The following is a 54,747-nucleotide window of genomic DNA, read 5'->3' on the forward strand; positions in this document are numbered from 1 at the left end:
CTGTTTGAATGCCTCAGAGTGGGTCCGACGGGTACGGCGGGGCGGGGTGAGGGTCATGGAAGTGTCCACTTCTAATGCGTAGTGGACACTATGGTTAGCGAGCTAAGAGGATGGAGGAAGATGGGTTGGCCGGGGGCTTACAGCGCAAATGCCGAGGTGTGGGGTGGGCGACTGAAGTCGCCCCTACAGGGCCGGGATCGGCTCCGGCTGAAACCCTTGCCCCGCGCGGCTTTTCGGCCGTTTTCGCGCTTCCCCGCTTCACCTGCGCGTGCTCCTGGCGATCATTGCTGGACGTCCGGCAACCATCGCAGGATGCCCTGCAGCAGGCGCACGACGTCGTGCAGCGATTACAGGACAGGGGGCAGAGGCCTGTCGATGTCGGTGAGCCACCGCATTCCCTCGCCCATGCCATGGCGGGCGACACGAGGCGACGCCGGGCCGCCGCGTCGCCCGATTACGACTTTCCGGATTTCGACGAGAACGCCAAGGCGACCACCTTTTACACCACCGGCATCACCGGGCTGCCCAAGGGGGTGTAATTCAGCCACCGGCAGTTGGTGCCGCACACCCTGTCGGTGGCGGCGGGACTGGGCGGGGCGCCGCGCCAGGGCCGGCTGCACCGGGATGATGTGTACATGCCCATCACGCCGATGTTCCACGTGCCTGCCTGGGGCCTGCCCTACGTGGCGACGATGCTGGGGCTCAAGCAGGAGGTGTATCCGGGCCGCTACGTGCCCGAGACGCTGCTCAAGCTGGTGCGCGACGAGGGGGTGACCTTCTCCCACTGCGTACCCACCATCGTGCACAAGCTGTGGATGCATCCGCTGTCCAAGCTGATCGAATCGACCGGCGTGAGCCGCTACGGCGTGCTGATGCAGGTGGAGTTCGTCGCGGCGCTTGCCCGCACCAGCGTGGGCAAGCTCAACAAGCGGACGATGCGCGAGGCTCAGGAATAAGCGCTGGCGCGGGTGAAATGCGTGGATGGGCAGCGAATGCCAGCAATCCAGCCCGCCACGCCCACCCCGATCACGTCAGAAAGCTGACCCACCCCTAGGTCAAATCGGGGCCGCTTGGCAGCATCCATAAAAACACCTTATCCACCCTCCATTCCCGCCCACACCGCCTGCCGCCCAGCATAAGCACAAACCCATGAAAAACAACACATTTCCGCCCTTGCGGCGGATTTTCATTCAGCCCCGGCCTCAGCACGCTTCCTCCCTGCGCCTTCTCTGGCAACGATTTTTTCATATGAAAAAAGCGCTGCCAGACGTCTAGCTGCAACTGCGGGATGTCTCGCAGCGATTTCGAGAGGTCTCTCGATGATTTCCGGATGTCTCTCGACGGCTGCGGGACGTCTAGCGAGGCTTTTGGGATGTGTGGCGGAAGATTCGGCTTATGGTGCAGCCGCTGCGAGACGTCTGGCAGCGGTTTTTTCATGTGAAAGAATGATTGCCAGACGTGCCTCAGCGGCTGCCAGACATCTGGCAACGACAGCCAGAGCCTGTGAGGGACGGCGCGAGACATCCCGCAGGAACTGCCAGATGTCTCGCGATGGCTGCGGACGGTCTGGCGGCGGTCGCAAGGGGTCTGGCAATCATCGCCAGGCGGGGTGGGCGAAGGTATTCGCTGCCACAGGAGAGCGCTCAGCCGGGACGTCCGAATCCGCCCTCGACCCACGCCGTGGCGCTGGCGCGGGTGAGCTTGAAACCGGCTTCGACGCGGACCCGGGCGAGTTCGTCGCCGAGGGGGTCGAAGGCGGAAAGGATGGCGTAGGGCTCGTAGTCGTCGGGGACGATGTCGAGGGTGACCTCGACCGGCCCCTCGGCGGCGCTGATGGTGATGCGCTTGTGGAGCATCGCGTGGAGGTGCTGCTCGTGACGGCGCAGCACTTCGGAGGCGGTCTTGACGAGGGTCTGGAAGGCGCCGGCGTCGAGGGGCTTGGGGTTCTTCTTGTCGCGGCCCATGGTCCAGGGGCCGACGAGGGCGGGTTCGGATTCGCCGTCCTTGATCATCGCCACGGCCCAGCCGTCGTCGTCCTCGTTCTTGATGACGCGGGCGGTCCAGCCGTTGTCCGCCCACAGGCGGTCTTCCTTGATCGTGGTGGGCAGGTCGGCGTCGGCGGTGTCGTTCATGCGTGGCGGCTCGGGCGGGACGAAACGGGGGCGCGGCCGGCAGCCTGGCCGCCGCGCCGAAAAGGCATCAGACCTGGGTCAGGAAGCGCACGTCGAGGGGCGCGGCGAGCAGCGGCGCCGAATCGGCCACCACCGCCTTGAGGTGCGGGGTCTGCATGTGGGCGTCGATGGCGGCCTGGTCGGCCCATTCCTCGACGAAGGTGAAGTCGGTGGGATCGTTGCGGTTGTTCAGCAGCTCGTAGCGGATGCAGCCGGCTTCCTGGCGGGTCGGCGCCAGCATGCCGACGAGCAGGGTGCGCAGGGCAGCGACGGATTCGGGCTTGGCGGTGAAGCGGGCGATGATGTGGATGGTCATGGCGTCTCCGGGTCGAGGGTGTCGGGGTGAAAGGGGCATCGATTCTAGCCGATCACCGCCGCGCGACGTGCGCGGTCGTCATGCGGACGTGCCAGAATCGGGCCTGCTTCGTCATTCCGGGGAATTTCTTCCGATGCTGTCCCGTCACATCACCGTTCATCACCACCCTGCCGCCCGCCCCGCCGGACGCCCGCCGCTGCTGTTCGTCCACGGCGGCTACACCAACGCGCGCTGCTGGCAGTTGCACTTCATCCCGTTCTTCAACGCGCTGGGCTACGACTGCCACGCCATCGACCTGTCCGGCCACGGCGACAGCGGCGGACACGCCCAGATCGACGAATTCGGGCTGGACGACTACGCCGACGATCTGGCCGGCGCAGTGGCCGAGCTGCCGGCGCTGCCGGTGCTGATCGGCCATTCGATGGGCACCCAGGTGGTCGAGCGCTATCTGGCGCAGGGCCGGGCCGCCGGCGTGGTGCTGATGGCACCGGTGCCGCCGTCGGGCACCGGCGGGTCGGCCAGCCGGCTGGCGCTGACCCGGCCGGATTTCTTCGCCGAGCTGCCCAACGCGGTCTCCGGCCATCCCACCGACGCCACGTTCCGGGTGATGGCCGAAATCTACTTTTCGCCGCAGTTTCCCCACACCGAGCTGGCCGAGTTCCTGCCGATGATGGACCGGGAGTCCGACCGCGCGGTGGCCGAGATGGTCGCCCTGCCCTTCCTGCGCTCGGGGCGGCGCCCGTCGATCCCGGCACTGGTGATGGGCGGCGGCGTGGACGCGGTATTTCCGCCGTCGATGCTGTTCTTCACCGCCCTGGCCTGGCGCGCGCAGACCATCACGGTGCCCGACTGCGGCCACATGCTGATGCTCGACCGGCCCTGGCCCAAGGCCGCCGAGGCGCTGGCCGGCTGGCTGGCGCATCTGTGAGGCGTCCCCGCCGTCAGGCGCGGTCGAGCATCACGTAACGCTTTTCGACCCGCTCGATCACCTCGAAGGTGCCGATGAAGCCGGCGGGAATGATGCCGGCCTCGCCGGGCCCGAAGCTGCGGGCGTTGCCGGCGGTGTCGACGATGCGCAGGCGGCCGCTGATGACCTGGAAGAACTCGTGGCGCCCCGGGTGGAAGGCGATGCGCCAGGCGCCGGGCTCGCACGCCCAGTCGCCGATGGACAGCGCGCCGCCTTCGGCGGTGTAGCGCTCGGCGGTGAGGCGCAGCGGCGGCGCGCCGATCGCCCGACCAAGCGCCGGGCGGTCTTCGACGGGTTCGGGGGCGGGATCGGAAAAATGGATGACGGACGGCGGCGGCATGGCGAAGCGGAATCCGGTGGCTGATGCGGGAAGCCGCGCAGTTTACGCTTTTGCCATCAGGATGGCGTGACGGCCGGATTCGCTTACAAAAAAGCCCCGTCGTCGATGATCGGGACAGCCCTTGTAGGGGCGAATTCATTCGCCCGCGGAGGTTGAACACCGCAATGGGCTGTTTTTTACGCGTGTCGTGCGACTGAATTCGCACCTGCAGGGGAGCGGTGCCGCGCGCGGGGCGGCTTCAGAAGAGCTCGACGTCGTCGCCCTTGTCCTTCATCTCGGCCTTGTACTGCTCCAGGGCGTCCTTCACCGGCACGCCGCGCATCACCGCGTTGAACATGTCGACCTCCTCGCGGGTCGAGTACTTGGCGCGAATCTTCTCCTGCAGGGCGACCCACTCGTAGGGGCTGTAGATCTTGCGCTGGTCGGTGACCAGCTCGCCGAGCGCCTCCAGGCTGTGGGAGACGTGGGCCAGACGCTGACTGAGCTTGTCGTAGAACTGGAAAGCGATGATCGAGCGCTGGACACGCCCGGCCACCTCGCCGGCGTGGCCGATGAGGGCCGCTTTGAGCTCGGCCGTGGCGGGGGAGTCGGGCAGTTGCTCGAGCGCCCCGCTCATCATGCGCATGTAGCCGGCCATCGAAGTGAAGGAGTCGGTCAGCACTTCGACTGAGCTGTTGCCTTCCTTCATGGCGGCGTCGATCTGGCCGACGGCGAGTTCGAGCATCAGCACGGTTTCGCGCACCTGGCTCCAGTCGAGATCGGGGGTCTGGGCGCTGCTGCCGCGACGACTTTCTGCGGTCATGGGGTTCTCCGGACATCGTGGATGATGTCCGGTTTTCGGCCTGGCGACACAAAGCTTTAGGGCGCACCCGCCGCGCGTCAGCCGACGAACACCGGCTCCGGCTCCAGATCGACCCCGAAACGGGCCCGCACGTCGGCGCGTACCGCGTCGCTGGCGGCGCGCACATCGCCGCCCTGGGCACCGCCGTGATTGACCAGCACCAGCGCCTGGCGCTCGAAGCAGCCCACCGGGCCGAGGCGCCGGCCCTTCCAGCCGGCCTGCTCGATCAGCCAGCCGGCGGCGAGCTTCTGGCTGCCGTCGGGCTGCGGGTAGTGGGGCAGCGTCGGAAAGTCGGCGGCGAGGCGGGCATATGCGTCGGCGGAGACGACCGGGTTCTTGAAGAAGCTGCCGGCGTTGCCGATCTCGGCCGGGTCGGGCAGCTTGCGGCGGCGGATGGCAATCACCGCATCCGATACCTGCAGCGGCGTGGGTTGGGCGATGCCGAGGGCGTCGAGTTCCCGCGCCACGTCGGCGTAGTTGGTGCGCGGCAGCCACTTTTTGGGCAGGCGGAAGGTGACCGCGGCGATGAGATAACGCCCGGCGCCGGCCTGCTTGAAGAAGCTGTCCCGGTAGCCAAAGTTGCAGTCGCGCTTGTCGAAGCCGACCGTCTTGCCGGTTTCCAGATCGTAGGCGCGCAGGCTGTAGAAGTGTTCGGCCATCTCGATGCCGTAGGCGCCGATGTTCTGCACCGGCGCAGCGCCGACGGTGCCGGGGATCAGCGAGAGGTTCTCGAGGCCCGGCCAGCCCATCTCGATGGTCCAGCGCACGAAGTCGTGCCAGTTCTCGCCGCCGCCAGCGCGGATGTAGAAGGCGTCGGCGTCTTCCTGCACCCGGCTCTTGCCGTGGAAGGCGACCTTCAGCACGAGGCCGGGGAAATCCCCCGTCAGCACGAGGTTGGAGCCACCGCCCAGCACGAAGCGCGGCAGGCCGGCGACACGCGGGTCGTCGATCACCGCGCGAAGCGCGTCGACCGAATCGACCGCGGCGAACCACGCGGCGCGCGCCGGCAGGCGCAGGGTGTTGAGGGCGTCGAGGGCGACGTCCTGCTGGAGCAGGTCGGGGGCGGTCATTGGCGGATTTCGGAAAAATCAGGCGGCGGCGGCATGTCCGGCGTGCGCCGGGCCGGGTTGATGTCGAGCCCGCCGCGGCGGGTGTAGCGCGCCCACACCGACAGGCCGGTGGGCTGGCAGTGGCGCAGCACGTCCATGAAAATGCGCTCGACGCATTGTTCGTGAAACTCGTTGTGCTGGCGGAAGGACACGATGTAGCGCAGCAGGCCTTCGCGGTCGATGGGCGCGCCGCGGTAGCGCAGCACCACCATCGCCCAGTCCGGCTGGCCGGTGACGAGGCAGTTGGACTTGAGCAGGTGCGAGTAGAGCGTCTCGGTGACGTGGGGGCGGGCGTGGTCGGCGGCCAGGCATTCGGGGGCCGGGGTGTAGCGGTCCACGTCGATGTCGAGGGTGTCGAGGAGCACACCCTTGGGGTAGCCCATGGGGCGCTGCGGGCGCGCCGACAGGGGCTCGACCCGCACGCCGACCGGCGCACCGGCGGCCTCGGAGAGATCGCGGACCAGCAGACCGGTGAGCGCGGCCACGTCGGCCAGACGCGTCTGGTTGAACGAGTTGAGATAGAGCTTGAACGATTTGGATTCGACCAGATTGGGCGAATCGGCCGGGAAGCGGAACTGCGCCAGCGCCACCTCCGGCTTGCCGCGGGGGCCAAGCCAGGACAGCTCGTAGGCGTTCCACAGGTCTTCGCCGACGAAGGGCAGGCTACCTGCGGCCACGCCGATCTCGTCGCGCTTGCCCTGGCGGGCGATGGGGAACAGCAGTTCGGGCGTGTAGTGCTGGGCGTAGGCGACGGGCTTGCCCAGGGGCGAGGCGTCGGGGTGGGCGGGGATGCGGTCGGACATGGCAGCGGAGCGGATCAGGGCTGGCGCAGGGCAGCGAGGAGTTTCTGGCCGGCGCGGCCATCCACGTTGTGGCCGAGGCGCTGCTGCTCGGCGCGGATGGCGGCGCGGCTGGCGTCGCCGAGCATGCCATCGACGGTGCCGATGGCGTAGCCCTTGGCGATCAGCAGGGTCTGCAGCTCGCGGCGCTCGGCGCGGGAGAGGCCGGGGTCGTCGGTGGGCCATGGGGTCTGGATCGGGCCGCCGCCCTTGAGACGATCGGACAGGTGGGCGATGGCCAGGGCGTAGCTCTCGGCAGCGTTGTAGCCGAAGATCGCGTCGAAGTTGCGGAACACGATGAAGGCCGGGCCCTTGGGGCCGGCGGGCAGCAGCAGGCCGGCGGAATCGGGGCCGCCGAGGGGGCTGCCGTCGAGGCGGGTGACACCGCGGGCGCTCCAGCTGGCAAGCGGCTGCTTGTTCTTGCGGCCGGCGCCGCTGGCGTCGAAACCGGCGGGCAGGCGCACCTCGTAGCCCCAGGGCTCGCCCTCGCGCCAGCCCGCTTTACGCAGAAAGTTGGCGGTGGAAGCCAGCGCATCGGGCACGCTGCCCACCAGATCGCGGCGGCCGTCGCCGTCGAAATCGACGGCGAGGCGCAGGAAGGTGGAGGGCATGAACTGGGTGTGGCCGAAGGCGCCGGCCCACGAGCCGTTGAGCTGCTCGACCTGCACGTCGCCGGCCTCGACGATCTTCAGCGCGTCGAAGAATTCGCCCCGGAAATACGCCTGCCGGCGGCCGTAGCACGACAGGGTGGACAGCGAGGTGAGCAGCGGCCGACTGCCGAAGTTGCGCCCGAAGTTGCTCTCGACGCCCCACACGGCGACGACGGTGGCGGGGTCGACCTTGTAGCGTTCGGCGGCGCGGGCCAGGACTTCGGCCCACTGCTTCTGCATGGCGCGGCCGTCGGCGACGCGCTCGTCGTCCACCAGGCCGGCGAGGTAATCCCAGATCGGGGTGCGGAACTCGGGCTGGTAGTCGAGCAGGTCGAGCACCTTGAGATCGGGCGCGAGGCCGGCGGTGAGACGGTCGTAGGCCGGGCCCGAGACGCCGCGGGCGGCGGCGTCGGCCTTGAGGCCGGCGAGGCAGGGCGCGAAGCGGGCGGGATCGGGGGCGTCGGCGGCATGGCCGGCGAGCGGGGCGAGCAGCGCGGCGGCAAGGAGAAGGAGGCGGGTTTTCATCAGCGGATAAAGGATTGCATCAGGGCGAAGAAGCGCCCGTAGAACTCGGCGTCGGTGATGGTTTCCTCGCCGACCTTGACGAGGCTTTCGTTGCTGGCGCCAAAGGGCAGCGATACCGAGCCGATGCCGGCGACGCTGAGGCCGGCGCTGCTGGAGCCGGCCTTCAGCTCTTCGCGCACCTGACGGGCGTTGGCGAACACCGAGGCGCCGTCGCCTTCGACGAGGCACGACAGGGTGAAATTGATCTGGACCTGGGCGCCACGCTCGGGCTGGAAGAATTTCTTGGCGCGCACCGCGTCGGGCTTGTGCTCCTCGATCACGTAGCCCTGGCTAAGCAGGGCGCGGCGGCCGGCCTCGCAGGCGCTGGCGGGCTTGACCTCGTCGAAGGACTGCTCGTAGGGCGAGTTCGGCGTGAAGTGTTCGAGCCGGTAGGCGGCGTCCTTGTCCTTGGGCTTGGAGAAGGTGCCGCAGGCCGCCAGCAGCAAGCTGGCGAGCGCGACAGGCAGGACGGAACGGTAACGCATGGTGTTGCTTTCGTGATGGCGGGGCGGCGCCGGACGCGGTAACGGGCCCTCAGTGGGCTTCGTCCCAGTTGGCGCCGACGCCCACTTCGGCAACCAGCGGCACGGAAAGTTGCGCCACGCCGGCCATCAGCCTGGGCAGCTGGTCGCGGATCAGGGCGACTTCGTCGTCGGGCACCTCGAGCACCAGTTCGTCGTGCACCTGCAGGATCAGCTTGCTCTTCACGCCGGCCTCGCGCAGCCAGGCGGAGGTGGCGATCATCGCCTTCTTGATGAGGTCGGCAGCGGTGCCCTGCATGGGCGCGTTGATCGCGGCGCGCTCGGCGGCCTGACGGCGGCCGACCTGCTGGGCGCGGATGTCCGGCAGGTGCAGGCGGCGGCCGAAGACGGTCTCAACAAAGCCGTTGGCCTTGGCCTCGGCGCGGGTGCGCTCCATGTAGGCGGCGACGCCGGGGTAGCGGGCGAAGTAGCGGTCGATGTAGTTGGCGGCGGCGGCGCGCTCGATGCCGAGGTTCTTGGCGAGGCCGTGGGCGCTCATGCCGTAGATCAGCCCGAAGTTGATCACCTTGGCGTAGCGGCGCTGCTCGCTGGTCACTTCGAGCGGGGTGACGCCGAAGATCTCGCCGGCGGTGGCGCGGTGCACGTCCTCGCCGTGGGCGAAGGCGTCGAGCAGGCCCTTGTCGCCCGACAGGTGCGCCATGATGCGCAGCTCGATCTGGGAGTAGTCGGCCGAGACGATCTTGTGGCCGGCCGGGGCGATGAAGGCGGCGCGGATGCGGCGGCCTTCCGGCGTGCGGATCGGGATGTTCTGCAGGTTGGGCTCGGTGCTGGCGAGGCGCCCGGTGACGGCCACCGCCTGGCTGAAGCTGGTGTGCACGCGGCCGGTGCGGCGGTTCACCATCAGCGGCAGCTTGTCGGTGTAGGTGTTCTTGAGCTTGGCGAGGCTGCGGTGTTCGAGCAGCAGCTTGGGCAGCGGGTAGTCCTCGGCGAGCTGGGAGAGCACGTCTTCGTCGGTGGACGGCTGGCCGGTGGCGGTCTTCTTGACCACCGGCAGGCCCAGCTTGGTGAACAGGATTTCGCCGAGCTGCTTCGGCGAGCCCAGGTTGAAGGGCTGACCGGCGAGCGCGTGGGCCTGCAGTTCCAGCGCGTGGAGGCGACGGCCGAGCTCTTCGGAGTGCTGGGCGAGCAGGAAGTCGTCGATCAGCACGCCGTTGCGTTCCATCTCGAACAGCACGCGGGCGGTGGGCAGTTCCACGTCGCGATACAGCGCGGCGAGGGCCGGCTCGGCGGCGAGCTGGGCGGACAGCGCGTGGTGCAGACGCAGGGTGATGTCGGCGTCCTCGGCGGCGTATTCGGTGGCGCGGGCGAGGTCCACTTCGCCGAAGCCGATCTGCTTGGCGCCCTTGCCGCAGACGTCGGCGTAGGTCAGCGTCTTGAGGCCCAGGTGGCGGCTGGCCAGGGAATCCATGTCGTGGGACTTGTCGCTTTCCAGCACGTAGGACTCGAGCAGCGTGTCTTCCGCGATGCCGGCAAGCGCGATGCCGTGGTTGGCGAGGATGTGGGCGTCGTACTTGAGGTTCTGACCGAGCTTGCGGTGGGCGTCGGATTCGAGCCACGGCTTGAGCTTGTCGAGCACCTCGGCGAGCGGCAACTGGGCCGGCGCGTCGGCGTAGCCGTGGGCCAGCGGCAGGTAGGCGGCTTCGCCCTCGACCGTGGCGAAGGACATGCCGACCAGCGTGGCGACCATCGGGTCGAGGCCGGTGGTTTCGGTGTCGAAGGCGGTGAGTTGGGCGGCGTTGATCTTGGCCAGCCAGGCGTCGAAGGCGGCCCAGTCGAGGAGCGTTTCGTAGCCGGTGCGGTGAGCGCCGGGCTCGGCCGGCGCGCTGGGCGCGGCAACCGGCGCGGTGGCCGCGGACGGCGCCGCGGCGCCCGCTTCCAGTTCCTTCAGCCAACCCTTGAATTCGAGGCGGCGGTAGATCGCGGCCAGGGCTTCCTTGTCGTCCTCCCGGGCCGGCAGATCGGCGGGGCCGACGGGCAGCTTGAGGTCGGTGACGACGGTGACGAGCTTGCGCCCGAGGGGCAGGAAGTCCAGGTGCTTCCTCAGGTTCTCGCCGACCTTGCCGCCGACCTTGTCGGCGTGGGCGATGAGGTTGTCGAGGGTGCCGTATTCGGTGAGCCACTTGACGGCCGTCTTGGGGCCGCACTTCTCGACGCCAGGCACGTTGTCGACGGTGTCGCCGACTAGCGCGAGGTAATCGACGATACGCTCGGGCGGCACGCCGAACTTGGCGGCGACGCCGTCCGAGTCGAGCACTTCCTCGCTCATCGTGTTGACCCAGCGCACGCCGGGCTGGACGAGCTGGGTGAGATCCTTGTCGCCGGTGGAGATGACGACCTCCCAGCCGGCCTCGACGGCCTGGCGGGTGAGGGTGCCGATCACGTCGTCGGCCTCGACGCCCTCCTCGACCAGCAGTGGCCAGCCTTCGGCCTTGACCGCCTCGTGGAGCGGTTCGATCTGCGCGCGCAGGTCGTCGGGCATCGGCGGGCGGTGGGATTTGTAGTCGGGGAACCAGTCGTCGCGGAAGGTCTTGCCCTTGGCGTCGAAAATGCAGGCGCGGTATTCCGCCTTGTAGTCGGCTTCGAGCCGACGTAGCATGGACAGCACGCCGCGCACGGCACCGGTCGGCTCGCCCGCCGCGTTGCGCAGGTCGGGCAGGGCATGGAAGGCACGGTACAGGTAGCTGGAACCGTCGACGAGCAACAAGGTAGGCATGGGCACGCGGGCTGACGAGGCATCGCGCCCCTCCACCCCTCACTCCTCACAAGACAATGACTGCAAAAGACAAACTCCCCCGGATGGTACCGAGCACGACGGCCCAGAACTTCACCGCGCGGGAGTCATGGCGGATTTTCGGGATTATGGCAGAGTTCGTCGAGGCCACTGAACGCCTCAAGCCGATCCGCCCGGCGGTGTCGATCTTCGGCAGCGCCCGCACCAAGCCCGACCACCCCTACTACGAGAAGACCGAGCGCATCGCCCGGCTGCTGTCGGACGCCGGCTTCTCGGTGATCTCCGGCGGCGGCCCCGGCATCATGGAAGCGGCCAACAAGGGCGCCTACTTCGGCAAGTCGCCCAGCGTCGGCCTCAACATCCAGCTGCCCATGGAGCAGCAGGCCAACCCCTACCAGGACATCTCCCAGACCTTCCAGCACTTCTTCGCGCGCAAGTTCATGTTCGTGAAGTTCGCGGTGGCCTACGTGGTGATGCCCGGCGGCTTCGGCACGCTGGACGAGCTGCTCGAGGCGATGACCCTGATCCAGACCGGCAAGAGCCGCAAGATCCCGGTCATCCTCGTCCACGAGCCGTTCTGGCGCGGGCTGATCGACTGGTTCAAGGACCGCCTGGTGGACGAGAAGATGATCAACCCCGACGACCTCGACCTGATCCAGGTCATCGACGAGCCGGAGAAGGTCGTCGACGCGATCTTCAACCATTACCAGAGCCGCGGCTTCCTGCCCCTGCCCGAAGAGCACGAGCTGATGCTCAACCTCTGAGCGGCGCGCCGGGCGCTCGGCCGGGCGGGTTACAATCGCGGCATAGTCAGGAGACCCCCATGCCCCGCATTCAAGATTTTGCCGCCCTGCTGCTCGCCGTCACCGCCTCCGCGTGGGCCCAGCAGCAACCGCCGAAGCTCGAACCGCTGCCCGAGCCGCCCCCGCCGCCGCCGGGCATGGAACTTGACGCCGAGCAGGAGCCGCAGGTCACCATTGTCAAAAAGGGCGAGGACACCGTCGAGGAATACCGGGTCAATGGCCAGCTCTACATGATCAAGGTGACGCCGCCCCACGGCGTGCCCTACTACCTCTACGACGACGTCGGCAACGGCGACTTCATGCGCCGCGACGCCCACGACGGCGGCGTGCGCGTGCCCAAGTGGGTCATCAAGCGCTGGTGAGCCCGGCGGCGGCCCGGCTCAGGGCCGCAGCGCCGGATGCTTCAAGGCGTGAGCGGTTTCCATCAGGTAATGGCGCGCCTGCGCCTCGTCCCGCTTCAATCCCATCTCACCGTTCCGATAAGCCAGCGCGAGGGTCTGGATCGCCTCCGGGTGGTCCTGCTCGGCCGCGTCGGCGTACAGCCTCAGCGCCGCCGCCTCGTCGCGGGGCACGCCCTCGCCTTCCCGGTAGGCGTTGGCCAGCATGAACTGCGCGGCCGCCACGCCGCGCCGGGCCGCCACGTCGAACCAGTGCGCCGCCTCGGTGGCGCTCGCCGGCACGCCGTCGCCGTTGCGTAGCGCGATACCCAGGTGAAAGGCGGCGCCCGGATGACCGGCCTCGGCCGCGGTGCGCAGCCAGGTGGCGGCGCGCACGGGGTCGGGCGCCACGCCGGCGGCGCCGTTTCGATACAGTTTCCCCAGCACGAAAGCAGCGACCGTATCGTGTTCGGCCGCCGCCTGCGTCAGCCAGCCGAGGGCACGGGCCCCTTCGCCCCGGGCCAGCAGGACTTCGCCCAAGACTCGCCGGGCCTGGGGCACGCCCTCCTGGGCGAGGGTCTGGAGGCGGGTCAGCGCCGCCGGCTGCCGCCCGGCGCCGGCAAGCACCTGCAACTGCAGCGGGTCGGCCGGCAGCGGGCTTCCCGGTGCGGCCGGCGCGATGAAGGCGACCGCCGCGAGGGCCGCCGCCCCCGCCAGCACCAGCGCGGCCAGGCGCGGCGGGTTGCGGGGCTTACTTGGAGAGGTCGATGCCATACAGCGCGAGTCCCTTGCCGCTGCCGTCGTCGGCCTGAAGCAGCGATACGCCGGCGATGCCGGCCGCCTGGGCCAGCGCCAGCTTGCCCTGGGCCGAGTGGAACACCACCGGGCCGGCGGTCGCCACCCGGGCAAAGCGCCAGCTGCGCTCGGCACCGTTGGCGGCGCGGGTGACGGTCTTGATCGCCTTGACGTAGGCGATCAGCACGTCGCGGTTGGCATCCGGCGACGCGTAGATCGTCTTGCTTCCGTCGAGGCCCGGAAAGCTGCCACCGCCGCTGGCGCGGTAGTTGTTGGTGGCGACGATGAACTCCTGCGCCGCGTCGAGGGCTGCACCCTTGTAGGTGAGATTGACGATGCGGCTGCCCACCGGCCGGGTGACGTCGATCTCGTAGCGGATGTCCGGGCTGGTGAACATGTCGAAGTTGTAGCCCGGGAAGCTGCTGACCAGTTCCTGCTGGGTGGTCCTGGCCGGATCGATCTGGTTGAAGCGCCTGGCGGCGGTCTCCAGCCAGCTCTTGATGACGGCTCCGCTCACCTTCACCGCGTAGACGGTGTTGGGATAGAGGTAGAGGTCGGCGGCGTTGTTGATCGCCAGGTTGCCCTGGGCCACATCGGTGAAATCGGACCCGCCGGCAAAACCACTCTTGAACGGCGCGCTCACCGACAGCACCGGCAGGCCGGCGTACTGGGGCAGGTTCGCGGCGACGTAGCGGGCGACGTAGTCGGCCTGGGCCTGATTGACCAGCTGGATGGCGCCCGGATCGCCCACGTCGGCGAAATAGGACGACATCTCGAAATCGGTGCTGCCGATCGGCGTCCTGACGTAGTCGATGGTGGCCTGGTGCTCGGTGGCGATGGCGGCGGCCACGGCCGGGCTGACGGCCACGTAGCTCTTGTCGGCGTTCTGGGTCGAGCGAGCCTGGACCACGGTCTTGGTCTTGTCGACGCGCCACGCGTTGCCGTCGTAACTGAGGGCCAGCTTGATAACGCCCAGGTGCTTGCCCCAGTAGTTCGCCATCACGGTGGGCACGCCGTTCACGGTGCCGGCCTCCTTGTCGACGCCGGGCAGGTTGAACTGCGAAACGGTGCTGGTCGCGTTCGGGAAGACCTGATGCGAGTGGCCGATCAGCATCGCATCGACGCCGGAAACCTTGGAGAGGTGGTAGCTGCCGTTTTCCATGCTCGGCGAGTAGGCACTGTCGTCGAGACCGCCGTGGGAGATCACCACCACGAGATCGGCGCCCTTGGCGCGCATCTCGGGGATGTACTTCTCGGCGGCTTCCTTGACGCCGACGGTGTAGACCTTGCCGTCGAGCCAGCGCTTGTCCCAGCTCATGATCGCCGGCGGGGTGAAGCCGATGATGCCGACCTTGACGGTGCCGCTGACGGTGGCGCCGTCGGGGCCGGTGGCGGTCACCTTCTTGTCGATGATCGCGTAAGGCTGGAACAACGGCTGGCCGGTCTTGACGCTATTCACGTTGGCCAGCACCAGCGGGAAGTTCGGTCCCTTGCAGACCGGCTGCGCGGCGGGCTCCGCCATGCCGGTGACGCTGAAGCGGTTGCCCGTGACCTGGCTCAGGAACGGCAGGCCGTAGTTGAACTCGTGGTTTCCGATGCCGCCGCCTTCGTAGCCGGTGGCGTTCATCACCTTGTACATCGCCAGCGTGTCGCTGCAGGCGAGCGGATTGACGATCGCCTGGTAGTCGGCCAGCGCGGTGCCCTGAATGGTGTCGCCGTTGTCGAGCAGCAGGGTGTTGGGGAATTCCTGACGCGCCGCGGCGATCAGCGTCGCGGTGCGCTCGAAGCCGAGGGAACTGTCTTCGGCGAGCTTGAAGTAGTCGTAGCTCAGCACGTTGGTGTGGAGATCGGTGGTCTCCAGCAGGGCCAGCGTGGCGGTGGAGCCGGCCGGGGTGGCCGACGCGGCGGAGTCGTGGCTGCCGCTGCTTCCGCAGCCGGCAAGCACGAAGGTGACGGCGACGCAGGCGCCCAGACGGTTTCTCGACAACAGCATGACAACACCCGGCTCGAAGGAATGGAGCCCGCGAGTATCGTCAGCGTGGATTGCCGCCCGGTGACGGCAATGTTGCCGGATCGCGATGATCCGGCAACATTCTGCTTACAGGCGTGGAGGGCTTACGGCGCCTCGCACAGGCAGTGCAGGTAGACGTGGCCCGGATCGTTCCAGAACGCCAGCCCCGCCAGCTCGCCACGCAGTCGGGCCACGGTCAGATCGACCAGCGAGGCGCGCGGCGGGGTGTCCGCCTCCTCGCCGTTGTCGAACAGTTTGGCGAGCAGCTGGTCGCGGGGCGACAGGGGCTTCTCGACGTAGCTCACGTCGTAATCGGTGAGCCCGGCGCGGGCGGCGGCGGCCTTGAGGGCGGCGTCGAGACCGCCAAGCTTGTCCACCAGGCCTTTTTCCTTGGCCTGGCTGCCCAGCCAGACGCGGCCCTGGGCAACTTGATCGACCGCCTCCGGGCTCATCTTGCGCGCCGCGCCGACCACCGCCAGGAAGCGCCGGTAGCCGTGTTCGATGCTCTGTTGAAGGAGCTGGCCGACCTGCGGATCGAGTGGCCGGCGCGGGTCGATCCCGGCCGCCAACGGCGTGGTGCCGACGCCGTCGACGCTGAGACCGAGCTTGGCCATCGGCCCCGAAAGATCGGGGATCATCGCGAAGATGCCGATCGAGCCAGTGATCGTGGTCGGGCTGGCCCACACCTCGTCGGCAGCCATGCCGATCCAGTAGCCGCCCGACGCCGCCACCGACCCCATCGACACCACCACCGGCTTGCCCGCCTTGCGGGTGAGCTCCAGCTCGCGACGGATCACCTCGGAGGCGGTAGCGCTGCCTCCCGGGCTGTCGATGCGCAGCACCACGGCCTTGACCGCGTCGTCCTCGCGGGCCTGGCGGATCAGCGCCGCCACGGTGTCGCCGCCCACCGCGCCCGGCGGCTGCTCGCCATCGACGATCGCCCCCTGGGCCACCACCACCCCGACCTTGGCCGCCGGGTGGTTCGCCTCCTCGCGGACGCGACCGATGTAGGTGGCAAGATCCACGTGCTTGAACCCCTTGCCGTCGGCGCTCGGGCCGACCTGCTGGCGCAGGAAGTCGCGCCACTCGTCGGCGCCCTTCAGGCCATCGACGAAGCCGGCGGTGTGCGCCAGTTGGGCGGCATCGCCGCCGGCGGCGGCCAGCATCTCGGGCGCCTCGCCCACGTAGCGGGCGATCTGCGCCGCGGCCTTGGGGCGCGCCGCGGCGATGTCGGCCTGGTAGGCCTGCCAAGCGGCATCGAGATAGACGCGGCTCGCCTCCCGATCCTCCGGCGACATGTCGCTGCGGGTATAGGGTTCGACGAAGGACTTGTAGGTGCCGACGCGGAACACCTGCATCTTCACGCCGAGCTGGTCGAACAGGCCCTTGAAATAGGTCGGGTAGCGCCCGAAACCGGACATCAGCACGTAGCCGTCCGGATTGAGGAAAACCTCGTCGGCATGGGCGGCGAGGTGGTACTGGGCCTGGTTGAAGTTCTTGCCCCAGGCAAAAACCTTCTTGCCGGCCTTGCGGAATTCGGTGATCGCCGCGGCGATTTCCTGCAACTTGGACAAGCCGGCGCCGCCCAGACCGTCGGTCTCGACGACCAGCACCTTGATGCGCGGGTCGGTGGCGGCGGCGCGGATGGCGTCCACCACGTCGCGCAGCAGCACCTGATGCATCCCGTCTCCGCCCTGCAGCATGCTGAGCGGGCTGCGCACGCTGCGCTGCTCGACGAGATTGCCGTTGGGCGCCACGACCAACGCCGCGTCGGTCGGCAGCGGTTCGATGCGGCTGGTCCACAGCCCTGCCAGGATGAACACCACCACCGCGATGAACAGCAGATTGACACTTGCCCGCCGCAGGCGGTCGATACCGCGCCACACGCCCGACACCACTCTTCTCACGACCCCCGGCCGTGCGCTGCGATCCATCCTGCTCTCCATTGTCTGCCTGTCATGCGGCCTGCGGTTGCCCGCAAGGTTTCGGCGCCCCGCCAATCCGGTAGAATCCGCCCATGTTTGCCAATCCCCCGCCCGACCAGATCCGCAAGCTGCTGCGGGAGGTCAAGACCATCGCCGTCGTCGGCCTGTCGCCGCGTCCGGAACGCCCGAGTTATCGGGTGGCCCGTGCGCTGCAGGGCTTCGGCTATCGCATCGTACCGGTTCGCCCGGCAGTTTCCGAGGTGCTGGGCGAAAAAGCCTACGCGCGCCTGTCCGATCTGCCCTTCGTGCCCGATCTCGTCGACGTGTTTCGTGCCGCCGACGAAGTCGGTCCGATCGTGGACGAATGCATCGCCCTCGGCGTCGGACGCCTCTGGCTGCAGGACGGGGTGATCAACGAGGAAGCCGCCGCGCGAGCCCGGGAAGCCGGCCTCACGGTGGTGATGGACCGCTGCATATGGCGGGATTACGTGGATTTTATCCCATGACCAGCACGCTCGCCTTTACCAAGATGCAAGGCCTCGGCAACGACTTCGTGATGATCGACGCCGTTCGTCAGCCCATCGCGCTCACCGCAGACCAGGTGCGCTACCTGGCCGACCGCCATTTCGGCGTCGGCTGCGACCAGCTGCTGGTGGTCGAACCGGCCCAGACACCGGGCGTCGATTTCCGCTACCGCATCTTCAACGCCGACGGCGGCGAGGTGGAACAGTGCGGCAACGGCGCCCGCTGCTTCGCCCGCTTCGTGTTCGATCAGGGCCTCACCGACAAGCGCGAGATCCGCGTCGAAACCAAGAAGGGCATCATCACCCCTCGCCTCGAGACCGACGGCAACGTGACCGTCGACATGGGCGTGCCGGTACTCAATCCCGCCGATGTGCCCTTCGTCAGCGACTCCGACGCTTACGTGCAGCCCCTCGACGTGGCCGGCACCCGCGTGGCGATCACCGCCGTCAGCATGGGCAACCCCCACGCGGTGCAGGTGGTGGCCGACGTGGACAGCGCCCCGGTGGCCGAGCAGGGTCCGCTGATCGAACATCACCCGCGCTTCCCGGCGCGGGTCAATGCGGGCTTCCTGCAAGTGGTGGACGCGCACCGGGTACGCCTGCGCGTCTTCGAACGCGGTGCCGGCGAAACCCTTGCCTGCGGCACCGGTGCCTGCGCGGCGGTGGTGGCGGGCATCCTGCGCGGCCTGGTGGCCTCGCCGGTGGCGGTCGAGACCCGCGGCGGCGAACTCACCATTGCCTGGAACGGTCTCGGCACGCCGGTCATGATGACCGGCCCGGCGGTCACCGTCTTCTCCGGCCAGCTCACGCTTCCCTGAACCCACCACCCGGCCCCCGCCATGAAAGCTTCCGACGTCATCCAGTTCCTGCAGGCGCATCCCGACTTCTTCGACGACAACTCGGGCCTGCTGACCGACCTGACGGTGACCCATCCCCACAACGGTCAGGCCATCTCGCTGATCGAACGGCAAATGCTCGCCCTGCGCGAGCGCATCGCCCAGCTCGAAAACAAGTTCGCCGAGCTGCTCGAATTCGGCGAGGAAAACGACGCCATCGGCGAGAAGGTCCATCGCCTCACCCTGTCACTGCTCGAAGCCGAGGATTTCGAATCGATCCGCCAGGCGATCTACACCCACCTGCAGGAAGATTTCACCGTGCCCCACGTGGCCTTCCGGGTCTGGAACAGCGTGCTGTCGCGCAGCGGCCCCGAATTCCTGCCGGTGGGCGAGGACGTGCGCTTCTTCACCGGCGACCTGACCGCGCCCTACTGCGGCACCCCGACGATCCGCGAGGTCATCAACTGGTTCGGCGCCGCCGGCCGGCAGGTGAAGTCGGTCGCCCTGGTGCCCCTGCGCCGCGACGAGAAGACCTTCGGCCTCCTGGCCATGGGCAGCGAAGACCCGGAGCGCTTCTACCCGGCGATGGGCACGCTGTACGTCACCCGCATCGGCGAGATGGTCTCGGCCTCCCTCGTCCGACAGCTCGGCTGAGGGGCGCATTAAGCTACTGCTCAGGCCGATCTTGCGTCTGCGATGCTCGCCGTACGCATGTACGGCTGCGCTTCTCGACGCGACCTCGACCCGCTCGCTACGCTTTCTGCGCCCCTCAGATGCCGGGTGATGCGTGCGGAGCGTTTTCCCCCAAATCCCATTCCCTATTTCCCGATTCCCACATCCCGCCATGGCCGATCTCATTCTCAAACCCGGTAAGGAACGCTCCGTGATGCGTCGCCACCCCTGGATCTTCGCCGGTTCGGTGGATCGGCTGGAGGGGCGGGCACGGGCGGGGGACACGGTGCTCGTCAAGGATGCCGACGGCAAGCCGCTGGCGCGGGCGGCGTGGTCGCCGGAGTCGCAGATCCGTGCCCGGGTGTGGACCTTCGACTGCGACCAGTCCATCGACCACGCCTTCATCAAGCGTGCGGTGGCCGCGTCGGTGGCACGGCGGGCGTCCCACCCGTGGCTGGCCGGACAGGATGGCGTGCGCCTGATCCACGGCGAATCCGACGGCCTGCCCGGGGTGATCGCCGACCGCTACGGCCCGGTGGTGGTGGTCCAGCTCACCAGCGCCGGCGCCGACAAGTGGCGCGACGCCATCGTCGCCGGGCTGGTCCAGGCCACCGGCTGCTGCGCGGTGTACGAGCGCTCGGATTCGGACGTGCGCAAGCTCGAAGGCCTCGGCCCGGTGAGCGGGCTGGTGTTCGGCGAGATGCCCGAGCACCTCACCATCATCGAGAACGGCGTGCGCATGGAAGTGGACGTGGCCGGCGGCCACAAGACGGGTTTCTACCTCGACCAGCGCGACAACCGCCTGCTCACCGGCCAGCTGGCCGCCGGGCGCGACGTGCTCAACTGCTTCTGCTACACCGGCGGTTTCTCGCTGCAGGCGCTGGCCGGCGGCGCGAAGAGCGTGATCTCCATCGACTCGTCCGGCCCGGCGCTCGCCACCGCGGCGCGCAACGTGGCGCTCAACCCGCAGCTCGACGCCGACCGCGCCGAGTGGCGCGAGGACGACGTCTTCCAGGCCCTGCGCACCCTCAGGACCGAAGGCCGCAAGTTCGATCTGATCGTGCTCGATCCGCCCAAGTTCGCGCCGTCCGCCGCCCACGCCGACCGGGCCGCCCGCGCCTACAAGGACATCAACCTGCTGGGCTTTCGCCTGCTCAATCCCGGCGGCATTCTGATGACCTACTCGTGCTCGGGCGGCATCGGTCTAGAACTGTTCCAGAAGATCGTCGCCGGCGCCGCGGCGGACGTCGGTGTCGAGGCACGCATTTTGCATCGACTGGCCGCCGCGCCCGACCACCCCGTCGGTCTCGCCGTGCCGGAGGGCGAATACCTTAAGGGCCTGGCCTGTCAGGTGTGAATTAGTCCCTGTCGGACGCAGTTTTCCGGCCTTTGGCAAGACGCAGCTATGTATTCTGCGGGCATTGAATGGTTAAATGATGTTACACATCACGGCCACACATGCTTCATGGAGAACTACATGACGACGCTGCTGCCCCCTGACTCCGCCGGGTCAGTTCCAGCCGGCACCCAGACCGGTACGATCGGGGCTGAAATTCCGCGCGAGCGGCGCCTCGCCGCGCTGCACCTTGCCCGCTACAACCTGCGCTACCTGGTACGCCTCTACGGCGCCTTCGACGGCGATCTGCTGTTGCCGATCGTGCTCGGCGAAGTCGGCCTGTACAACATGGGCGGGCTGGCGATGGAAGACCCCGCCAACCTGCCGGGCGCCTGTCCCGACGAGGAGAGCTTCCGCCGCCTGCCGCTGCGCCCGTGCAACGCCTTCTCGATCAGCTCGTCCACCGGCATCCCGCGGGAAACCGTGCGCCGCAAGGTGAGCCACCTGATCCAGCACGGCTTCATCGACCGCGACCCGAAGGGCGGCCTGACGATCACCGCCAAGGCGGTCGGCCTGTGCATGAAACCCTTCGACGAAGAAAACCAGAGCGACTTCCTGACGACCGCCACCCGCATCCAGGCGATCATGAGCGGCAGCCAGTCCGGCCAGCGCGCCTCCTGATCCCTTCGGCCATCGTCGGTCCGGGCGGCGAGCCTCCGCGCTGCCCGGACTGGCACCTCCGCACCACACTGGCGGAGCCGCCGATCAGCCTTCGTTCCACAACGCGCCACTGCCCCCCGGCGCAGCAAGCCCGAAATGCTGCCAGATCGAGGCCGTCGCCATCCGGCCACGCGGCGTGCGCTGCAGGTAGCCCTGCTGGATGAGATAAGGCTCCAGCACGTCCTCGATGGTGTCGGACGACTCGCCGATCGCCGCCGCCAGGTTGTCGAGCCCCACCGGGCCGCCGCCGAATTTTTCCAGCATTGCACCCAGCAGCTTGCGGTCCATCAGATCGAGGCCCAGGTGATCCACGTCGAGCATCGTCAGCGCCGCATCCGCCACCTCGGCGGTGATGCGGCCGTCGGCGCGCACCTCGGCGTAGTCGCGCACCCGGCGCAGCAGGCGGTTGGCGATGCGCGGCGTGCCGCGGGCGCGGCGGGCGACCTCGAAGGCGCCGGTGTCGTCGATCTCCACGTCGAGCAGGCGAGCCGAGCGCCCCACGATGTAGGCGAGTTCCTGGGCGGTGTAGAACTCCAGCCGCGACACGATGCCGAAACGGTCCCGCAGCGGGTTGGTGAGCATGCCGGCGCGGGTGGTCGCGCCCACCAGCGTGAAGGGCGGCAGGTCGAGCTTGACCGAGCGCGCCGCGGGGCCTTCGCCGATCATGATGTCGATCTGGAAATCCTCCAGCGCCGGGTAGAGGATTTCCTCCACCACCGGGCTGAGGCGGTGGATCTCGTCGATGAACAACACGTCGTGGGGTTCGAGGTTGGTGAGCAGCGCGGCCAGATCGCCGGCGCGCTCCAGCACCGGGCCGGAGGTCTGGCGCAGACTGACGCCCATCTCGGCCGCCACGATGTGGGCCAGGGTCGTCTTGCCGAGGCCCGGCGGGCCGAACAACAGCACGTGGTCGAGCGCCTCGCCGCGACGCTTGGCGGCCTGGATGAAGATTTCCAGCTGATCGCGGATTTTCTGCTGGCCCACGTAATCGGCCAGCCGTTTGGGGCGCAGCGCCCGCTCCAGCGCCTCTTCCTGGTTGCTGGCCTTGGCGGCGCCGATCAGCCGCGCGGTGGCGTCGGGCTGCCCGCCCTTGATGGCGTCGGTCTCGATCATCGGTGGATCTCCACGACGTTTTTGTTCTGCTTTTCGGCAGAATGCGAAGTCCATTCCCTGAACAATGCCTGCCCCAGCGCCAGGAAGGTCGGGCCGAGGAACAGGCCGATGAACCCGAACGCCAGCACACCACCGAAGGCGCCGAGCGCGATCAGCAGGATCGGCAGGCTCGCGGTGCGGCTGATCAGGAAAGGCTTGAGGAAGTTATCCACCGAGCTCACCGCCAGGGCGCCCCACAACACCATGAACACCGCCCAGCCGCTCTCGCCCTGCTGGTAGAGCCAGAACGCGGCGGCGCCCCAGATCAGCGGCGGACCGATCGGCACCATCGACAGGAAGAAGGTGCCCGCCGTCAGCAGCAGCGCGCCCGGCACACCGGCGACCACGAAACCGATCAGCGCCACCAGTGCCTGGGCCAGGGCCGTGCCGACGATGCCGATCATCACCGCCTTGACGGTGTTGGCGGCCAGCTCGAGCAGGCGATGGCCCAGCTCGCCGCCGAGGCGTTCGGCGCCGGTTTCGAGCTGGTCGTAGATGCGCGCGCCGTCGCGGTAAAAGAAGAAACCGATGAACAGCACGAGGGTGATCTGCAGCAGCCCCTGGCCGAGCACGCCACCGAGGCCGAGGGCGAACTTGCGCGCCGGCTCCACGCCCTGCAGCGCCAGCTTGCGCATCTCGGCCTGGCTGTGGGTGAGCTTGCGCACGTAGGCGTCGATGTCCGGCCCGACCACCGGCAGCTGCTTGATCCAGGCCGGCGGACGGCCGTCGGACTGCTCGATGGCGTTGCGGGTCCAGTCCACCGCCTCCATCGCCGCATCGGTGAGCGAGGCCGCCAGGCCGATCATCGGCAGCAGCAGCACCGCGGTGAGGAGCAGCGTCATGGAGATCGCGGCCAACCCGTCGCGCCGCCCCAGCTTGCGGTACAGCCAGGCGTACAGCGGCCAGGTCGTGATGCACACCGTGCCGGCGAAGAGGATCGCGGCAAAGAAGGGGCTGAGCACGAAGGCGCAGCCGAGAATCAGCAGGGCCGTGATGGCCACCTGGGCGGTACGTCGCGGAGCCATGGGTCTGTCCCGGATGAAAGTTGGGGGGAATTATCCCCGAATCGGATCGCGCCGGAGGCATGGCGCAATGAACAAATGTTCAGGTGACGGGCTTGCGACGCACATAAACCGTCTTCTCCACCGTCGCGACGACCTCGCCCTGGCGATTGACCACGTCCACCGCGAACACCGGCTCGTGCTTGCCGCCGCCAGCAGTGGCCCGGCGGATCGCCTCGACCTGCTCGGGCGTGACGCGGAACGTGGCGCGCACGGTGCCACGGCCAGGCAGCTTGTAGTCGATGCGCGAGGCCTTGTCCCACACCACGTAGCCTCGGCCCAGCTGGTGCATCACCAGCAGCGCGAAGAACGGATCGGTCATCGCGAATAGCGAGCCGCCGAAGTGGGTGCCCATGTAGTTGCGGTTGAGCAGGCCCAGGCGCATCCGCACCACGGCCTCGGTGTAGTCGGGCGACAGGCGCTCGACGTGGATGCCGGCGCCGATGAAGGGCGGCCACAGATTCATCAGCAGGCGCAGGGTGCCAGCACTCAGTTTGACGTTGCGCATGAAGCCCTGCTTGAGCTTCTGGCTCATCGGCCGGCCCGCCCGCCACGGCGCCACACAGGTGCGCTCATGCCTTCGACAGGCCCTTGAGCGCCTGGCGGATGCCGTCGGACACGCCGACGCCGTCGGGCAACTGCTTGACGGCGCCGAGGGCTTCCTTCTCGTTGTAGCCCAAGGCCAGCAGGGCGTTGACGATGTCGGCGCGGTCGTCGGCGGGCAGCTCGACGCCGGCCCGCCCGGCGAGGCCGGGCACGGCCTTGGGCAGCTTGTCGCGCAGTTCGAGGAGCAGGCGTTCGGCGGTCTTCTTGCCGATGCCGGGAATCTTCACGAGACGACCCGCCTCCTGCAGCGCGATGGCCTGGGCGAGATCGCCCACCGACAGCCCGGACAGCACCGCCAGCGCGGTGCGCGCGCCGATGCCGGCCACCTTGAGGAGCTGGCGGAAGGTGGCACGCTCGTCCTCGCTGGCGAAGCCGTAGAGGAAGTGGCCATCCTCGCGCACCGCGAGATGGGTGGCGAGGCTGACCGTCTGGCCGGTGGCGGGCAGGCCGTAGAAGGTGCTCATCGGCACCTCGAGTTCGTAGCCGACGCCATTCACGTCGACGAGGATCTGCGGCGGGTTCTTCTCGGCCAGGCGGCCGGTGATGCGTCCGATCATGGCGTCTTTCAGGTCAGGGAAAATCGGCGGCGCGGAAGGCCGGCAGGCCCTCGGCGCGGGTGGCAAGGGCCGACAGGTGCGGATAGTCGCTGTCGTCCACCAGGCCGGGGGCGGTGAAGCGGGTGAACCGCCAGGCCACCGCGACGGTGATGTCGGCCTGAGTAGGCCGGGCACCGCACAGCCAGTCGGCGTCGCCCACGTGGCGCTCGATCATGGCGTAGGTGTCGCGGATCTGGCCAGTGACCCGCTCGAGCCAGTCGGGCGAGCGCACGTCGCGGGGACGCACGGCGGTCTCGTAGTAGCGCTGCACGCTCTTCTCGGCGGCGGCGAGGCCCCAGCCGGTGAGCTGCAGGCAGCGCTGCAGATCCGCCGGCTCGGCCGGCAGCAGGCTCTTGCCGGGGCCGGCCAGGTGCTCGAACCAGGCGATGATCTGGCTGCTGTCGACCATCGTCCCGCCGTCGTCGAGCACCAGCGTCGGCGCCTTGACCAGCGGATTGAGGGCGTGAAAGGCGTCGAAGTGGCGAAACACCGACAGCGACTGGTGCTCGAAGGGGATGCCGAGCATCCGGGCGGTGATGAAGCTGCGGCGAACGAAGGGCGAATCGAGCATTCCGACGAGTTTCATGGCTTGGCTCCGGGGGTGGATTGGGCACAACGGGCGGCGGTCTGGCGCAGGCGGGCGAGCACGGCGTCGGCTTCGTCGCGGTTCTTCACGGGGATGCGGGCTTCGTGGCCGGCGCCGAGATTGCCGCCACCGAAGGCGATCTTGACCTCGTCGGCGCGCACGTCGATGTACTGCACGATACCCAGGTTGATCGACCGCTGGGTGCCGTTCTCGGCGGGCAGCGCGAACGGGCAGAAGGCGGTGGAGCCGGGCACCGGCGCATCCTGGGCGGCGGCGTGGCTCGGCGGCACGCCGAGGGTCAACAGCAGGGCGGGCAGCAGGGGCAGACTTTTCATGGCGATCCTCCGGCGAAGAAACGGGCCAGGTCGTGCAGGCTGGCCGCCAGCGGCACGCCGGCGGCGCGCACGTCGTCGGCGGGCTGGAGCAGGTCGGGCACCATCACCACCCGCGCCCCGGCGGCCAGCGCACCGCGCACGCCGGCGTTGGAATCCTCCAGCACCAGGCAGTCGGCGATCGGCACGTCCAGGCGCGCGGCGGCGGCGAAGTAGATGTCCGGCGCCGGCTTGCCGCGCTCGACCTCGTCGCCGCAGACCATGCCATGCACCCGCGGCAGCAGGCCGACCGCGGCCAGCTTGGGCTCGGCACGGGCGCGACGGGTGGAGGTGGCGACGACGCGGCCGAGCGCGATCCGGTCGAGCTGGTCGAAGAGCTCGGCGGCGCCGCCTTTGACCGGGATGCGTCCGGCCGCGATGGTCGCCTCGTAACGCCGCCCGAAGGCCGCGTAGAGCGCCGCCGTGGGGTAGTCGTCGCCCAGGTGGTGGCGGATCACCGCCGGGCCGTCCTGGGCGTTGAGGCCGACCATCGCCAGGCCGACCTCGTAGCGCCACGCGAGGCCCAGTTCGGCCGCCGCCTCCGCGACGGTGGCGAGGGCGATCCGCTCGCTGTCGAGGAGCAGGCCGTCCATGTCGAAGATGACGCCGCGGATGTCGGCGGGCGCAAAGGGCAGGGCGAAACTCATGGGGCGGCTCCGGGCCAGCGTCCGAAGGCCAGCGTGGCGGCGAGGACGAGGCCGTGCAGGTGGGCGGCGGCAAGGGTGAGCTTGATCGCCGGGGCCAGCGCGGCGGGCTCGGCGGCATGGGCGATCAGGTGGCGCGCCGCGCGGAACGACAGGATCAGCGTCATCGCCGCGGCGGCGGCGCCGTGGGGCAGACGCTCGCGGCCGACCATCAGCACCAGCCAGCCGTAGGCCACCAGCACCAGCCCGAGGTAGGCCCACTTGGCGCCGTCGGGGCCCAGGCGGACGACCAGGGTGCGCTTGCCGGTGGCGGCGTCGCCACGCCGGTCGGGAAACGCGTTGATGAACAGGATCGCCGCCACCAGCAGGGCGTACGACAGCCCACCGCGCAGCGGCGCGGCCGCGAACCCGCCGCGCTGGACGAAGTCGCTGCCCACCACCACGATCAGCCAGCCCGCCGCCACCGCCGCCTCGCCCAGCCCCCGACTCACCAGGGCCAGCGGCGGCGCGGTGTAGGCCCAGCCGAGCAGGAGGCCGGCCAGTCCGACGACGATCAGCCCGGGCGCCGACTGCCAGGCCAGCCACAGCCCGGCCGGCACCACAGCGGCCAGCAGGGCGAAACCCAGGCGCCCGGTCTCGGCCTCGGACAGCACGCCGTTCTGGATGAAACGGCTGCCGCCGGTGAAGGGAAAAAGCCGCTCGCGGTTGGCCGCGTCGGCGCCGCTGCGGGCATCGTAGAAATCGTTGAGGACGTTGATGCCGGCGTGGGCGATGAGGGCGAACAGCACGGTCAGGACCGCCTTCAGCGGGTCGAGCGCGACGCCGCTGCCGTGGGCCGTCGCCAGCCCGATCAGGCAGGCGAACAGGGTCACGCCCAGGAAGGCCGGGCGGGTGGCCAGCAGGCAGGCCACAAAGGGCCGGGCGCGCAGCGCGGGAACGGGTTCGGCAGGGGCGGGAGTCGAGGCCATGGCTCGCGGACACACGGATTGACCCGCCATCGTGCGGTGTGCCGCGGCGGCGGTCAAGGGACAGCCCGGGCGGGCCTGCGTCGGCCGGTCGAATCAGTTAGCATGGGCCGTTTCCGTCTTCGCCGCGCCGCCGATCTTGACTACCGCCGCCTCCGCCCGTCCCCCCACCGTCCATCGCCCGGGCCCGGGCGCCCGCCTCTACGGTGGGCTGATCCTCGTCGTCGCCGTGGTGCTGCTGTCGGCGTGGTTCGCGCCCTACCCCCTCGACCGCCGCATCGCCGGCGCCCTGCTCGGGCTGTACGGGGCGATCTTGATCGCGCGGCCGACGGCCTGGCTGGTGCTGCTGCCCGCGCTGTGGCCGGTGGCCGACCTGGCGCCGTGGGGCGGCCACATCCATTTCACCGAAAGCGACGCGCTGGCCTTGACGACCCTCGCCGCGCTGGGCCTGCGCGAAGCCTTCGCGCCTCCGCCGGCGACGCTCGCCGGCCGCGCGCCGCTCAAGCTGCGGGCCGGCGCGCTCGGGCTGTTCGGGCTGCTGGCGTTGAGCGTCGCGCTCTCCGGGCTGCACGGCCTGCTGCCGCTGCCGGCGGCGGACGCGGCCTCGCTGGTCGGCTATAACTCGACGCTCAACGCGCTGCGGATCGGCAAGGGCTTCCTGTTCGCCTTCGCGCTGATTCCGTTCCTGCACCTGGCGGTGCGGCGCGACGGCGAGGCGGCGCTCGACCGCTTCGGCCTGGGATTGACCCTCGGCCTCGGCACCTGCGCCGCGGCGGCGCTGTGGGAGCGGGTGGCGTTCCCCGGCTTCACCAATTTCGCGTCCGACTACCGCACCACCGCCCTGTTCTGGGAGATGCACGTGGGCGGCGCGGCGCTCGACGCCTGGCTGATGCTGAGCTTCCCCTTCGCCCTGCTCGGCCTGCGCCGCGCCCGCGGGCCGCTGGCCAGGACGCTGACGCTGCTGATCGTCGCGATCGGCCTCTACGCGCTGTTCACCACCTTCTCGCGGATCGTCTATGGCGCGCTGCTGGTGATGCTGGCGGTGCTCGGGCTGGCGTCCCTGGGCCGTCCGACGGCGACCGCGGGCGATACGCCGCGACGCCATCCGGTTCGCCTCGCCGCCCTCGTCGCGGCGCTGCTGGCGGGCGGCGTGCTGACCTTTCCGGAGGGCGGCTATCGGGCCCTCCTGGCCTTCACCGGCACCGCCCTGCTGGCGTGGCCGGCCGGCACGGCGCTGGCCGGAATGCGTCCCGCCCGCTTCGCGCTGGGCCTCGCCGGCAGCCTGGTGCTGGCGGTGGTCGTCGCCGGAGCGGCGCTGAACCTGCCCAAGGGCGTCTACCTCGGCTACGCCGGGCTGTGGGCGAGCGCCGCGCTGGCCCTGGGCCTGCGCCGCCGCGGGGCGGCCATCGGCGGCGCGGTGTTCGTCGCGTTGCTGGGCGGGCTCGCGTGGTCCACGGTGCTCGTCAGCGCCTTCTGGAGCGAACCGCTGCGCTTTGCCGGCACGCTCGGCGGCGCGGTGCTGCTGATCGTCGTGCTGGCCCGCCAGGCCCTCGGCCGCACGCCCCTGTGGCAACCGCGCGGCCGCGACGTCCAGGGCCTCGTCACCGTGCTGGCGGTGGGGGGAATGCTGGTCACCACCCTCGGCGGCTACTACATGGGCAGCCGCCTCGCCAACACCGCCGCCGACGCGGGCACCCGTTTCCAGCACACCGAACGCAGCCTGAGTCTGATGCAGGGCGGCCTCGACGCGCTGCTGGGCATCGGCCTGGGGCGCTTCCCCGAAGCCTATTTCTGGCATGTCGCCGATCCGGCCACGCCCGGCTCGCTATCACTGCTGGGCGATGCCGGATCCCGCTACATGCGCCTGGGCGGGCCACGCCAGCCACGCAGCATCGACGAGGTGGTGCTGCTCACCCAGCGCCTGCCGATGGATGCGACGACGCCGCTGCATTACCGCTTCAAGGCGCGCAGCCAGAGCGACACCCAACTGATGCTGGCGGTGTGCCGGAAGCACCTGCTGTACGCGGCCCCCTGCACCTATTCCCTGGTGCCGATCCGGGGCTCCGGCGAATGGCAGCAGATCGCCGGCAGCTTCGCCGAGCCGCTGGCGCCGCCCGCCTGGCCGCCGCAAATCACGGTCTTCACCGCCGGCCTGACCACTGCGACGCCGGTGGACCTGGATGACATCGAGCTCATCGACGGCCAGCTCCGCCCCCTCGTCTCCAACGGCGACTTCGAACGCGGCGGCGATTTCTGGTTCTTCAGCTCCGACCGCGACCACCTGCCGTGGCACGCCAAGAACCTGTTCGTCCACGCCTACATCGAACAGGGCACCCTGGGCGGGGCGGCGGTGCTGCTGCTCCTCGCCGCGGCGCTGCTCCATCTGGCGCGCCGACCGACCCGCCTGCAACCCCACGCCCCGACGCTGCTCGCGGCCCTGGCCGGCGTCACCACCGTGGGCATGGTCGACAGCCTGCTCGACATGCCGCGAATCACCGTGATGCTGCTCCTGCTGCTGTGGCTGGGGCTCAACCTGCGCCAGCCACCGGCGCGCTGATCGGCTACCATCGGCGGCTCCGCCCCAACGCGCCAACGTCATGAAAGCCCTCGCGCCGCTCGCCGCCCTGTTCGCCGCCCACCTCGTCGTCGCGCCGTCCCCGGCCGCCGCCGCGACGCTGATCGTCGGCCCCGCCGAGGCGATCACCCGCATCGCCGACGCGGCCCGCCTCGCCAAGGACGGCGACACCGTGCTGATCCGCCCCGGCACCTACAAGGCCGACGTTGCCGTGTGGCCTCAGAAGGCCCTCGAGATCCGCGGCTACGGCGGCCGCCCGGTGCTCTCCGCCGACGGCCGCAGCGCCGACGGCAAGGCCATCTGGGTGTTCCCCAACGGCCATTTCAAGGTCGAGAACATCGAGTTCCGCGGCGCCCGTGTCGCCGACGGCAACGGCGCCGGCATCCGCTTCGAGCAAGGCAGCCTCGAGGTGCGCGACTGCGTCTTCGAGGACAACCAGAACGGCATCCTCACCGCCAACGTCGACAGCGCCGAGCTGCGCGTCTTCGACAGCCGCTTCAGCCAGGCCCCGCGCGAGGCCGGCACGCTGCACCACCTGCTCTACGTCGGCCACATCAAGACCTTCGTGCTCGAAGGCAGCCGCTTCCACCAAGGCTACCTGGGGCACCTGGTCAAGAGCCGCGCGGCGCGCAGCGAAGTGCGCTACAACCTGCTCGTCGATGGCAGCGGCGGCATGGCTTCGTACGAGTTGGAGTTCCCCAACGGCGGGGTCGCGGTGGTGGTGGGCAACGTGATCGCCCAGAGCGCCACCAGCCCCAATCCGATCGTCGTCGCCTACGGTGCCGAGGGCAGCCGATGGCCCGAAAACCGCCTGCTGATGGCCCACAACACCCTGATCAACACGGGCTGGCGGCCGGCCTGGTTCACCCGCGCGTGGTCCGACAAGCTGCCGGCGGACGCCCAGATCGTCACCCGCAACAATCTGACGGTGGGGCTGGGCGGCTTCAGCGTGGCGCTGCCGGGAGACCACCGGGGCAACTTCCCCCTTCCCGGCGGGGCGATGGACCCCGACTCGCTGGACTTCACGCCGCCGGACCTCCTGCGCGGACGGGTGGCCCCGCCCGACGGTCCGCTCGGCGAACTGCTCACGCCACGGGCCGAGTTCGCGCTGCCGATCGGCACCCGGCCGCTGACACCGCCCGGCGCGTGGTCGCCCGGCGCCTTCCAGAGCCACGGGATGGTGACCCGCCAGCCGGCGGGACGCTGAGCGCGCCTAAGCCCGGCGTAGCGCCACGTGCTCGGTGATGAAGCGCTCGGCGTCGATGCGGAAGCGCTCGTCGGGCGTGCCGGCGATCCAGTGCTTGATGAGCCCGCCGACAAACAGGAAAGTGTCGTAGGCGAGCATCTCCGGATCGGTGGGCAGGCGCAGCTGGCCTTTTGCCGCAGCCCGGCGATAGGCGTCGGCGAGCATCCCCAGGAAATCCATCTGCCCGTCGGTGCAACCGCGCATCGAGCTGAATTCGCCCACGTATTCGCACTTGAACGCGAGGATCTCGAAGGTTTCGCGGGTCTGGGCCTGATCGACGAGGATGCGAATGATCTCCTGCAGGGCGTGCTCGATGCCGCCCAGGGGGTCGTCGGCGTCGGCGTCGAACACCACCCGGTCGAGAAACGGCAGCACGGCATCCTCGCGCATCGCGAAGAACAGCTCGGTCTTGTTCTTGAAATGCCAATACACCGCGCCGCGGGTCACCCCGGCGGCGGCGGCGATCTTCTCGAGGCTGGTCCGGCCGACGCCGCACTCGAGAAAGACCCGGCGAGCGGCCTCGATGATGTGGCGCCGGGTAACTTCAGCTTCTTCCTTGGTCTTGCGAACCATATTGAATAGGTACCATCGTAGAATGATAGCGAGGGCTATTTACATACATTCGTGTTTGTATAAAACTATCCCCCAATACAAACCAGAAATCCAGCCCTGGAGTTCATCTTGAGCGCGCATCCCCTCCCCCAGCCCTCCTCGTCCCGCCTTGCCCTGCCGGCTCTGGCGGTTTCCCTCGTACTCCTGAGCGCGTGCTCCGGCAAGGACCAGCAGGCCGCCGGCGCGCCGCCCGCGGCAATGCCGGCGATGCCGGTCACCGCCCTCGAAATGCAGCCGACCCGCGCCGAGACCAGCGTCGAAGCCGTCGCCCAGACCGAAGGCGCGCGGGAGGTGGAAGTCCGCGCCCGCGTCGGCGGCATCCTCATGAAGCGCGTCTATGAGGAAGGCGCCACCGTGAAGGCCGGCCAGACCCTCTTCCAGATCGATCGCGAGCCCCTCGACGTCGCCGTGGCCCAGGCCAAGGCCCAGCTCGCCGAAGCCAAGGCCAAGGTCGAGCAGACCCAGCGCGAAGCCGGCCGCCTCAAGGCGCTCCTCGCCCAGCAGGCGATCAGCCAGCGCGAATACGACACCGCGACCTCCGACAACAGCGTGGCGCTGGCCGCCGTCCAGGCCGCCCAGGCCGCACTGCGTCAGGCCGAGCTGAACCTCTCCTACGCCAACGTCACCGCGCCGGTTTCCGGCGTCACCGGGCGCGCGCAGGTGTCCGAAGGCACGCTGGTCGCCACGGGCGGCAACACCCTGCTGACCACCATCGTGCAGGTCAATCCGATCTGGGTGCGCTTCTCGGTGTCCGAAAGCGAACTCGCCGCGGCGACGCCGGACGGCCGCTTCAACCCGAAAGCCATCCGCAGCGTGGAGCTGATCCTGCCCGACGGCAGCACCTACGCCCAGCGTGGCCGGATCAACTTCGCCGCCAGCCAGATCGATCCCAAGCTCGGCACGCTGCAGCTGCGCGGCGAGTTCCCGAACGCCGAAGGCCGTCTGCTGCCGGGTCAGTTCGTGCGCGCCCGCCTGATCACCGGCGAGCGCGAAGGCGTCTTCAAGGTGCCCCAGGGCGCAGTGATCCAGAGCGACATGGGCGCCCTGGTGATGACCGTCGGCCCCGACAACAAAGTTGCGCCGCGTCCGGTCAAGACCGGCCAGTGGAGCGGCAAGGACTGGGTCATCCTCAGCGGGCTGAAGGCCGGCGACAAGGTGATCGTCGATAACCTGGTGAAGGTCCGTCCGGGTGCGCCGGTCGCCCCCCATGCGCCGGGCGAAGGTCCGGGCGCGCCGGGTGCCGCCAAGCCGGGCGCCGCCCCCGCCGCCGCGCCGGCCAAGGGCTGAGGGAGCGCCATCCATGTCACGTTTCTTCATCAGCCGTCCGATCTTCGCATCGGTCATCTCCATCGTCATCGTGATCGCCGGCCTGATGGCCTCGCTCACGCTGCCGGTCGCCCAGTACCCCGAAATCACCCCGCCGACGGTGATCATCAGCGCCACCTTCCCCGGCGCCAACGCCGACACCCTCTCGAAGACCGTCGCCGCCCCCATCGAGGAGCAGCTCTCCGGCGTCGAGGGCCTGATCTACTACAACTCCACCAGCAACTCGGCCGGCGTGGTGACGATCACCGCCACCTTCGAGGTGGGCACCGACCCGGACGACGCGCTGATCGCCGTCAATAACCGGGTCAAGGTGGCCGAACCGCGCCTGCCCGACGACGTGCGCCGCACCGGCGTGCTGGTTCAGAAGCGCTCGAACAACATCCTGATGTTCGCCGCCCTGCGCTCGCCCGAACGCACCCACGACGCGCTGTTCCTGTCCAACTACGTCGCCACCAACATCATCGAGGAGATCCGCCGGATTCCCGGCGTGGGCGACGCCCAGCAGTTCGACCCGGTGTACGCCATGCGCATCTGGCTCAAGCCCGACGTGATGGCCAAGCTCGGCGTGACCACCTCCGAGGTCGCCGCGGCGATCCGCGTGCAGAACACCCAGAACGCGGCCGGCAAGATCGGCGCCGAGCCGATGGTCAATGGCCAGCAGCTCACCTACACCGTCACCGCCAAGGGCCGCCTGCTCACCCCGGACGACTTCGGCAACATCATCCTGCGCGCCGACGGCCCCGCCGGCGTGGTGCGCGTGCGCGACGTGGCCCGCATCGAGCTCGGTGCCGACGGCTACGACCGCAGCGCCACCGTGAACGGCGCGCCGGTGTCCGGCATGGGCATCTACCTGCAGTCCGGCGCCAACGCGCTGAACACCGCCACCGCCGTGCGCGCCCGCCTCGACGAGATGCAGAAACGCTTCCCGAAGGGCGTCGAGTACGTGGTGCCCTACGACACCACCCGCTTCATCCAGGAATCCGCCAAGGAAGTGCTGAAGACCCTCGGCGAAGCGGTGATCCTGGTGATCGCGGTGGTCTACCTGTTCCTGCAGAGCTGGCGCGCCACGCTGATCCCGATCGTCGCGGTGCCGGTGTCGCTGATCGGCACCTTCGCCGGCATGTGGCTGTTCGGCTTCTCGATCAACACCCTGACGCTGTTCGCGATGGTGCTGGCGATCGGTATCGTCGTGGACGACGCGATCGTCGTGCTCGAGAACGTCGAGCGCCTGATGAACGAAGAGAAGATGTCGCCCAAGAACGCTGCCATCGAGGCCATGCGCGAGGTGTCCGGCGCGGTCGTCGCGATCGTGCTGGTGCTGTGCGCGGTGTTCGTCCCGGTCGCCTTCCTCGGCGGCATCGCCGGCGTGCTGTACAAGCAGTTCGCCGTCACCGTCGCGGTGGCGGTGGTCATCTCCGGCATCGTCGCGCTGACCCTGACCCCGGCCCTGTGCGCCCTGCTGCTCAAGCCCGAGCACGAGGAGAAGCCGCTGTTCCGGCCCTTCAACCGGCTGTTCGAACGCTTCACCAAGAGCTACACCGACACCGTCGGCCTGACCCTGCGCCACGGCATCATCGGCACCCTGGTGTTCGTGCTGACCATCGGCGCGGCGGCCTGGCTGCTGCGCACGGTACCGGGCAGCTTCGTGCCGGCCGAGGACCAGGGCTACCTGTTCGGCTTCGTCACCCTCAACGACGGCGCCTCGGCCCAGCGCACCAACGACGCCACCGACCAGATGTACGGTCGCATCAAGTCCGACGACATCGAGAACATCTTCTTCATCAAGGGCGTGGACTTCATCACCGACAACAACCGGCCGAGCGTCGCCACCACCTTCATCATCTTCAAGCCGTGGGAGGAGCGCACCGTCACCACCGAGGAGATGGCCAAGAAGTTCACCGGACTGGGCATGACCCTGCCGGACGGCATGGGCCTGGTCTTCAATCCGCCCCCGATCCAGGGCCTCGGCACCGCCGGCGGCTTCGAGGTGTACGTGCAGAACCGCGCCGACGGCGACGCCCGCCACCTGGCGGAAGTCACCGGCCAGTTCATCGAGGCGCTCAAGAAGCGCCCCGAGCTGGCGGGCCTCAACAGCTTCTTCCGGGTCAGCGCGCCGCAGCTCTACGTGGAGGTGGACGAACCCAAGGCGATGTCGATGGGCATCAGCATCGACTCGATCTACGCCACCCTGCAGGCCACCACCGGCACGCTGTACGTCAATGACTTCAACCGCGGCGGCAAGACCTACAAGGTGATGGTGCAATCCGAGGCGGCTTACCGGGCCAAGCCGGAGGACATCCTCAAGTCCTACGTCAAGACCGGCGCCGGCGCGATGGTGCCCCTGTCGGCCGTGGCCACGATCAAGACGATCACCGGCCCCGAGATGGTCGAGCGCTTCAACGGCTTCGTCGCCGCCAAGGTGCTGGGCGGTGCCGCGCCGGGCTACAGCTCGGGCGACGCCATCAAGGCCGTCGAGGAAGTGGCCGCCGCCAGCCTGCCGGAAGGCTTCCGCACCGAATGGGTCGGCCAGGCCTTCCAGGAAAAGCGCACCGGCAGCGCCTCGGTGATCGCCTTCGGCTTCGGCATCGTGATGGTGTTCCTGATCCTCGCCGCCCAGTACGAGAAGTGGTCGCTGCCGCTGGCGGTGATCATGGCGGTGCCCTTCGCGATGTTCGGCGCCCTGCTCGCGGTGCTGCTGCGCGCGATGCCCAACGACATCTACTTCCAGATCGGCCTGGTGGTGCTGATCGGCCTGGCGGCGAAGAACGCGATCCTGATCGTCGAGTTCGCCGCCCAGAAGCAGGCCGAGGGCATGGGCGTCGTCGAGGCGGCGATCGAGGCGGCGCGCCTGCGCTTCCGGCCGATCGTGATGACCTCGCTGGCCTTCGTGCTCGGCGTGCTGCCACTGGCCATCTCCACCGGTGCCGGCGCCGCCGCGCGCCGCTCGATGGGCACCGGCGTGGTCGGCGGGGTGCTCGCCGCCACCTTCATCGCCACCATCTTCGTCCCCTTGTTCTTCAAGTGGCTGAGCCGCGGCAAGGTCCGTCATCCGGCGGGTCACCTGCCGCACAACCACCCGAGCCACCAGGAGCCGCAGCAATGATCCGCCCCGTTCCCACCCTGCTGGCGCTGGCCCTCGCCGGCGCCCTCACCGGCTGCGCCATCGGCCCCGACTACGTGCGGCCCGAGGCCGCCGTGAAGCTGCCCGCCGACTACACCGCCCCGGCTGGGGCGCCGGCCGCCGGCACCGCCGCCACGCCGGCGCTGGCCAGCCAGTGGTGGACCCTGTTCGGCGACGCCCAGCTCGACGAACTGGTCCGCCAGGCCCTCGCCGACAGCCCCGACGCCCGCAGCGCCGCGGCCCGCATCGAGGAAGCCGACGCGGTGCTGCGCCAGGTGGATGCCGCCCTCCTCCCGCAGGTGGACGGCGGCGCCTCGGGCAGCCGCAACCGCATCAGCACGACCAACGCCACGCCGCTGCCGTCCTCGGTGCCGGCCACCCGCAGCAGCACCCGGCTCGCCCTGTCCACCTCCTTCGAGCTGGACGTCTGGGGCAAGCTGCGACGCGCCTCGGAAGCCGCCCGGGCGCAGGCGCTGGGCACCCGCTACGCCAGCGAGACCGTGTCGCTGAGCCTGGCCGCGTCGGTGGTGCAGGCCTATCTCAACCTGCGCGCCCTCGACGCCCAGCAGCGCGTGAACAACGATTCGGTGACCAGCCAGAGCCGCAGCACCCAGCTCACCCGCACGCGCTTCGAAGGCGGCATCGCCTCGCAGCTCGACGTGCAGCAGGCCGAGGGGGCGCTCGCCACCTACACCGCACAGCAACTCGAGACCGAAAAGGCCCGCGCCCTCGCCGAGAACCTGCTCGGCCTGCTGGTCGGCCAGCCCGGCCTGAAGATTCCTCCGGGCGACGTGCGCAACCTGCCGCTGCCGCCGGTGCCGCCCGCCGGCCTGCCGTCGAGCCTGCTCGACGCGCGCCCGGACGTGCGCCAGGCCGAGGCCGACCTGATCGCCGCCAACGCCAAGATCGGCGTCGCCAAGGCCGCGCTGTTCCCCAGCATCACCCTCACCGGCAACTGGGGCCGCGAGAGCAAGGACTTGTCGCAGCTGTTCAGCGCCCCGTCCACGATCTGGTCGTTCGGCGCCGGCCTCACCCAGCCGATCTTCGAAGGCGGGCGCCTGCGCGCCCAGGTGGACCAGATCACCGCCCAGCAGAAGCAGAGCCTCGAGGCCTACCGCAAGGCCAGCTACACGGCCTTCCGCGAGGTGAACGACGCGCTGGTCAAGGTCCGCGAGACCGGCGAGGCCGAGGACGCCTACGGCCGCGCGATGAACGCCGCCCAGCGCGCCCTGCAGCTCGCCCAGGTGCGCTACGACGGGGGCTACTCGCCCTACCTCGAGGTGCTCACCGCCCAACGCACCGCCAACGACGCGACCCTCGCCTGGGTGCAGAACCGCCAGGCCCGCCTCGGCGCCACGGTGGAGCTCTTCAAGGCCCTCGGAGGCGGCTGGAAGGGCAGCTGAAACACGGGTACGACGCAGCCGCAAAGGCCGATCCGCGAGGGTCGGCCTTTTTTTCGGGTGCTGCCTCAGCCGCCGGTGAGCAGCGCGTCGGGCACCTCGATGCGCTCGTCGTCGCCGATCCGCAGCCGGGTCAGATCACCCTCGCGGGTCGCCTGGGGCGGGTCCGGCGCGGCGTCGCCCCGCGCACAGCGGAGCAGCGCCGTGGCGTGGTAGGGCGTGCCCTCGACCCGGGCGTCCTTCGCGTCATCCCGCGCCGCCAGCGGCGTGCCCACCAGCCCCAGCCGCAGGGTGAAGGCGCCGCGCTCGTTGCGGCGCGCGGCGGCCCGCATCAGATACACGCGCACGGTGTAGATCCCGTCCGCCGGCAGGGTGCGCGCAAATCGGTCGCCCGTCTGGCTGCCGATGAACATCGCCGCCTCGCCGCCCGGCGGCAACACGTTGAAGTAGAGCTGCGGATGACGCGCCCGCAGCACGACGCTCAGCGTCTGCCCGGCGCGGCCGTGGAGCGGGTAATCCACGTCCTCATAGCCGCGCAGACGCCCGCGGATCACCGGCGGCACCCCTTGCGCACAGGCCGCCTCGGCCAGTCGGCGAGCCTCGACCCAGCCCTGCTGGCCGGCGTGCTCGATCCGGCACCAGGGCTCCCCGGACGACCGGGGCGCGGCCCGACAACCCAGGTTGCGCAGGCAGACGCCCCCATCCGGCAGGTGTCGCACCACCGCCGCGTCGGAGCGGGGCTCCGCGCGCAACGCCGCCGGCGCCCGCAGGCGGAAGTGGTCGGGGCCGTCGGCGGTGGCCAGGGCGGAGCCACTGACGACGACGACGGCGAGCAGGCCGCTCGTTCGGCCGAAGTCTGAAAGGGGGACGCGCATCGAGGATTCAGGCCGGCAGGGAAGACATGCGGCCAATGTACCGAATCCGCGCGGCGCCCGCGGCCCCGTGCCGACTTCTTTTTTTGGGGCGGCGAGCGGTCAGGTGCGCGCGGCCGGATCGCGGGGCGCGCGCGCCTCGTCGATGAACCACGCCTTCACCGCCTGCGCGGCCGGGCTCAGCGCCCGCTTGCGGGGATGCACGAGGTAGTAGCCGTTGGCGAGCGGCAGGCGCAGTGGAAATACCTCGACGAGACTGCCGTCGCGCAGCTCGGCGTCGGTGAGCAGGGGGCTGATCATCACCACGCCCTGGCCCTGGCGGGCGGCGTCGATCGCCATCAGACCCTGGTCGAAATGGATGCGCGGGATCGCCGCGACGGCCTCGTCGGGCAGTGCCGCGAACTGCTGGAACCAACGCGCCCAATGGGGCTGGACGGTGGTCACGAGCAGCGTCGCGCGCTGCAGGTCGGCCGGCGTGCGCAGGTCGAGGGCGCGGGCGTAGGCCGGCGCGCAGTAGAGGCGCGCCTCGTCGTCGTAGAGCCGGGTCGCATCGAGATCGGCGGCGGCGCCGTCGAAGTAGCGGATCGCCAGATCGATGCCGTCGCGCTGGAAATCCACCTGCACGGCGGTGGCGTTCAGATGCAGCGCGAGGGTCGGATGACGGGTCAGCAGGCGGGCCATGCGCGCGGTGAACCACTTGGCGGCGAAGCTCGGCGGCATCGACAGCCACACCGCGTTGCGCGGGCTGTCGCGCAGGGCGTGGCTGGCGTCGGCGATCTGCGCCAGGGCCGGTTGGATGCGCTGCCAGTAGTCCCGCGCCGCATCGGTGGGCTGCACCTGGCGCACGTGGCGGACGAACAGCGCGACGCCGAGCCATGCCTCGAGCTTGTGAATCTGCTGGCCGACCGCGCCGGGGGTCACGCAAAGAGCCTCGGCGGCGAGAGAAAAACTATTCAGTCGCATGGCCGCATCAAAGGCAACAAGGGATTTGAGCGGTGGATAGGGCTTCATGGTCCAGAAATTCTATTCCATGAGAAATTTTAAATGATTTGTCGGAGCGCGGAGCGGCGACCACAATCGGAGCCCTCACCCACGGAGCGCCGACCCATGTTCCAGTCCCTGCGCCGCCCCGGTGTGCCAGGCGTGGCCCTGGCCGCCGCCGGCATCCTGATGGTCACCATGGGCGTCCGGCAGTCGTTCGGGCTGTTCGTCGGTCCGATCAACACCAGCACCGGCATGGGCATCGCCTCGATCAGCCTGGCGCTCGCGGTCGGGCAGTTCGCGTGGGGCGCGATCCAGCCCCTCGCCGGCGCGGTGGCCGATCGCCACGGGCCACGGGCGGTGCTGGTGGTGGCCTTGCTGGCACTGGCCCTCGGCTGCGCGCTGACGCCCTTCGCGCGGGACGGCTTCGGGCTGGCGATGACGCTCGGGCTGCTGGCGTCGGCGGGGTCCGGGGCGGGCGGCTTCTCGGTGCTGATCGGTGCGGCGGCCCAGCGCCTGCCGGCGGACGCCCGCGGCGCGGCGTCGGGACTCATCAACGCGGGAGGCTCGTTCGGGCAGTTCGTGTTCGCGCCCGTGTTGCAGCGGCTGATCCAGTCCCTGGGCTGGACCGGCGCCCTGTGGGCGATGGCCCTGACCGTCCTGGCGGCCCTGCCCCTGGTCGGCCGGCTGGCCGGCGCCACGGACGGGCGCCCGCGCACGCTCGGCGACGATGGGCAGCGCCTCGGCCCGGCGATCGCCGCGGCCCTGCGCGATCGCAGCTATCTGCTGCTGCACGCGGGCTTCTTCACCTGCGGCTTTCACATCGCCTTCCTGGTGACGCACCTGCCGGGCGAGGTGGCGCTGTGCGGCCTGCCGGCGACGGTGGCGAGTGCGTCGCTGGCGCTGATCGGGCTCGCCAACGTGGCGGGCAGCCTCTACGCCGGCGCCTGCGTGGCGCGCTATCGCAGCAAGCACGTGCTGGCGCTGATGTACGCGTCGCGGGCGGCGCTGATCGGGCTGTACCTGCTGATGCCCAAGGGCGAGTGGACGTTTTACCTGTTCGCGGCGGGGCTCGGCTTCACCTGGCTGGCGACGGTGCCGCCCACCGCGGCGCTCGTCGGCAAGCTGTTCGGCACCCGCTTCCTCGCGACGCTGTTCGGGCTCACCTTGCTGTCGCACCAGATCGGCGGCTTTCTCGGCGCGTGGCTGGGCGGACTGGCGCGGGTGAACTTCGGCGACTACGCGTGGATGTGGTACGCCGACATGGCCCTGGCCGGCGCCGCGGCGCTGGTTAACCTGCCGATCCACGAGGCGCCGGTAAGCCGGCCCGGCGCCGCTCCGGCTTGAATCACGATGTTTTCCAACCCAAGGACGCTACGATGAAACGACTGCGCGACGACGTGACGATCGAACACCTCAACCGGATCGGCGAGGAATACCTGCCGGGCTTTCTCGGCCTGGAGATGCAGGCGCTCGAGGAAGGCCGCCTGACGAGCCGGATGCCGGTGAAGAAGCTGCACTTCGCCCCGAACGAATTCCTCCACGCGGCAAGCATCGTGGCGCTGGCCGACACCACCTGCGGCTACGCCACCGTGGCGCACCTGCCGGCCGGCGCGCACTCCTTCACGACCATCGAACTGAAGAGCAACCACCTGGGCACGGTGAAGGAAGGCAGCATCGCCTGCGTCGCCACCGCCCAGCACCTAGGGCGCAACACCCAGGTGTGGGACGCGGTGGTGAGTGACGCGGCGAGCGGGCGGAAGATCGCGCTGTTCCGCTGCACCCAGATGATCCTGTGGCCGCAGGGCTGACGGGCGGGCTCAGCGTGCCGCGTCGGCCGGGGTCGCCGCGCGGGCCCGCCATTCGGCCTCGGGCATCACCGTGACGCGCACCTCCGGCGCCTGGGCCAGCCCGCCGAGGATGACTCCGCGCAGCGGCGAGACGTCCTGGAAGTCGCGCCCCCAGCCGAGGGTGACGTGGCGCAGGTCGGGCTGGATGCCGTTGGTGGGGTCGTATTCGACCCAGCTGTTTTCCGGGCACCACACCGCCACCCAGGCGTGGGAGGCGTCGGCGCCGACGAGGCGCGGCTTGCCCGGCGGCGGATCGGTGAGCAGGTAGCCCGACATGTAGCGCGCCGGCAGGCCGAGGGAGCGCAGGGCGGCGATCATCAGGTGGGCGAAGTCCTGGCAGACGCCGCGCTTGCGGGCCAGCACCTCGTCCACCGGCGTGCCCACCTCGGTGGCTTCGGCGTCGAAGGTGAAGGTCTCGAAGATCAGCCGCATCAGCGCCTGGGCGCCCACCAGCAGCGGCACGCCGGGCGTGAAGGCGCGGGCGGCGAACTCGGCCAGGCGCGGGGTGCGCGGCGCCTGGGGCGAGGCGTAGAGGTAGCGCTGGGCGTCAAGCACCTCGGCGCTGCACGGCGCCGGGCGGTACTGGAAGCGGTCGCGCACGCGCTCCCACGGGGGCGACGCGGCGGCCTTGGGCTGCGCCCGCCCGATCACCGTGACGTGGCTCTCGGCGCGCACCAGCAGGCCGTCGTGGGGCGTGTCGAGGGAGAGCCAGGCAACCGGGTTGCCGAAGCTGTCCTCGCCGTGCTGGAGGCGGGCCAGGTCGGGCGCGATGGTGATGCCGGCGGCCTGGCGGGTCTGCCACGGCAGCGCGCGCGGGATCAGGTGGAGCAGGTGCTGGGCCAGCGAGACGGGCACGCCGCAGGCGGGGTACTCGGTCTCGTGGAGGACGATGTAGTCGATGCTTCGGGTCATGACGGGAGGTCCGGGTGGCGCCGCGGGTTCATGCCGCGAACGTGGCCTGGCCGGTCCGGCCGGTGTGGCTGAAGAAGCGCATCGCGAGGCGGTCGGACAACTGACGGCCGACCTCGGCGAGATGCTCGAAATGCCCGGCGAGGGCGAGGCAGGCCTCGTCGTGAACCGCCTCGGCGACACCGCCCTCGAGCTGCGCCCACGGGAAAGCCTGCAGCGCGGCGAAGGCCGTTTCGAGCGCGGCCGTGCCCAGCGGCGGGCCGTCGCCATCGAGCTTGCCCAGATAGTTGGACAGCATCCGCACCTGAAAGGCCAGGGCGTGCGGGTTGGCGTCGTCCATCGCGAGCAGGTGCAGGGCCGGCAGCAGGGCCGGCTGGGCGCGGTAGCGGGTGCGGTAGGTGATGATCGAGTCGCACAGTTCGAGCAGGGCCTCGACGGCGAGCTCCCGGTGCAGCGGCGTGTCGGTCTCGACGTGGCGGCGCAGGAAGCTGGCGAGGGTGCCGGCGAGGCTGTCGAGGCGCTCGATGCGGCGCCCGACGATGTGCAGGCGCCAGCCCATGTCGCGGGTCATGTTGTCCATCGCGAAGCCCGACAGGGAGACGAAGGTGGTCAGCGCCTCGTCGAGGAATTCGAGCAGTGCGGGCACGTCGCTGACGTGGTCGCGACAGGCCTCGATCTCGGCCGACAGGCGCTTGAGGGCGTGCCAGTGGTCCAGCGAGAGGTGTTCGCGAGCCTGCCCGGCGCACCAGGTGAGGCGCTGCAGGTTGGCGGCGAGGCCGTGGTCGGCGGCGCGGTCGAGCACCGCGCGGAACAGGTCGAGCTCGGCCTTGGCCAGCGGGGCGTCCACCTGCTCGGGCTCGATCAGGCCGGCGCCGGCGGCCAGCGCCAGCAGGGTGCCGAGGGCGCCGGCGCGCTCGGCGTGGCGGCCCTCGGAGAGACGCGCGAGGGCCAGCCGGGCGAGCCGCGCGACCGCGTCGCAGCGCTCGGAGTAACGCCCGAACCAGAACAGGTTTTCGGCCAGCCGCGACGACAGGGTGCCGGTTTCGCGGATGAGATCGGCCACCCCGATGCTGGCGTGGAGCATGCTGAATGCGGACACCGGCCCGTCGGACAGGACCCAGGTGTCCTTGCTGCTGCCGCCCTTCTGCAGGGTGAGGATGCGCATGTTCTCGACCCCGGCGACCCGCGCGAGGCCGCCGGGCAGCACGGTGTAGCCTTCGGGCGTGAGGGCGGCATAGACGCGCAGGCCCATCGCCCGGGTGCGCAGCTTGCGACGGTGGCCGCCGGCCCAGATCGGAGCGCGGGAGAGTTTGACGAGTTCCTGGGCGACAAAGGCCGAGGGGTCGAACTCGATGCGCGCGGCGAGGGCGTCGAGCTGGTCGGCGGCGAGGCGGTCGCCGAAGATGATCTCGTTGGAGACGCCGGGAAAGGTGGGCTTGAGGACCAGCTTGTCGAGGTTCTTCAGCACCTCGCGGCGGGCCGGCGCCTCGCCGCACCACCAGGTGGCCACCGACGGCAGGGCCAGCTCCTCGCCCAGCAGGTGGCGGCAGATGCCGGGCAGGAAGCCGGGCAGCGCGGCCGATTCGAGCAGCCCCGACCCCAGCGCGTTGGCGACCAGCACGCGGCCGGCGCGCACCGCGCCGAGCAGGCCCGGCACGCCGAGGGCGGAGTCGGCGCGCAGTTCGACCGGATCGCAGAAGTTGTCGTCGAGGCGGCGCAGGATGGCGTGCACGCGCTCGAGGCCGGAGACGGTTTTGAGGTAGACGGTGTCGTTGCGCACCGTGAGGTCCTGCCCCTCGACGAGGGGAAAGCCCAGGTAGCGGGCCAGGTAGACGTGCTCGAAGTAGGTTTCGTTGAACGGCCCCGGGGTGAGCAGCACGGTGAGCGGCGGCTCGCCGTCGGTGGGGGCCTGGGCGGCGAGGCTGCGCTGCAGCTCGCGGAAGAAGCGCGCGAGGGTCTGCACCTGCATGTCGCGGAACAGGTCGGGGAAGGCGCGCGACACCAGCAGGCGGTTTTCGAGCGCATAGCCGGCGCCGGACGGGGCCTGGGTGCGGTCGGCGATGACCCACCAGCGGCCGTCGGGCGAGCGGGCGAGATCCGCCGCGTAGAGGTGCAGGAAGTTGTCGCCGGCGGGACGGATGCCGTGGCAGGGCCACAGGTAGCCCTTGTGGCCGAACACCAGCTCGGGCGGCAGGAGACCTTCGGACAGGGTCGTCTGGGGGCCGTAGAGGTCGCCCAGCAGAGCGTTGAGCAGGCGCGCGCGCTGGGCGATGGCGGTGGCAATGCCGCGCCATTCGTCGGCGGGCAGGATCAGCGGCAGCAGGTCGAGGGACCAGGGCCGGCTGACGCCACGGGGGTCGGCATAGACGTTGTAGGTGACGCCGTTCTGCTGAATGCCGCGCTCGAGCTGGGCGGCGCGGGCGCGCAGGATGTCGCTGCCGGATTCGTCGAGGTGGTCGAGGAACTGCTGCCAGTGGGGGCGGACGCCGTCCTCCCCGCACAGCTCGTCGTAGCTGTCGGGGCGATAGGTGTAGTGGGCGAGGAAGGGACTGGTCATGGGGCGCGAAACTAGCACAGGACGGCCGGCGCAGACGGTGAGATCCGCCGCACCGGCGGACGCGGAGCGGGAGGCCGGCGGCGGCGGGCCGTAACGGCCGCCGCCGCGCGCGGGCACGACGGCGTCAGCGCCGCAGATCGAGCGTGAAGGGGAACTCCTTCTCGGTCGGCGAGACCTGGACCTGCGGCTCGCCCGGGGTGTGCCCCATCCGGAAGAAGCGCGCCAGGCGCCGGCTCTCGGCTTCGAAGGCGTTGACCGGGAAGGTCTCGAAGCTGCGTCCGCCCGGGTGCGACACGTGGTACTGGCAGCCGCCGAGGGCGCGTCCGGTCCAGGTGTCCACCAGATCGAAAGTGAGCGGCGCGTGGGGCGGGATGGTCGGGTGCAGGCACGAGGGCGGCTGCCAGGCCCGGTAGCGCACCCCGGCCACGTGCTCGCCGACCGTGCCGGTGGGCTGCAGCGGTATCGTGCGGCCATTGACCGCCAGCAGGAAGCGCTCGCCCGACATGCCCGACACCTTCACCTGCAGGCGCTCGACCGACGAATCGACGAAGCGCACGGTGCCGCCGGCGGCACCCTCCTCGCCCATCACATGCCAGGGCTCGAGGGCGTTGCGCAGTTCGACCTCGATGCCGCGCACCGCGAAATCGCCGATCTTGGGGAAGCGGAATTCCAGGTGCGGCGCGAACCACTCGGCCTTGAAGGCGAGGCCGTGGGCCTGCATGTCCTCGATGACGTCGTTGAAATCCTGCTCGACGAAGTGCGGCAGCAGGAAGCGGTCGTGCAGCTCGGTGCCCCAGCGCACCAGGCGCTCGGGGGCGTAGGGGGTTTCCCAGAAACGGGCCAGCAGGCCGCGCAGCAGGAGCTGCTGGGCCAGCGACATGCGCGCGTGGGGCGGCATCTCGAAGGCGCGCATCTCGACCAGGCCGAGGCGGCCGGTAGGGCCGTCGGGCGAGTAGAGCTTGTCGATGCAGAACTCGGCCCGGTGGGTGTTGCCCGACACGTCGACGAGCAGGTTGCGCAGCAGGCGGTCGATGAGCCAGGGCGGGACGTTCTCGCCCATCTTCGGGAACTGCCGGAAGGCGGTCTCGATTTCGTACACCGAGTCGTTGCGCGCTTCGTCGATGCGCGGAGCCTGGCTGGTGGGGCCGATGAACAGGCCCGAGAACAGGTAGGACAGGCTCGGGTGGTTGTGCCAGTAGGAAATGAGGCTGCGCAGCAGGTCGGGCCGACGCAGGAAGGGCGAATCGGCCGGCGTGGCGCCGCCGAGCACGAAGTGGTTGCCACCGCCGGTGCCGGTGTGGCGGCCATCCACCATGAACTTTTCGGTGGTGAGGCGCGAGTAGTGGGCGGCCTCGTAGAGGTGGGTGGTGCGCTCGACCAGCGCTTCCCAGTTGGCGGCCGGGTGGATGTTCACCTCGATCACGCCGGGGTCGGGCGTGATGCGGAAGTGGGTCAGGCGCGGGTCGGACGGCGGCTCGTAGCCTTCGATGACGACCGGCGTGGCGAGGTCGGCGGCGGTGGCTTCGATGGCGGCAACCAGCTCGAGGTATTTCTCGAGGCTCGCCAGGGGCGGCATGAAGAGGTGCAGGATGCCGTTGCGCGGCTCGGCGCACAGGGCGGTGCGCACCACCCAGTCGGCCGATTCGAAGGGCTGCGGCACGCGGTCGGTGGGGCGCAGCTTCTCGGCGGCGCGGGCGGCCTGGAGGGCGGCCTCGGCGGCACTCGACGCCGGGGCGCCGGGGTCGTCGCGCAGGACGTTGAGGACGGCGGTCTGGCCGCCCGGCAACTGGCGGCGGATCGTGGTGTAGGCGGGCAGCGGCGGGAAGGGCTGGTGGCTGTCCACCGGATTCACGTAGGGGTAGTCGCCCTTCGCGGCCCAGGGTTGGGAATCGAGCGGCAGCCGGTAGCCGAGCGGGGAATCGCCGGGGATCAGGTAGCAGCGCTCGTCGCGCAGGAACCACGGGCCGGTCTGCCAGGCGCCGGTGTAGGGGTGGATCGACACCGGCAGCACATAGCCGACCGGATTGGGCAGGCCGTACTCGTAGACGCGGCGGATGCGTTCGCGCTCCAGCGGGTCGTCGAGGCGCGCGTCGAAGGGATCGACGTTGCCGGGCAGGCGGCGCTCGCGCCACAGGTAGTAGAAGGCGTCCTCGTAGGCCGGGAAGACCCGCCGCCGGTCGAGGGCGAGGCGCGCGGCGACGCCGGCGAGGAAGGTGTGAGCCTTGTCCACCTTGGCGCTGCCGGGGGTGGCGGCATCACCGATGAGATCGGGGCGGGTCCAGATCGGCTCGCCGTCCTTGCGCCAGAAGCAGGTGAGCGACCAGCGCGGCAGCTGCTCGCCCGGATACCACTTGCCCTGGCCGAAGTGGGCGAGGCCAGTGGGGGCGTACTTGTCGCGCAGGCGGTGGTAGAGGTCTTCGGCGCGGATGCGCTTGTTGGGGCCCATTGCCTCGGTGTTCCATTCGGCGCCGTCCGGGTCGTCGATGGACACGAAGGTGGGCTCGCCGCCCATGGTGAGGCGCATGTCCTGGGCTTCCAGGTCCACGTCGATGAGGTGGCCGAGGGCTTCGATCTCGGCCCATTGCGCTTCGGTGTAGGGCTTGGTGACCCGCGGCGCTTCCTTCACGCGGGTGACCTTCATGTGGTGCTCGAACTCGCATTCGCACTCGTCGATGAGGCCGGAGATCGGCGCGGCGGAGGAGGGATCGGGCGAGCAGGCCAGCGGGATGTGGCCTTCACCGGCGAAGAGGCCGGAGGTCGGGTCGAGGCCGACCCAGCCGGCGCCGGGCAGGTAAACCTCGGTCCAGGCGTGCAGGTCGGTGAAGTCCACTTCGGTGCCCGACGGGCCGTCCAGGGCCTTCACGTCGGCCTTCAGCTGGATCAGGTAGCCGGACACGAAGCGCGCGGCGAGGCCCATGTGGCGCAGCAGCTGGACCAGCAGCCAGGCCGAGTCGCGGCACGAGCCGGTGCGCCTGGTGAGGGTTTCTTCGGGCGTCTGCACGCCCGGCTCCATGCGGATCACGTAGCCGATGTGCTGCTGCAGGTCGGCGTTCACCTTCACCAGAAAATCCACGCTGCGCATCGTCTCGCGCGGGATGGTGGCGAGGTAGTCGGCAAAGGCGGGGGTGGCTTCTTCCTTCAGCAGGAAGGGCGCCAGCTCGTGGGCGAGGGTCTTGTCGTAGGCGAAGGGGAAGTTCTCGGCCTCGGGCTCCAGGAAGAAGTCGAAGGGGTTGATGACCGACATCTCGGCCACCAGGTCCACCTCGACGCTGAATTCGGTCACCTTCTCCGGGAACACCAGGCGGGCCAGGTAGTTGGATTGCGGGTCCTGCTGCCAGTTGATGAAGTGCGGCTTGGGCAGCACGCGCAGCGAATACGACAGGATGCGGGTGCGGCTGTGGGGCGCCGGGCGCAGGCGCACGACCTGCGGGCCGACGTTGATCGGGCGGTCGTACTTGTAGGACGTGAGGTGGTTGAGGGCAACGTGGATGGTCACGGGAGACTCCGTTCTCGGGACTGCGGGTTTCGGGTTTGCGGAGAGGTCAAGCAATGCCCATGCCACTCTGCTTATGCCGTGTGCACCGCGTATTACAGGCCGTTCCCGGGGCCGGCGCGGCCTTCGGTGGGCGGTTTGCCGCCCGGCCGCGGGCCGCCACCGGGGGAATGCACCAAGTTGGGGGAAACAGGCTGCACCAGTTCGGTGCGCCACCACGCCCACCAACGAAAAGGGCCACCCCGTCGGGTGGCCCTCCGTGTCCGTCGATCTGCGCGACGCTCAGCCAGCGCCCTGCTCCTCGCGCATCACCCGCTTGTTGAGCTTGCCGACGCTGGTGCGCGCCAGGGCCTCGACGAACTGCACCTGCAGCAGCACGCCGTATCGCGACACGCCGGTGGCCTCGATGCGCTTCGCCGCGAAGTGGCGGATCTCGTGCTCGGTGACGTGGCCCACCTGATCGGGCTTCAGGGTGACCTTGGCCAGCGGGCGCTCACCCCATTTCGGATCGGGGACGCCGATCACCGCCACGTCGGCCACCGCCGGGTGCTGGGCCACGATGTCCTCGAGCTGCAGCGAGGAGGTCCACTCGCCGCCGGTCTTGATGACGTCCTTGATCCGGTCGGTGATCTGCAGGCTGCCGTCCGGCGCGATGTGGCCGATGTCGCCGGTGTGCAGCACGCCGTCCTGCCACAGCACCGCCGAGGCGTCGGCGTCGTGGAGGTAGCCCTGGGTCAGCCACGGGCTGCGCACCACCACTTCGCCGACGCTGTGTCCGTCGTGGGGCTGCGGGGTGCCGTCCTGGCCCACCACGCGGACATCCACCAGCGGCAGCGGCAGACCGGTGCGGGCACGCAGCGCGGCCTGCTCGTCGAGCGAGGCGTCGCGGGCGCTGCTGGGCAGCAGGGCGACGGTGAGGATCGGACAGGTCTCGGACATGCCGTAGCCGGTGAACACGTCGATGCCCCGCTCGAGCGCCACGCGGGCCAGCGCCTGCGACATGGCCGAGCCACCGATGATGAGCTTCCAGCGCGACAGGTCGATCACCTTCGAGAGCGGATGCACCAGCAGCATGTGCAGCACGGTGGGCACGCAGTGGGAAAAGCTCACCCCTTCGTCGCGGACCAGCTTGAGCAGCGTCTCGGGCACGTAGCGGCCCGGGTAGACCTGCTTGAGGCCCAGCAGCGTCGCCACGTAGGGCACGCCCCAGGCGTGGACGTGGAACATCGGGGTGATCGGCATGTAGACGTCGTCCCGGTGGAGCCGCCCGTGGAAGGTGGCGCCCCCCAGCGCCGCCGCCACCGACAGGGTGTGCAGCACGAGCTGGCGGTGGCTGAAATACACGCCCTTGGGCAGGCCGGTGGTGCCGGTGGTGTAGAAGGTGGTGGCCTTGGCGTTCTCGTCGAAATCCGGAAAGTCGTAGTCGGGCGAGGCGGCGGCGAGAAGCGCCTCGTACTCGCCGGCGAAGTTCACCGGCGCCGCGTCGGCGGGCGGCGCGTCCTCGATCAGCACGAAGCGGCGCACGGTCTCCAGGCGCGGCGCGATGGCCGCCAGGATCGGGAAGAACTCGGCATTGACCAGCACCGCGTCGGCACGGGCGTGGTTGAGGGTGTAGAGGATCTGCTCGGGGGTCAGGCGCACGTTCACCGTCTGCAGGATGGCGCCCATCATCGGCACCGCGAAGAAGCATTCCAGGTAGCGGTGACTGTCCCAGTCCATCATCGCCACGGTGTCGCCGGCCTCCACGCCGAGGGCGGCGAGGGCACTGGCGAGGCGCCCGATGCGCTCGCGCAGCACGCGGTAGCTGTGGCGGCGCACGCCCATGTAGGTGATCTCCTGGTCGGGCGCGGTGGCCAGCGGCGAGTGCAGGAGCTGCTTGATGAGCAGCGGGTAGGCGTAGGCCTCGGGTGTGCGGTCCACCAGCTTGACGGGCATGGCGATTCCCCCTTGTTTGTTATGGTTTTGTGACGGGGCGAAGCTTAGCAGGCTCGCCCGAAGGCCGGGCAAACGGCAAAAGGCCGCCCGCAGGCGGCCACGACGGGTGTGCCGAAAACGGCTCAGGCCTGGGCGTGGACCGCGGCGCCCTCGAACCACGCCAGCTTGTCGGCCAGCGCGACCACTTCGCCGACGATCAGCAGGGCCGGCGGACGAATGCCGGCGGCGGCGGCCCGTTCGGGCAGCGTGGCAAGGGTGCCGGTCACGACCCGCTGGCCCGGCCGGGTGCCGTTCTCGACGAGCGCGGCCGGCGTGTCGGCCCCACGGCCGTGGGCGATCAGGGCGCCGCAGTGCGACGCCAGCATGCCCACGCCCATGTAGATCACGGCGGTCTGGCGCGGACGGGCCAGGGCGACCCAGTCCAGGGCCGACTCGCCGGCCCGCCGGTGGCCGGTGGCGAACACCACCGACTGGGCGTAGTCCCGATGGGTGAGCGGAATCCCCGCGTAGGCGCCGGCTCCGCAGGCGGCGGTGATGCCGGGCACCACCTCGAAGGGCACGCCGGCGGCCAGCAGCTCTTCGAGTTCCTCCCCGCCCCGCCCGAAGATGAACGGATCGCCGCCCTTCAGGCGCACCACCTGTTTGCCCTCGCGCGCCAGGCGCACCAGCAGCTGGTTGATCTCCTCCTGGGGCAGCGTGTGGTGGCCGGCCTCCTTGCCCACGTAGAGGCATTCGGCGCCCGGCCGGGCAAGGTCGAGGATGCCGTCGCCCACCAGGTGATCGACCACCAGCGCGTCGGCGGCCGCGATCAGGCGTGCGGCGCGCAGGGTCAGCAGTTCGGGGTCGCCGGGGCCGGCACCCACCAGGGCCACCCGGCCGAGGCCGCCCGCGGTGGCGTGCGCCGGTCGCAGCGCGTCGGCGGCACTACCGCCCCCGCCGCCGAGAAGCTGGTCGAGGAAGGCGCGCAGGGCGCCGGCGGCGGGCATTTCCAGACTGGCGGTGACGGGCGGCGGCATGGCGAGGCTCCCGGGATCATGACGGCCGGAATCTATCAGGCCAGTCGCGTTTTCGAACTTGACCCCTGTCAAGGAAGGGGAATGCCCCACAGGCGCACTCTTCGCCGCAAGCGGAACACTCCGCCGGTTGGGTTCATTTCAAGGGAGATGCACGATGAGAATGTGGAAGACCGGAGCAATTGCCGCGGCCCTGCTGCCGCTGGCCATGGCACACGCCTTTGCCGAAGAGGCCAAGACGACGACCAACGCCCCCGAGGCGAAGTACCAGTCGGCAGGCTCGCCGCTGGCCAACGTCGATATGTACCAGGACATCAACCCCAAGGCCCCGCCGATGAGCAAGGCCGAGTTCGACAAGGCCCGCCAGATCTACTTCGAGCGTTGCGCCGGCTGCCACGGCGTGCTCCGCAAGGGCGCCACCGGCAAGCCGCTGACTCCGGACAAGACCCTCGCGGCCGGCACCGACTACCTCAAGGTGTTCATCAAGTACGGCTCGCCGGCCGGCATGCCGAACTGGGGCACCTCGGGCGAGCTCTCCGACGATGAAGTGGACCTGATGGCCCGCTACGTCCAGCAGACCCCGCCGCAGCCGCCCGAGTACGGCCTGAAGGACATGAAGGCGACCTGGAAGGTCATCGTGCCGCCCGAGGCGCGCCCGAAGAAGAAGATGAACAGCTACAACCTGGAAAACATCTTCTCCACCACCCTGCGCGACACCGGCGAGATCGCCCTGATCGACGGCGACACCAAGAAGATCATCAACGTGGTCAAGACCGGCTACGCGGTGCACATCTCCCGCGTGTCGGCCTCCGGCCGCTACCTGTTCGTGATCGGCCGCGACGCCAAGATCAACATGATCGACCTGTGGATGGAAAAACCGGACAACGTCGCCGAAATCCGCGTCGGCCTCGAGGCCCGTTCGGTCGAGACCTCCAAGTACAAGGGCTACGAAGACAAGCTGGCCATCGCCGGCACCTACTGGCCGCCCCAGTACGTGATCATGAACGGCGACACCCTCGAGCCGCTGAAGATCATGGCCACCCGCGGCATGACAGTCGGCGAGCAGGAATACCACCCCGAGCCGCGCGTCGCCTCCATCGTCGCTTCCCACTACAAGCCCGAGTTCGTGGTGAACGTGAAGGAGACCGGCAAGACCCTGATGGTGAACTACAGCAACATCAACGAGATCACCACCAAGGAAATCCCGGTTGCCAAGTTCCTGCACGACGGCGGCCTCGACAGCTCCAAGCGCTACTTCATGATCGCCGCCAACCAGTCCAACAAGATCGGCGCCATCGATCTGAAGGACGGCACCCTGGCCGGCCTCATCGACGTGGGCAAGATCCCGCACCCGGGCCGCGGCGCCAACTTCGTCCATCCGAAGTACGGCCCGGTGTGGTCCACCGGCCACCTGGGTGACGAAACCATCGCCCTGATCGGCACCGACCCGGTCAAGCACAAGGAATACGCCTGGAAGATGGTCGAGTCGATCAAGGGCCCCGGCGGCGGCGCGCTGTTCATCAAGAGCCACCCGAAGTCCACCCACCTGTACTCCGACGCCCCGCTGAACCCGGATCCGAAGATCTCCCAGTCGGTCGTCGTGTATGACGTGAAGAACCTCGCCGCCGGCTACCAGACCCTGCCGATCGGCGAATGGGCCGGCCTGAAGGACGACGGCGCCAAGCGCGTGGTGCAGCCCGAGTTCAACAAGGCGGGCGACGAAGTGTGGTTCTCGGTGTGGAGCGCCAAGAACAAGGAATCGGCGATCGTCGTGGTGGATGACAAGACCCTGAAGCTCAAGGCCGTCATCAAGGATCCGCGCCTGATCACGCCGACCGGCCACTTCAACGTGTATAACACCCAGCACGACATCTACTGATCGTCGCTCAACCCGCCGTCGGCCGGCTTTTTGCGCCGGCCGGCGGCTCTTTGTGCCACTAGGAGATCGAAATGAAATATTCGCTGATGCTCGCCGCCCTGCTCGCCACCGCCGCCAGCGGCACCGCCCTCGCCGGCGATCCGGCCGCCGCCGCCCAGAAGGCCGGCTGCATGGCCTGCCACGCGATGGACAAGAAGCTCGTCGGCCCGGCCTTCAAGGATGTCGCCGCCAAGTACAAGGGCCAGGGCGACGCCGTCGCCAAGCTCACCGACAAGGTCCGCAAGGGCGGTTCCGGCGTCTGGGGCCCGATCCCGATGCCGCCCAACCCGGCCGACAAGATCAACGACGCCGACCTCAAGGAAGTCGTCGGCTGGGTCCTGAAGGGCTGACCCGGCACGGCGCGTCGCGCCAAATCACCGAGGGCGGGTTTCCCGAGCGGGCACCCGCCCTTTTTTCATGCCTGCGGCGCCGCGTCCGCGGCCCGCCACACGATGCGCCCATGGCCCGCCTCGTCCAGGCGCGCCACCAGCGCCGCCGCCGCGTCCTGCGGCAGCGCGAACGCGAAGCCCACCGCCTCCCCGTGGGACACCGCCAGGATGTCCGCGCCGGCCTGCTCCAGAGCCCGCCGCAACATCCCCTCCAGCGCGTAGGGCACCGTGCAGGCCAGCCGGCAACGCCGCACGATGGCGCGCCTGGCGGCCCCGAGCAGCGCCTGGGCCACCGCATCGGTATAGGCCCGCACCAATCCGCCCGCCCCCAGCTTCACGCCGCCGTAGTAGCGCACCACCGTCGCCAGCACGCCGTCCAGATCCTGATGGCGCAGCACGTCGAGCATCGGCCGGCCCGCAGTACCGCCCGGTTCGCCGTCGTCCACCGCCGCCGACTGTCCGCCCGCCAGCAGCGCCCAGCACACGTGGGCGGCGCCCGGGTGGGCGGCCCGCAGGGCGGCCACCACCTGTTGCGCGGCGGCCCGGTCGGGCACCGGCTGCACGCAGCCGATGAAGCGGCTCTTCTTGATCAGCAGATCGCTGTGGGCGGGCGCGGCGAGGGTCTGGGGCATCGGGTCGGACAGTCGGGCAGGCGGCGGCCAAGGATACCCAATTTCGCCGCCCGGCCAGATGCCACGCGGGCCGGGGCTTCTTGACTCCCATCAATGCCCCTTCCGGCGGCTCAACTTACTGTGGAGCCGTTGTCCGAAGGAGGTGGTCATGGACCGTTCGCTGCTCATCCACGTTGCCGTGCTGCTGGGGCTCACCGCCCTGTCGGTGGGCACCGCCCGCTCCGCCCAGGCCGGCGACCCCGACCCCGAGCGCCAGAAGGCGCTGGTCCACCTGGTGCGCCAGGATTGCGGCTCGTGCCACGGTATGCGCCTCGCCGGCGGCCTCGGCCCGGCGCTCACCCCGGCACGCCTCGCCGACTGGCCCGACGAGTCCCTCGTCGCCACCATCCTCCACGGCCGTCCCGGCACCGCGATGCCCGGCTGGAACCGTTTCATGAGCGAAGCCGAGGCCGGCTGGATCGTCGCCCGCCTCAAGCAAGGCTTCCCGACCCAGGACTGAGCCCATGCGCCCCTTCTTCCGGCCCCCCTCCCGGCCCCGCACCACCCTCCTCGCCGCCTTCCTCGCCGCCCTCGCCCTGGGCGGCTGCGCCACCGCCCCGCCCGACGCCCCGCCCGACGCACTGCGCGGCACCGGCGACCTGGGCGTCGTGATCGAGCGCGCCGCCGGCCGCGTGCAGGTGGTCGAGCACAGCCACGACACCGCCCTCGGCAGCGTGGCCGGCCTCGGCGACCTCTCCCACGCCCACGTCGCCTTCTCCCGCGATGGGCGCTACGCCTACGTCTTCGGGCGCGACGGCGGCCTCACCAAGGTCGACCTGCTCACCCGGCGCATCGTCAGGCGGGTGATCCAGGCCGGCAATTCCATCGG

50 protein-coding genes (1 of these 50 only partly in view) are annotated in these 54,747 nt (G+C 69.7%); 21 read left to right on the forward strand and 29 right to left on the reverse strand.

What is annotated here, in order from left to right:
• The first annotated feature begins 284 nt into the window (after window positions 1-284).
• Both ACE3P2_RS15745 and ACE3P2_RS15750 read left to right on the forward strand, forming a co-directional pair.
• Complete coding sequence (locus ACE3P2_RS15745; protein ID WP_374266151.1) at window positions 285-539, forward strand: hypothetical protein; 255 nt, start codon at window positions 285-287, stop codon at window positions 537-539.
• 36 nt (window positions 540-575) lie between these two features.
• On the forward strand, window positions 576-956 hold the full coding sequence (locus tag ACE3P2_RS15750) for an AMP-binding protein (protein WP_374266259.1): 381 nt from the start codon (window positions 576-578) through the stop codon (window positions 954-956).
• A 687-nt stretch (window positions 957-1,643) separates the two neighbouring features.
• Here the strand turns inward: ACE3P2_RS15750 and ACE3P2_RS15755 are convergent.
• Together ACE3P2_RS15755 and ACE3P2_RS15760 are read right to left on the reverse strand one after the other, a co-directional pair.
• On the reverse strand, window positions 1,644-2,132 hold the full coding sequence (locus ACE3P2_RS15755; RefSeq protein ID WP_374266153.1) for a hypothetical protein: 489 nt from the start codon (window positions 2,130-2,132) through the stop codon (window positions 1,644-1,646).
• Window positions 2,133-2,199: 67 nt separating this feature from the next.
• Entirely contained in the window at window positions 2,200-2,487 is a 288-nt protein-coding gene (locus tag ACE3P2_RS15760) for a putative quinol monooxygenase (RefSeq protein WP_374266155.1), read from the reverse strand.
• A 133-nt stretch (window positions 2,488-2,620) separates the two neighbouring features.
• Between ACE3P2_RS15760 and ACE3P2_RS15765 the strand changes: the two genes are divergently transcribed.
• Entirely contained in the window at window positions 2,621-3,415 is a 795-nt protein-coding gene (locus ACE3P2_RS15765) for an alpha/beta hydrolase (protein ID WP_374266157.1), read from the forward strand.
• A 13-nt stretch (window positions 3,416-3,428) separates the two neighbouring features.
• Here ACE3P2_RS15765 and ACE3P2_RS15770 read toward each other — a convergent pair whose 3' ends face one another.
• The 7 genes from ACE3P2_RS15770 to polA all read right to left on the reverse strand — a co-directional run bounded on the left by ACE3P2_RS15770 (window position 3,429) and on the right by polA (window position 11,052).
• Window positions 3,429-3,794, reverse strand: coding sequence for a cupin domain-containing protein (locus tag ACE3P2_RS15770; protein ID WP_374266159.1), 366 nt, complete (start codon window positions 3,792-3,794; stop codon window positions 3,429-3,431).
• A gap of 238 nt (window positions 3,795-4,032) precedes the next feature.
• Window positions 4,033-4,596 (reverse strand): hypothetical protein, encoded by a 564-nt coding sequence (locus tag ACE3P2_RS15775; RefSeq protein WP_374266161.1) that lies wholly within the window; start codon window positions 4,594-4,596, stop codon window positions 4,033-4,035.
• 77 nt (window positions 4,597-4,673) lie between these two features.
• A complete protein-coding gene (gene murB, locus ACE3P2_RS15780) occupies window positions 4,674-5,705 on the reverse strand; it encodes a UDP-N-acetylmuramate dehydrogenase (protein ID WP_374266163.1) in 1,032 nt (343 codons plus the stop codon).
• Complete coding sequence (queF, locus tag ACE3P2_RS15785; RefSeq protein ID WP_374266165.1) at window positions 5,702-6,547, reverse strand: NADPH-dependent 7-cyano-7-deazaguanine reductase QueF; 846 nt, start codon at window positions 6,545-6,547, stop codon at window positions 5,702-5,704. Before queF ends, murB begins: the two co-directional genes overlap by 4 nt.
• 14 nt (window positions 6,548-6,561) lie before the next feature.
• On the reverse strand, window positions 6,562-7,758 hold the full coding sequence (locus tag ACE3P2_RS15790; protein ID WP_374266167.1) for a lytic murein transglycosylase: 1,197 nt from the start codon (window positions 7,756-7,758) through the stop codon (window positions 6,562-6,564).
• A complete protein-coding gene (locus ACE3P2_RS15795; protein WP_374266169.1) occupies window positions 7,758-8,282 on the reverse strand; it encodes a DUF2242 domain-containing protein in 525 nt (174 codons plus the stop codon). The genes ACE3P2_RS15790 and ACE3P2_RS15795 overlap by 1 nt, the downstream gene beginning before the upstream one ends.
• A gap of 49 nt (window positions 8,283-8,331) precedes the next feature.
• Window positions 8,332-11,052 carry a DNA polymerase I gene (gene polA / locus ACE3P2_RS15800; RefSeq protein ID WP_374266171.1) on the reverse strand — a complete coding sequence of 907 codons (2,721 nt, stop codon included), beginning with the start codon at window positions 11,050-11,052 and terminating at the stop codon, window positions 8,332-8,334.
• A gap of 56 nt (window positions 11,053-11,108) precedes the next feature.
• Here polA and ACE3P2_RS15805 point away from each other — a divergent pair, with 56 nt between their 5' ends.
• Both ACE3P2_RS15805 and ACE3P2_RS15810 read left to right on the forward strand, forming a co-directional pair.
• Window positions 11,109-11,834, forward strand: a complete 726-nt coding sequence (locus ACE3P2_RS15805; protein ID WP_374266173.1) for a TIGR00730 family Rossman fold protein — start codon at window positions 11,109-11,111, stop codon at window positions 11,832-11,834.
• 59 nt (window positions 11,835-11,893) lie between these two features.
• On the forward strand, window positions 11,894-12,235 hold the full coding sequence (locus ACE3P2_RS15810; protein ID WP_374266175.1) for a DUF2782 domain-containing protein: 342 nt from the start codon (window positions 11,894-11,896) through the stop codon (window positions 12,233-12,235).
• Between the two features lie 18 nt (window positions 12,236-12,253).
• Here ACE3P2_RS15810 and ACE3P2_RS15815 read toward each other — a convergent pair whose 3' ends face one another.
• From ACE3P2_RS15815 to sppA, 3 genes are all read right to left on the reverse strand, one after another.
• Window positions 12,254-13,024, reverse strand: coding sequence for a tetratricopeptide repeat protein (locus ACE3P2_RS15815; RefSeq protein ID WP_374266177.1), 771 nt, complete (start codon window positions 13,022-13,024; stop codon window positions 12,254-12,256).
• A complete protein-coding gene (locus tag ACE3P2_RS15820) occupies window positions 13,002-15,038 on the reverse strand; it encodes a bifunctional 2',3'-cyclic-nucleotide 2'-phosphodiesterase/3'-nucleotidase (protein WP_374266179.1) in 2,037 nt (678 codons plus the stop codon). The genes ACE3P2_RS15815 and ACE3P2_RS15820 overlap by 23 nt, the downstream gene beginning before the upstream one ends.
• A gap of 122 nt (window positions 15,039-15,160) precedes the next feature.
• The gene (gene sppA / locus ACE3P2_RS15825; RefSeq protein WP_374266181.1) at window positions 15,161-16,990 is read right to left on the reverse strand and encodes a signal peptide peptidase SppA; all 1,830 of its coding nucleotides are present in this window, start codon (window positions 16,988-16,990) and stop codon (window positions 15,161-15,163) included.
• Window positions 16,991-17,073: 83 nt separating this feature from the next.
• On the opposite strand from sppA, the gene ACE3P2_RS15830 reads away from it, so the two are divergent.
• From ACE3P2_RS15830 to ACE3P2_RS15850, 5 genes are all read left to right on the forward strand, one after another.
• Complete coding sequence (locus ACE3P2_RS15830) at window positions 17,074-17,487, forward strand: CoA-binding protein (RefSeq protein ID WP_374266183.1); 414 nt, start codon at window positions 17,074-17,076, stop codon at window positions 17,485-17,487.
• Window positions 17,484-18,323 (forward strand): diaminopimelate epimerase, encoded by an 840-nt coding sequence (dapF, locus tag ACE3P2_RS15835; RefSeq protein ID WP_374266185.1) that lies wholly within the window; start codon window positions 17,484-17,486, stop codon window positions 18,321-18,323. Before ACE3P2_RS15830 ends, dapF begins: the two co-directional genes overlap by 4 nt.
• A gap of 21 nt (window positions 18,324-18,344) precedes the next feature.
• Entirely contained in the window at window positions 18,345-18,995 is a 651-nt protein-coding gene (locus ACE3P2_RS15840; RefSeq protein WP_374266187.1) for a DUF484 family protein, read from the forward strand.
• Between the two features lie 190 nt (window positions 18,996-19,185).
• Window positions 19,186-20,370, forward strand: a complete 1,185-nt coding sequence (locus ACE3P2_RS15845; protein WP_374266189.1) for a class I SAM-dependent rRNA methyltransferase — start codon at window positions 19,186-19,188, stop codon at window positions 20,368-20,370.
• Between the two features lie 120 nt (window positions 20,371-20,490).
• The gene (locus ACE3P2_RS15850) at window positions 20,491-21,030 is read left to right on the forward strand and encodes a hypothetical protein (protein ID WP_374266191.1); all 540 of its coding nucleotides are present in this window, start codon (window positions 20,491-20,493) and stop codon (window positions 21,028-21,030) included.
• A gap of 84 nt (window positions 21,031-21,114) precedes the next feature.
• Here the strand turns inward: ACE3P2_RS15850 and ruvB are convergent, their stop codons facing one another.
• The 8 genes from ruvB to ACE3P2_RS15890 form a co-directional block, all read right to left on the reverse strand.
• On the reverse strand, window positions 21,115-22,182 hold the full coding sequence (ruvB, locus tag ACE3P2_RS15855; protein WP_374266193.1) for a Holliday junction branch migration DNA helicase RuvB: 1,068 nt from the start codon (window positions 22,180-22,182) through the stop codon (window positions 21,115-21,117).
• Window positions 22,179-23,246, reverse strand: a complete 1,068-nt coding sequence (locus ACE3P2_RS15860) for an AI-2E family transporter (protein ID WP_374266195.1) — start codon at window positions 23,244-23,246, stop codon at window positions 22,179-22,181. The genes ruvB and ACE3P2_RS15860 overlap by 4 nt, the downstream gene beginning before the upstream one ends.
• Before the next feature lie 79 nt (window positions 23,247-23,325).
• Window positions 23,326-23,817, reverse strand: a complete 492-nt coding sequence (locus tag ACE3P2_RS15865; RefSeq protein WP_374266197.1) for a DUF4442 domain-containing protein — start codon at window positions 23,815-23,817, stop codon at window positions 23,326-23,328.
• A gap of 37 nt (window positions 23,818-23,854) precedes the next feature.
• On the reverse strand, window positions 23,855-24,445 hold the full coding sequence (gene ruvA / locus ACE3P2_RS15870; RefSeq protein WP_374266199.1) for a Holliday junction branch migration protein RuvA: 591 nt from the start codon (window positions 24,443-24,445) through the stop codon (window positions 23,855-23,857).
• 13 nt (window positions 24,446-24,458) lie between these two features.
• Window positions 24,459-25,070 carry a glutathione S-transferase family protein gene (locus tag ACE3P2_RS15875; RefSeq protein ID WP_374266201.1) on the reverse strand — a complete coding sequence of 204 codons (612 nt, stop codon included), beginning with the start codon at window positions 25,068-25,070 and terminating at the stop codon, window positions 24,459-24,461.
• Window positions 25,067-25,405, reverse strand: coding sequence for a hypothetical protein (locus ACE3P2_RS15880; RefSeq protein WP_374266203.1), 339 nt, complete (start codon window positions 25,403-25,405; stop codon window positions 25,067-25,069). Before ACE3P2_RS15880 ends, ACE3P2_RS15875 begins: the two co-directional genes overlap by 4 nt.
• Window positions 25,402-26,088, reverse strand: a complete 687-nt coding sequence (locus tag ACE3P2_RS15885; RefSeq protein WP_374266205.1) for an HAD family hydrolase — start codon at window positions 26,086-26,088, stop codon at window positions 25,402-25,404. The genes ACE3P2_RS15880 and ACE3P2_RS15885 overlap by 4 nt, the downstream gene beginning before the upstream one ends.
• Window positions 26,085-27,053, reverse strand: a complete 969-nt coding sequence (locus ACE3P2_RS15890; protein WP_374266207.1) for a prenyltransferase — start codon at window positions 27,051-27,053, stop codon at window positions 26,085-26,087. The genes ACE3P2_RS15885 and ACE3P2_RS15890 overlap by 4 nt, the downstream gene beginning before the upstream one ends.
• A 136-nt stretch (window positions 27,054-27,189) precedes the next feature.
• Between ACE3P2_RS15890 and ACE3P2_RS15895 the strand changes: the two genes are divergently transcribed.
• Both ACE3P2_RS15895 and ACE3P2_RS15900 read left to right on the forward strand, forming a co-directional pair.
• Window positions 27,190-29,607, forward strand: coding sequence for a hypothetical protein (locus ACE3P2_RS15895; RefSeq protein WP_374266209.1), 2,418 nt, complete (start codon window positions 27,190-27,192; stop codon window positions 29,605-29,607).
• A 40-nt stretch (window positions 29,608-29,647) separates the two neighbouring features.
• Window positions 29,648-30,832 (forward strand): hypothetical protein, encoded by a 1,185-nt coding sequence (locus ACE3P2_RS15900; RefSeq protein WP_374266211.1) that lies wholly within the window; start codon window positions 29,648-29,650, stop codon window positions 30,830-30,832.
• A gap of 6 nt (window positions 30,833-30,838) precedes the next feature.
• On the opposite strand, the gene ACE3P2_RS15905 is transcribed toward ACE3P2_RS15900, so the two are convergent.
• Window positions 30,839-31,444, reverse strand: coding sequence for a TetR family transcriptional regulator (locus ACE3P2_RS15905; protein WP_374266213.1), 606 nt, complete (start codon window positions 31,442-31,444; stop codon window positions 30,839-30,841).
• Between the two features lie 108 nt (window positions 31,445-31,552).
• Here ACE3P2_RS15905 and ACE3P2_RS15910 point away from each other — a divergent pair, with 108 nt between their 5' ends.
• Genes ACE3P2_RS15910 through ACE3P2_RS15920 form a run of 3 tightly spaced genes read left to right on the forward strand, consistent with a single transcriptional unit; the run spans window position 31,553 to window position 37,333 of the window.
• Window positions 31,553-32,770 (forward strand): efflux RND transporter periplasmic adaptor subunit, encoded by a 1,218-nt coding sequence (locus tag ACE3P2_RS15910; RefSeq protein ID WP_374266215.1) that lies wholly within the window; start codon window positions 31,553-31,555, stop codon window positions 32,768-32,770.
• A gap of 13 nt (window positions 32,771-32,783) precedes the next feature.
• Window positions 32,784-35,912: an efflux RND transporter permease subunit gene (locus ACE3P2_RS15915; protein ID WP_374266217.1), complete on the forward strand. Its 3,129-nt coding sequence runs from the start codon at window positions 32,784-32,786 to the stop codon at window positions 35,910-35,912.
• Complete coding sequence (locus tag ACE3P2_RS15920) at window positions 35,909-37,333, forward strand: efflux transporter outer membrane subunit (RefSeq protein ID WP_374266219.1); 1,425 nt, start codon at window positions 35,909-35,911, stop codon at window positions 37,331-37,333. Before ACE3P2_RS15915 ends, ACE3P2_RS15920 begins: the two co-directional genes overlap by 4 nt.
• A 65-nt stretch (window positions 37,334-37,398) precedes the next feature.
• Here the strand turns inward: ACE3P2_RS15920 and ACE3P2_RS15925 are convergent, their stop codons facing one another.
• Entirely contained in the window at window positions 37,399-38,205 is an 807-nt protein-coding gene (locus tag ACE3P2_RS15925) for a hypothetical protein (protein WP_374266221.1), read from the reverse strand.
• A gap of 99 nt (window positions 38,206-38,304) precedes the next feature.
• The gene (locus ACE3P2_RS15930) at window positions 38,305-39,213 is read right to left on the reverse strand and encodes a LysR substrate-binding domain-containing protein (protein WP_374266223.1); all 909 of its coding nucleotides are present in this window, start codon (window positions 39,211-39,213) and stop codon (window positions 38,305-38,307) included.
• Between the two features lie 96 nt (window positions 39,214-39,309).
• Between ACE3P2_RS15930 and ACE3P2_RS15935 the strand changes: the two genes are divergently transcribed.
• Both ACE3P2_RS15935 and ACE3P2_RS15940 read left to right on the forward strand, forming a co-directional pair.
• The gene (locus ACE3P2_RS15935; RefSeq protein WP_374266225.1) at window positions 39,310-40,530 is read left to right on the forward strand and encodes an MFS transporter; all 1,221 of its coding nucleotides are present in this window, start codon (window positions 39,310-39,312) and stop codon (window positions 40,528-40,530) included.
• Window positions 40,531-40,562: 32 nt separating this feature from the next.
• Complete coding sequence (locus ACE3P2_RS15940) at window positions 40,563-40,994, forward strand: PaaI family thioesterase (protein WP_374266227.1); 432 nt, start codon at window positions 40,563-40,565, stop codon at window positions 40,992-40,994.
• 9 nt (window positions 40,995-41,003) lie between these two features.
• Here ACE3P2_RS15940 and ACE3P2_RS15945 read toward each other — a convergent pair whose 3' ends face one another.
• From ACE3P2_RS15945 to cobA, 5 genes are all read right to left on the reverse strand, one after another.
• Window positions 41,004-41,945 carry a transglutaminase domain-containing protein gene (locus ACE3P2_RS15945; protein ID WP_374266229.1) on the reverse strand — a complete coding sequence of 314 codons (942 nt, stop codon included), beginning with the start codon at window positions 41,943-41,945 and terminating at the stop codon, window positions 41,004-41,006.
• A gap of 28 nt (window positions 41,946-41,973) precedes the next feature.
• Window positions 41,974-44,499, reverse strand: coding sequence for a circularly permuted type 2 ATP-grasp protein (locus ACE3P2_RS15950; RefSeq protein WP_374266231.1), 2,526 nt, complete (start codon window positions 44,497-44,499; stop codon window positions 41,974-41,976).
• Between the two features lie 124 nt (window positions 44,500-44,623).
• Window positions 44,624-47,995, reverse strand: coding sequence for a DUF2126 domain-containing protein (locus ACE3P2_RS15955; protein WP_374266233.1), 3,372 nt, complete (start codon window positions 47,993-47,995; stop codon window positions 44,624-44,626).
• 279 nt (window positions 47,996-48,274) lie between these two features.
• Window positions 48,275-49,927: a fatty acid--CoA ligase gene (locus tag ACE3P2_RS15960; RefSeq protein ID WP_374266235.1), complete on the reverse strand. Its 1,653-nt coding sequence runs from the start codon at window positions 49,925-49,927 to the stop codon at window positions 48,275-48,277.
• Window positions 49,928-50,049: 122 nt separating this feature from the next.
• Window positions 50,050-50,943 (reverse strand): uroporphyrinogen-III C-methyltransferase, encoded by an 894-nt coding sequence (cobA, locus tag ACE3P2_RS15965; RefSeq protein WP_374266237.1) that lies wholly within the window; start codon window positions 50,941-50,943, stop codon window positions 50,050-50,052.
• A 154-nt stretch (window positions 50,944-51,097) separates the two neighbouring features.
• Between cobA and ACE3P2_RS15970 the strand changes: the two genes are divergently transcribed.
• Window positions 51,098-52,819, forward strand: coding sequence for a cytochrome D1 domain-containing protein (locus ACE3P2_RS15970; RefSeq protein ID WP_374266239.1), 1,722 nt, complete (start codon window positions 51,098-51,100; stop codon window positions 52,817-52,819).
• 71 nt (window positions 52,820-52,890) lie between these two features.
• The gene (locus tag ACE3P2_RS15975) at window positions 52,891-53,208 is read left to right on the forward strand and encodes a c-type cytochrome (RefSeq protein WP_374266241.1); all 318 of its coding nucleotides are present in this window, start codon (window positions 52,891-52,893) and stop codon (window positions 53,206-53,208) included.
• Window positions 53,209-53,273: 65 nt separating this feature from the next.
• Here ACE3P2_RS15975 and ACE3P2_RS15980 read toward each other — a convergent pair whose 3' ends face one another.
• On the reverse strand, window positions 53,274-53,879 hold the full coding sequence (locus tag ACE3P2_RS15980; RefSeq protein ID WP_374266243.1) for a YigZ family protein: 606 nt from the start codon (window positions 53,877-53,879) through the stop codon (window positions 53,274-53,276).
• A 148-nt stretch (window positions 53,880-54,027) separates the two neighbouring features.
• Here ACE3P2_RS15980 and ACE3P2_RS15985 point away from each other — a divergent pair, with 148 nt between their 5' ends.
• Together ACE3P2_RS15985 and ACE3P2_RS15990 are read left to right on the forward strand one after the other, a co-directional pair.
• Window positions 54,028-54,378, forward strand: a complete 351-nt coding sequence (locus ACE3P2_RS15985; RefSeq protein ID WP_374266245.1) for a cytochrome c — start codon at window positions 54,028-54,030, stop codon at window positions 54,376-54,378.
• Between the two features lie 4 nt (window positions 54,379-54,382).
• Window positions 54,383-54,747, forward strand: partial view of a cytochrome D1 domain-containing protein gene (locus ACE3P2_RS15990; protein ID WP_374266247.1) — the beginning only. It continues 856 nt past the right edge of the window; only the first 365 of its 1,221 coding nucleotides appear in the window; it begins with the start codon at window positions 54,383-54,385; the stop codon falls past the right edge of the window.

Origin of the sequence: Zoogloea sp., assembly GCF_041911615.1 — a bacterium.
Taxonomy (GTDB): Bacteria; Pseudomonadota; Gammaproteobacteria; order Burkholderiales; family Rhodocyclaceae; genus Zoogloea.

Excerpts from the sequence above, each read along its gene's own strand:
- ACE3P2_RS15770 (WP_374266159.1), bottom strand. The coding sequence starts at position 3,794 with ATGCCGCCGCCGTCCGTCATCCATTTTTCCGATCCCGCCCCCGAACCC.
- ruvA (WP_374266199.1), bottom strand. The coding sequence starts at position 24,445 with ATGATCGGACGCATCACCGGCCGCCTGGCCGAGAAGAACCCGCCGCAG.
- ACE3P2_RS15795 (WP_374266169.1), bottom strand. The coding sequence starts at position 8,282 with ATGCGTTACCGTTCCGTCCTGCCTGTCGCGCTCGCCAGCTTGCTGCTG.
- queF (WP_374266165.1), bottom strand. The coding sequence starts at position 6,547 with ATGTCCGACCGCATCCCCGCCCACCCCGACGCCTCGCCCCTGGGCAAG.
- murB (WP_374266163.1), bottom strand. The coding sequence starts at position 5,705 with ATGACCGCCCCCGACCTGCTCCAGCAGGACGTCGCCCTCGACGCCCTC.
- ACE3P2_RS15970 (WP_374266239.1), top strand. The coding sequence starts at position 51,098 with ATGAGAATGTGGAAGACCGGAGCAATTGCCGCGGCCCTGCTGCCGCTG.
- ACE3P2_RS15935 (WP_374266225.1), top strand. The coding sequence starts at position 39,310 with ATGTTCCAGTCCCTGCGCCGCCCCGGTGTGCCAGGCGTGGCCCTGGCC.
- ACE3P2_RS15775 (WP_374266161.1), bottom strand. The coding sequence starts at position 4,596 with ATGACCGCAGAAAGTCGTCGCGGCAGCAGCGCCCAGACCCCCGATCTC.
- ACE3P2_RS15930 (WP_374266223.1), bottom strand. The coding sequence starts at position 39,213 with ATGAAGCCCTATCCACCGCTCAAATCCCTTGTTGCCTTTGATGCGGCC.
- ACE3P2_RS15765 (WP_374266157.1), top strand. The coding sequence starts at position 2,621 with ATGCTGTCCCGTCACATCACCGTTCATCACCACCCTGCCGCCCGCCCC.
- ACE3P2_RS15925 (WP_374266221.1), bottom strand. The coding sequence starts at position 38,205 with ATGCGCGTCCCCCTTTCAGACTTCGGCCGAACGAGCGGCCTGCTCGCC.
- ACE3P2_RS15960 (WP_374266235.1), bottom strand. The coding sequence starts at position 49,927 with ATGCCCGTCAAGCTGGTGGACCGCACACCCGAGGCCTACGCCTACCCG.
- ACE3P2_RS15810 (WP_374266175.1), top strand. The coding sequence starts at position 11,894 with ATGCCCCGCATTCAAGATTTTGCCGCCCTGCTGCTCGCCGTCACCGCC.
- ACE3P2_RS15790 (WP_374266167.1), bottom strand. The coding sequence starts at position 7,758 with ATGAAAACCCGCCTCCTTCTCCTTGCCGCCGCGCTGCTCGCCCCGCTC.
- ACE3P2_RS15900 (WP_374266211.1), top strand. The coding sequence starts at position 29,648 with ATGAAAGCCCTCGCGCCGCTCGCCGCCCTGTTCGCCGCCCACCTCGTC.
- ACE3P2_RS15840 (WP_374266187.1), top strand. The coding sequence starts at position 18,345 with ATGAAAGCTTCCGACGTCATCCAGTTCCTGCAGGCGCATCCCGACTTC.
- ACE3P2_RS15975 (WP_374266241.1), top strand. The coding sequence starts at position 52,891 with ATGAAATATTCGCTGATGCTCGCCGCCCTGCTCGCCACCGCCGCCAGC.
- dapF (WP_374266185.1), top strand. The coding sequence starts at position 17,484 with ATGACCAGCACGCTCGCCTTTACCAAGATGCAAGGCCTCGGCAACGAC.
- ACE3P2_RS15830 (WP_374266183.1), top strand. The coding sequence starts at position 17,074 with ATGTTTGCCAATCCCCCGCCCGACCAGATCCGCAAGCTGCTGCGGGAG.
- ACE3P2_RS15805 (WP_374266173.1), top strand. The coding sequence starts at position 11,109 with ATGACTGCAAAAGACAAACTCCCCCGGATGGTACCGAGCACGACGGCC.
- ACE3P2_RS15905 (WP_374266213.1), bottom strand. The coding sequence starts at position 31,444 with ATGGTTCGCAAGACCAAGGAAGAAGCTGAAGTTACCCGGCGCCACATC.
- ACE3P2_RS15890 (WP_374266207.1), bottom strand. The coding sequence starts at position 27,053 with ATGGCCTCGACTCCCGCCCCTGCCGAACCCGTTCCCGCGCTGCGCGCC.
- ACE3P2_RS15880 (WP_374266203.1), bottom strand. The coding sequence starts at position 25,405 with ATGAAAAGTCTGCCCCTGCTGCCCGCCCTGCTGTTGACCCTCGGCGTG.
- ACE3P2_RS15820 (WP_374266179.1), bottom strand. The coding sequence starts at position 15,038 with ATGCTGTTGTCGAGAAACCGTCTGGGCGCCTGCGTCGCCGTCACCTTC.
- ACE3P2_RS15815 (WP_374266177.1), bottom strand. The coding sequence starts at position 13,024 with ATGGCATCGACCTCTCCAAGTAAGCCCCGCAACCCGCCGCGCCTGGCC.
- polA (WP_374266171.1), bottom strand. The coding sequence starts at position 11,052 with ATGCCTACCTTGTTGCTCGTCGACGGTTCCAGCTACCTGTACCGTGCC.
- ACE3P2_RS15875 (WP_374266201.1), bottom strand. The coding sequence starts at position 25,070 with ATGAAACTCGTCGGAATGCTCGATTCGCCCTTCGTTCGCCGCAGCTTC.
- ACE3P2_RS15915 (WP_374266217.1), top strand. The coding sequence starts at position 32,784 with ATGTCACGTTTCTTCATCAGCCGTCCGATCTTCGCATCGGTCATCTCC.
- ACE3P2_RS15850 (WP_374266191.1), top strand. The coding sequence starts at position 20,491 with ATGACGACGCTGCTGCCCCCTGACTCCGCCGGGTCAGTTCCAGCCGGC.
- ACE3P2_RS15940 (WP_374266227.1), top strand. The coding sequence starts at position 40,563 with ATGAAACGACTGCGCGACGACGTGACGATCGAACACCTCAACCGGATC.
- ACE3P2_RS15980 (WP_374266243.1), bottom strand. The coding sequence starts at position 53,879 with ATGCCCCAGACCCTCGCCGCGCCCGCCCACAGCGATCTGCTGATCAAG.
- ACE3P2_RS15860 (WP_374266195.1), bottom strand. The coding sequence starts at position 23,246 with ATGGCTCCGCGACGTACCGCCCAGGTGGCCATCACGGCCCTGCTGATT.
- ACE3P2_RS15945 (WP_374266229.1), bottom strand. The coding sequence starts at position 41,945 with ATGACCCGAAGCATCGACTACATCGTCCTCCACGAGACCGAGTACCCC.
- ACE3P2_RS15865 (WP_374266197.1), bottom strand. The coding sequence starts at position 23,817 with ATGAGCCAGAAGCTCAAGCAGGGCTTCATGCGCAACGTCAAACTGAGT.
- ACE3P2_RS15950 (WP_374266231.1), bottom strand. The coding sequence starts at position 44,499 with ATGACCAGTCCCTTCCTCGCCCACTACACCTATCGCCCCGACAGCTAC.
- ruvB (WP_374266193.1), bottom strand. The coding sequence starts at position 22,182 with ATGATCGAGACCGACGCCATCAAGGGCGGGCAGCCCGACGCCACCGCG.
- ACE3P2_RS15985 (WP_374266245.1), top strand. The coding sequence starts at position 54,028 with ATGGACCGTTCGCTGCTCATCCACGTTGCCGTGCTGCTGGGGCTCACC.
- cobA (WP_374266237.1), bottom strand. The coding sequence starts at position 50,943 with ATGCCGCCGCCCGTCACCGCCAGTCTGGAAATGCCCGCCGCCGGCGCC.
- ACE3P2_RS15920 (WP_374266219.1), top strand. The coding sequence starts at position 35,909 with ATGATCCGCCCCGTTCCCACCCTGCTGGCGCTGGCCCTCGCCGGCGCC.
- sppA (WP_374266181.1), bottom strand. The coding sequence starts at position 16,990 with ATGGATCGCAGCGCACGGCCGGGGGTCGTGAGAAGAGTGGTGTCGGGC.
- ACE3P2_RS15885 (WP_374266205.1), bottom strand. The coding sequence starts at position 26,088 with ATGAGTTTCGCCCTGCCCTTTGCGCCCGCCGACATCCGCGGCGTCATC.
- ACE3P2_RS15755 (WP_374266153.1), bottom strand. The coding sequence starts at position 2,132 with ATGAACGACACCGCCGACGCCGACCTGCCCACCACGATCAAGGAAGAC.
- ACE3P2_RS15845 (WP_374266189.1), top strand. The coding sequence starts at position 19,186 with ATGGCCGATCTCATTCTCAAACCCGGTAAGGAACGCTCCGTGATGCGT.
- ACE3P2_RS15760 (WP_374266155.1), bottom strand. The coding sequence starts at position 2,487 with ATGACCATCCACATCATCGCCCGCTTCACCGCCAAGCCCGAATCCGTC.